This window comes from Legionella busanensis (assembly GCF_900461525.1).
In the GTDB taxonomy this organism is placed as follows: domain Bacteria; phylum Pseudomonadota; class Gammaproteobacteria; order Legionellales; family Legionellaceae; genus Legionella_C; species Legionella_C busanensis.
The window spans coordinates 1,676,101-1,733,771 of sequence record NZ_UGOD01000001.1; the positions used below are offsets into that span (position 1 = coordinate 1,676,101).

Sequence of the window (57,671 nt, forward strand, 5' to 3'; positions counted from 1 at the left end):
ATTTTGGTCATATTGAAGCAGGGCTAAGAACGTATAATACGCGAGAACCTTATCCTGAAGAGATTAATCGTGTTTTAACAGCCCCACTAGCTACTTGGCATTTTGCACCTACCCAAGAAGAAAAAGATAATTTGATTCGCGAAAATATTTCGCCGACAAAAATTATAGTGACGGGTAATCCTGTCATTGATACTTTGTATTGGACATTAAAAAATACTACCCATAATGGTCAATTTAAGCATCTTAATAATATTGTTATAGTAACTGCGCATCGACGTGAGAATTTTGGCCAGCATTTAGAAAATATTTGTGCAGCAATTATTAATTTAACTAAACGGTATGATTTGAACTTTGTTTTTCCTGTGCATCCTAATCCGCATGTACAAGCCGTAATTAATAATATGTTAGCTAAAAACTCCAAAATTCATTTAATCTCTCCTTTGCGTTATATTGACTTTGTGCATTTAATGCAACAATGCATGCTAATCATGACTGATTCTGGGGGTATCCAGGAAGAAGCGCCTGCCCTAAGTAAGCCTGTTTTAGTATTAAGACATACTACTGAAAGGCCTGCCATTATTACCGAAGGTGTTGGCTTGTTGGTTGGGACTGAAAAAGAGAACATTATAAACACCGTTGAGAGCCTCCTTGAAGACCCCAAAATATATACTTCTCTTGCTAAAGGGATTTCGCCTTATGGTGATGGGCATGCAAGTGAAAAAATAGTGAATTATTTACAAGGAGTTTTGTTGTAAATTACTCACTTAAATCAATTAATACAAATTGCGTTTTTAACGGATGTAATCTTTCTATGATGCTTTCAATGAGCAATTCATTGGTAGGATCGGTAATGCCAATGATGACTTGTTCATCTTTTTCATTATAATCCACTAAATAACTATTTTTACCTTCTAGCCATTTAATTAACTTGCTTGACACATTTTTTGGCGCAACAATAATATTTTCTTTGGCAACAAGTTCTAAATTATATTGATTAGCAATAATTTTAAGAAGTCTTTTCTCATCAACAAAATTTAACCTAGCTAATACTTTACCTAATCGTTCACCCGTTTTTTGTTGTTCAAGAATAGCTACTTTAAGTTGCTCAGGGGAGATAATGTTTTCTTCTACGAGAATATCTCCTAATCGGCGGCGATAGGGTGTAAGAATATGGCTGCCTGGAAAAACATGGTCTGTTTTATCCCAGGCAGGCTGTCTGGCTGTGGATTTAGACGTTTTTTTAGGCTCTACCGCAAGAAAGTATTGTTTATAAGCACGAAGTATGGCATGCAAATTTAAAATATTACCATAAAAAGCACGTGGAATTGATAACCAAGCAGGTATAAGACTATAAACGCGATAAAGGCCAATAAAACGTTGTAGCATGCGTTCAAGCATGAGTAAGGTGCTAATAATAACTAACACCCAAACCCAAGGATAAAGATTTAATTGCTCTTGTAACGATGGGTAAGCTGGATTATTAAATGTTAAGAGGCTATAAACTATCCAAAATAGAAATACTACATAACCAAGGCCATTAATGAAATGGGTAATAAATGCTTTCCGATCATGGGCAAGCGTAAAACGAACCCGCCAAAATTTAGGCCATTTTGTATGTACCCATTCTTGAAATACAATACCTATTATCCAGCGCGCTTTTTGCCGAACTGCTTTTTTATATTCTGTTGGAAATAAAGCACGCGTTGCAATATATTCTTTTTTTCGCTTTAAAACATAACGCTTTTTAAAAAATCCCTTTTGCTCCCATTTGAGTCGTTCAATTGACTGAACAAGAAAAATTTGTTTAAGTCCCTTAATGCGAAGGGTTAACGAAGTACGATAATCTTCAGTCAGAGAATCAATCGAAAAAGGTCCTTTGGTTAAGGGATCTTCAATAATTTCGAGTGCTTGCCTTGAAAAAGCAGTGCCAACGCCAGCTGAAGGAACATGACCATGTATTGCTTCACGGACGATCAGATCTTTAGTATGAATTTCCGCAAACTCATCTGCATAAACCCAATGCGTAAAATTCCAGTAATTAACTTCCAGCGGAAACATAGGAATCTGGATCATATCTTTGCGAGGAATTAAATAATTATAAAGCTTAAATGATAAGGGATGTATAACATCTTCTGAATCGTGAAAAACAAAGATATCAAATTGAATGCCTAAGGTTTTTTCAAATTCTTTTACGTGATTATAAATACCATTTAAGTTGGCAGCTTTAGTGGTAGGCCCAGGATCTGGCCCAATAACACATTGTACGTTTTTAATATAGCTTTGGACTCGTTGCACTTCAGCAACGGTATCTGGGTCATTGGGGTAGGTGCCTACGAATAAATAATAATTGGTATAATCAATGGCATAGCAATTATTCATTAACATGGTTGCAATAACATTAGCTTCATGCCAGCAGGCTACTAAAACTGCGACATATTTTTCTGGTTGATTAACTAAATCTTCATAAGTTAACGGTTTATATTTCCTCGTTTTCCATTTCCGAATGAAATAGCGCGACCAATAATAAATATCAAAAAATAAATCATCTGTGCCCGAAACTAAAAATAGACAGGCAAAGAAAATAAGAAAGTACCACATGACTAAAAAAAGAATGATTAAATAGGTGTCTTCCATTACACTCGCACATAGTATAAAAGTTGCAACATTTTATTAGTATAGTGCTTTCCATACGGATTTACCGAGCCACCTGCGGGTAAATAGGTACCATTAATGTAATCAAAGCGTATTTCGATGCGAAAGCGGTTAGATGGAATAAAGCCTACGCCAGGTCCATATTCCACGAGATTATTAAAAAATTCCCGCCTAGTATCTTGAAAAACGCGTCCTAACATATAAATGTTAATAATACTTGCATGATATTGCAGAATACGGATGCCTTGGCGAGTAATAAAAGTACCAATGACGTTATTATCATATCTAGAAAAGTAAGTAATATCACCATAGAGTGTACTGTAATAGTCAGGACTAATACGAAATGTATCGTAATAAGCAGGCTTAGTACCAAATTCATTATAATACATCAAACCGCCTCTTAAATCCCCACGCCATCTATTTCGATTGCGATAAACCAAATCATATGCTTGTCCTGCTTCCAGCCAAGCCACTAAAGGAAAATTTTTTAAAGGATTTATGGAGCCGCCAACACCCATGATACGCACATTATCCTCATAGATTTGTGGTAAGTCCCCTGCTATGTTTGTTTTATTATCATCCGTGCGTCTAAAATTAAAGTAAACCCTTGAATGTAAATCGTTATTAAATTCTAACCCATAGCGAGCTATAATAGGGCGAACCGTTAAGCCAAAGCGACTTTGGGTAAAGGGCGTGAAAAATAGCTCGCCAAAATAAGGCGGGGGTAGGACTTTAGTTTGTAAGCCTGCTAAATTAGTCAACGCATTTTGTGCTTTGAGTTCTAATTCTTTATTGCTGCTTAAGGTTGCTAATTTAAAATATTGATAAGCCTGATATTTATTAGGTGTTTGATCATATAAATAGCCTAATTGCATCGCAATTTCTGGCTCATGTGTTAAGTTATAGACACGGGTGAAATATAAAATAGCATCATTAGATTGTTTAAGTTCAATGGCTAAAAAGCCAGCTTCTTTTAAAGCGAGCGTGTTATTAGGGTATTTTTGTGCAATCTTTTGAATGGCTTGCCAGGCAAGTTTTTTATCACGTTTTTTTAAAGTATAAAACTCATCTAATAGTATTAGTGCTTCATTTGTAGTTCCTTGAGGTGGCGTAAATTTATTTTGTGGTTGATATGCGGGGTTTTTAGCTTCTGCCATCTTAAATGGATTGCTATTTTCCATCTGTGCTGGACTTTGCAAAAAGCTTAATGATTTTAAAGCTGTAGTACGAATTTTTGTGTCTTTAGCTTGTGCTGCGATTAAAAAGTAATATCTAGCTTGCGCTTTATGGCCTAGGCGATAATAAAGATACGCAATTTGGAGAGCAATTTGCTCAGAAGATAGCTCTTGGTAGGTTACTAAAAAGAAAGGAATTGCCGCTTTGGTATCATTTAATTGCAATTTTAAATAGCCCATTTCTTGATTTAGAAGGGGATTGCGTGGCTCTAAAAAAAGTAATACGCTAAGAATTTGTTCGGCAGCCTGGGTATCTTCGCGTTTTAATTTATAAAACCAATTTAAAAAAATGGTATTAATAAGTGGTTTGCCAGCAGCACCCATTTTACTGCTAGGTTTGGCTATGGTAATAGCGTAAGTGTTATAATTAGGGATAAAAGAAGTCATTTTCTCTAGCACCCGCGATGCTTGAAATTTTATAAGGTGATTTTGGTTTTGCTTTGCTAAAGGCTCTAAATATTGAAATGCATTTTGCCATTCGCCAAATTCATAATAAATTTGTCCTGATTGCAAAGGATACTGTAGATTATGAGGTTCTAACTTTTGTAAGTGCTGAATTAATGGTAAAGCAGCTTGAAAGTTTTTCTCTTCTAAATACAACTGGCTTAACTCTTGTAAAGCACGAGTATTATCTGGGTCTTGCTTTAAAATAATTTTTAAAGCCTCGCTAGCCTTTTCTTTGTTAGTTTTACGTAGTGCATAATATTGATTAAATAAAATTTGTGGGTCACGTTTTAAATGTTTAATTTGCTTATTGGCTAAGTAAATAAAACTTAATAAAATCAGAAAAAAAATAAAAAGAACAAATAAAATTTTATTTTTAAGCATTCAACTTGCATTCCTATTGCTGCTGGGAGAAATTGGCTACTCCGTCTATATTAATGATTTAAAATAAAAATTTACACTTTTTAATGATTAATTTAAGTTTCTTAGTTACAAGCTGCATTAATTTTTTGTGCCTTAGTTAATGCGCGCTTAACAGCCTGTTGGCAAGCTTTGAAACTTACCCGTTGAAAATGATGTTGCAAATAGGCGCTTAAATGCGGCCAGGTTGTTTTATTAAGAGAAAAACCAACAGCATCCATATTTAAAAACATACTAACCACACTAACATCAGCAATGGTAAAACTATTATTTACCAAATAGTTTTTCTTTATCAATTGACTATCTAGAAAAGTTGCCACCGGTGGCAATTGCTTGTTTAAAGCTGTTTCAATTGCATGTAAGTTAGTTTGTCTACCATATAATGGTGCAAGCACCTTTTGATAATAAATAGGCGCTAAGGCGGTAAATAAAACCGTATCAGCATATTCTTCAAACCATAATGCTTGTGCATAATCTTGCGCATCATTAGGATAAAATCCTGGTGTAGGATATTTTCGTTCTAAATATGCACAAATAGCTGAAGAATCGGCAAGCATAAACTTACCATCTTTAATTGCTGGTATCTTTTTTAAGGGACTGGCGTTTAAAAAAGCGACATTTACATAATCATATAAGGTGATTGGGTCATTAACAAAACGAATTTGCTTTTCTAATAATAAAACAAAAGGTTTATGTACAAAAACCGAAGCAGGATCACCATATAAAATCATCAGTTAGGGCTTTGTGAAAAAAAATTAAATCCTATTTAATCATCAATTGAGTTAATTAAAAAGGATAGTTTATCGCTATTATCTAGATTAACTCATAAATATAGGTAAATATGTTAAAATTGCTGCTTTTCTGGCGGTTTTTAAGTTAATGAGGCTAGGAAGTTTATGTTTAAAAAAGTTATTTTTCTTCTTAATTTTTTAAATGTCTCTTACGCCATGTCATTATCTTTACCTATTAAGCCAATGTCTGATTATCAGGTAATTTCATTTTTTAATACTTATAAGACCGTGCAAATAATCAATAAAGAAAGTCTACCTCCGCCACACCGCTATTTATTAAGCCAACCTTTGTTAACACCTGCTTTGCAAAAATACTATCAATAAAAACCCATTATTCAAACGTTAGTGGCTAATAAAAATGTACATAATCAAACCTATTTACGTACTATAGTTATGCTTATTAATAAAAATAAGAAATCAAATATGTTGGGTAACAAAGTTACCAAAGTAATTGAATTAGCTTTTATTATTATGAATTTTGCCGCCTTTCCTGACCAAATTAAAAATCAGGTTTTGCATACTAATGTCCGTTTTGGTCAATTATTAATAAACTATGATATTAAGATAACTACACGTGGGCGGGCTTATTTTGCCATGCAATGTGATCAAGCCTTGTTAAGCTTAACAAATTGTGAAAAAAATAGAACGTTATATGGACGCACTAATACCATCATTAATGTTGCTAATAATCGCTGGCTTGCTCAAGTAGTATAAATTTTAATTTAGAAGACAACTTCTCAGTTAATTGGTGCAATAAAAAAGCTTAAGTAAATGATAATCTGCTTAAGCTTTCTAAATAAAAAAAGAAAAGGTTTGGATTAATGTTCTTTAGACTTAATAACTTTTTTTGTTAAAACCTCTTGGTCCACATCACTTACAAAATTAAGTAAAGCATGGAGTTCAGCTTGTGTAAATATAACTGGTTGAACAGGCTCTGTTCTTAATATAGGCATATCCAAATCCATTAACTCATGCTCATTGGGGTAAGTAGGCTTTTTACTAGTCATGATAATCTCCGATTGGCTTTGTTCCATTATAAACAACTATCCTTAAGGCTGTATTAAGAAAGCCCTAAATGTAATTTAACTAAACTTTTTTGATGTAGTTGTTAATTATCTGCGTTATTTTTTGAGCAAAATTAACGTTTGCATTAAACAAATAATCATTTTGTTTTAAGCCAAAAGATTTTTAAAATAAATGAATTATTGAATAAAATAATAAAAAATAAATTATAAATTTAAGAGAAAAAATCAACAAATTTAAATACATATACAAATATTTTTATTCAATAAAAAATGTTAACTTTATCTTAATATTTATATGCTACATTAACCTTAATGAAAGTTAAAATTAATTCGCGTGTTTATCATGAAAAAACCAGTAGAAATAGAAAATTTATCATCAAAAACCAATACAACTATAGTAGAAAACTCTATAGATACAGATAATTCTGTAACTAATATTTTAGATCCTAAAAATGCAAATGAGGCTTTAGAAAATAGTGAAAATTTAGGCTCTGCAAATCCACAAAATTCTCCTGCAAATAGAAAAAAAAGAACAAAAATTGAGGTGAAAAAAGGGGCCAATTTAGTACAGGGTAACAATAATAATAATACTAATAAAAGACGTAAAAGTCATAAAAATCCGCGTTTTTTAGAGATAGAAGGTACAGATAGAATTAGTTTCATTGTATTAAATAAAAATGGCATTATTGAATATGCGGGGATCTTTAAATCATCAAGCGACGGTGATTCTTTTTTATTAAAACAAAAAAATCCTTATACCGGCCCTAACAAATTTGCTTATGCTTATATTGTATTCACAGGAGAGGATGAAAATAACAACCCTGTGCAAATTGTATTCACATTAGGTATTATGAATTATGGAGATAGTAATCACCCAGGTGTTAGAATGTTTGCCCAAAAGGTAGCGCAATATTTAGAAATCGAATTAAAAATTAAAGTTCATAAAAAGGAATATGTTTATACTGGTGAATGTACGCTTGACCTACCTACTGGAAAAACAGATTTAACAATAGATGATATGGAAACCATGGTAGGGGAAAAGTTACGATATCTTCAATTTAATTTAAAAGGCACTAAATCAAATTTGAGTTATACAGGTGAAGGTAAGCCTACATTAGTAACGTATCTACCCCGGGAATGTATACTTTTAAGCAATGAACATACTACAGCAAAAGGATTAAGACTTAGTACGCCTGAATCATATATAGATATAAACGGCGAAGTTTCTAACCAAGCTAGCAATGGTAAAGAAGAGGAAAAGGAAAAAAATAGCGGTAGTCAATCCTCTTTCAACCCCCCTGATAGCCAACGAGAGGGAAGGGTATCATCATCCATAGGCTCTTCAGCAACACCTGCTTTTGCTAACCAAGCACGCGCAAGGGAATTATCATCTATAGAATCCTCAGCAACACCTGCTTTTGCTTTGCCTGCACATACAACAGAATTATCATCTAGAAGCTCAGCACTGACGGGGTTTGGATTCTTTAAGAATAGCAAACCAGAAAACAGTGCCACTCCTTCTAGCTCTAATACAAATGAGGATAGTGTTATTGAATTGCAATAATCTTAATCTTTCCCTTTAATTAGCTATTCATGCCTTATTGGCTAAAGTGGCGTCAAACTAATAAAAGCTTTTTTATTTCTTGATAGGTATAATTGATCGCTTTTATAGATTTAGGCGCAATAAAAATAGAATCATCACCAGCAATAGTGCCTAAAATTTCAATTTTATCGCGATGATAATCTAAAATTCGAGCAACCAATTGCGCAGCACCAGGACTGGTATTGACAATTATAATGGCTTCATTAGCAACGACATCAATGATTAAGCTTGATAATTGACTAGAGGTAGTAGGTGGTGCAGGCTCGCGCGCTAATCGATAAACGATTTGGCCTAATTCATTTTTTGATTTAATCGCATTGAGTTTGTGGATTAAACGCGAGACTTTTGATTGGTTTACATAATGACCTTTAGTTTGCAATGCGGCACAAATATCTTCTTGCGTGGTAACCTTGCCTTCTAAAAGCAATTGACGCAAATCATCCACTAAAGTTTGTTCTTGCTCATCTTTACGAGTAGCTAAATGTGCCATGGCATTAATCCTTTGTTTAATTCAGTAATAATGAATGTTTATTCATTATTATGCCATAAAATTGCATAAACTGTTAATTTTTGCTTGTAAAAAGATTTTTTGTCAGGTAATATTCAAAAATACTGAATATTTAATCAATATTTAAGCTATTTTTTGGATTTTTATTCATGAATTCGATAATAAATGTGGCTATTGCTGGTATACAAGGTTATAGCGGTCAAGTGTTAATGCAGTTGGTGGCTAATCATCCTTATTTAAATTTAGTTGCAGCTTTTAGTCGCCAAACACAATTTGAGCTCTATCAGCAATTACCAGCATTAAAACAGCAAAATATTCCCGTTTATAGTTATGAATTCATTAAACAACATGCAGAGAAAATTGATGTATTATTTCTAGCAACGCCGGCATCCGTCTCAATTGAAATTGCCGCGGTATTAACTAATAGAGATATTTGCATCATTGATTTAAGTGGCGGCTTTCGTTTATCTGAACAACAGTTTTTAACTTGGTATGGGTTAAAACATACAGCCCCTTCTTTAATTACAAAAGCGTGTTACGGTTTAACACCCTGGGTAACATCGCAAACAAACCATCAATTAATTGCTAACCCAGGTTGTTATGCTACCTGTATATTATTAAGTTTAATCCCTTTACTAAAAGCCGAGATCTTAAATCAGGATACGCTCATTATTGATGCTAAATCAGGGGTATCAGGCAGTGGAAAACAACTCGCTCCTCATTTAATGTTTTGTGAAATGGCGAATAATTTTTTACCTTATAAAATAGGAAAACATCAACACATTCCTGAAATTGAAAAAGCTCTCAAGGCTATTGCTGGAAAAGATGTTGCTATTCGATTAACAACTTCACTTTTACCTTTAATGAGAGGTATAGCAATAACTATCTATGGCCAAGCCCAGGCGGGCTTAACAGATGCCGACCTAACGCAATTGATGAATCAAGCGTATCATGATGCCTATCACGCTTATCCTTTCGTTTATTATCAAGCGTTAGGGCAAGAAACGATAGATAACCAGTTTATTTTATCTTTAAACCAAGTTATTGGTACGCCTAACTGTCATATTGGTTTTTTTGTGCAAGATGGCCAAATTACTTTATTTGCGTCACTTGATAACTTATTAAAAGGCGCAGCAAGTCAAGCAATAGAAAATTTAAACGCTGTATTTAATTTACCGCTTCATACAGGGCTTTTATCACTACAGGGGGGCTTATGATCCTTGGTTCTGGCATTTTTAGAACAAAACTACCCACTGGTTTTAAAGCCGGCGGTATAAATTGTGGTGTTCGCCTTTATCGACCCGACTTAGGCGTAATCATTTCTAATACACCTGCGGTAGCAGTCGGTGTTTTTACCCAAAATAATTTTAAAGCAGCGCCAGTAAAGTATTGTGAACAACATTTACCTGCTAATAATATTAAAGCGATTATTACCAATAGCGGTGAGGCAAATGCTGCTACAGGCCATGATGGTGTTGTTCATAATCTTAGCATGGCGCAAACGCTAGCTAATAACTTAAGTTGTAGCCCCAGTCAAATACTTACAGCGTCTACAGGGATCATTGGTAAACCTTTATCTATTGTAAAAATTACTCAAGCTATACCTACTTTAGTTCAAAAAACTACCGATATTGCTGAGAATTTTGCCACGGCCATTTTAACGACTGATTTGGTACCAAAAACAGTTTATAAAGATGTTGAACTTTCACAAGGCACTATACGCATTACCGGTATTTGTAAAGGCTCTGGCATGATTCATCCTAATATGGCTACTATGTTAGGTTATTTATTAACGGATGCTAAACTTGATATTACCGAAGCACAAACTTGGTTAAAACAAGTCTGTGATCAAAGTTTTAATATAATTAGTGTAGATGGTGAAACATCGACTAATGATTGCGTATTTTTAATGGCTAATGGTAACAGCCATGTTTCCCCCAATACGGCGCAAGATAAAACTATTTTTTATCAAGCACTGTTAGAAGTAGCCCTGGCTTTGGCTAAAAGTATTGCACGGGATGGGGAAGGGGCATCAAAATTAATTGAAGCAAAAGTCAGTGGCGCTGCCACGGAAGAGCAAGCAAAAGCTGTCGCTAAGGCCATTATCACAAGTCCCTTAATTAAAACTGCAATGCACGGTCAATCGCCTAATTGGGGCCGAATTCTTGCGCGTATTGGTAATGAAATGATCACGGAAAACATGCTAAGTCAATGCGAAATTGCAATACAAGGGATCACTTTATTTGCCCAAGATAAAATAAGTAGCAATGATAGCTTAATTGCGCTTAAAGAATTACTAACAAAAGATCACATTATTATTGAGATTAAATTCTTTCAAGGCCATAAAAAAGCAACGGCTTGGGGATGTGATTTGACAGAAAAATACGTCCAAATCAATGCGGAGTACGTTTCATGAATTCATTAAATCATGCTTATATTTATACCGCAACCAGCAAGCTAATTTTAATTAAAATAGGTGGCTCCATTCTCCATGATCCTAACTCAGTCTCTGCTTTAATTAGAGATATTAAAGCGATCCTTACCAGCGGTTATCAAATTGTTTTAGTGCATGGTGGCAGTAAAGCGATTAATGAAGCACTGCAAATGTATGGTATTGAGTCTAAATTTATTGAAGGGTTAAGAGTGACATCAAGCGCGGCTATAAAAGTTATAGAAATGGTTTTGTGCGGACAAGTCAATCAGATGTTAGTAAGAATGCTCAATCAAATGGGCATCAAAGCAGCTGGCTTATCGGGCGCTCAAAATCATATGCTGCAATGCAATTATTTAGATAAAAAGTATGGCTTTGTCGGCGAGGTAAAACAGGTTAATTCACAGGATATTTCCCATTTACTGGCAAATCAAATTACTCCCGTGATTGCAACTATCGGTGTTGATGATATAGGTCATGCTGTCAATATAAATGGTGATATGGCAGCCTATCATTTAGCGAGTGCCTTAGCGGTCGATAAGTTAATTTACTTAACCGATCAAGATGGTATTTATAATAATGATGGTCAGTTATTGAGGATTCTTTCGGAAAATAATTTACACGAATTGGTAAAAAATGCCATTGTTAGTAATGGTATGCTCGTAAAAGTTAAGGCTATTTTAAAGGCATTGCAGTGTAACTTAGACCAAGTCATGATTGCCAATGGTATGCAGCCATATAGTTTAATTAATGCAATTTTAAAACAGCACAATCCTGGCACATTATGTTTAAAAAATCAAAATTAATTAATCGTCCAGATTAAGCAGGTAACTGAGGAGAAAATGATGAATGTAACGATTAAAAAAATTGTTTTGGCTTATTCTGGGGGATTAGACACTTCTGTCATGATTCCATGGTTAAAAAATAATTATAAAAATGCCGAAATTATTGCCGTCATTTGTGATTTAGGGCAGCAAGAAGATTTAGCAGCCATTCAAAAAAAGGCCCTAAAAAGTGGCGCAGCTAAAGCGTTAGTTTTAGATGTGCAAGAAACGTTTGTTATCGATTACCTATGGCCTTTAATGAAAGCAGGGGCTTTATATGAAGATCAATATATTTTAGGCACCATTTCTAGACCCCTTATTGCTCAAAAACTTGTCGAAGTTGCTTTAAAAGAAAAAGCTCAAGCCATTGCTCATGGTGCAACCGGAAAAGGTAATGATCAAGTACGTTTTGAATACACAATTAACGCTTTAGCACCGCAATTAAAAGTCATTGCACCTTGGCGAACCTGGGAAATAAAGTCAAGACAACAAGCCATTGAGTACGCACAAGAACATGGTATTGAATTAAGTTTAACCCCGAAAGCACCTTATTCGCGTGATCATAATATTTGGTATATTTCTCATGAGGGTGGTGTATTAGAAGATCCAGCCCAAAGTTGTCCTGATGATGTTTTACTGATGACGAAACCACTTGAGCAAACACCTAATCAACCAGAACAACTGAGTATTGAGTTTGATAAAGGAGTTCCCGTTGCTATTAATAATCAGCAATTATCGCCGGTGCAACTTTTAAAATTACTGAATGAAATAGGTGGTAACCATGGGATTGGTGTTGCCGACCTTATTGAAAATCGGCTGGTGGGCATGAAAATTCGCGGCGTATATGAAGCGCCAGCGGCGGCAGTGCTCTATAAAGCCCATAAAATGCTAGAAAGCTTATGCCTTGATAAAGCAACTTTACATTTAAAACAATCATTACAAGGCACCTATGCTAACTTAGTTTATGAAGGACGTTGGTTTTCACAGACGCGCGAAGCACTAGATGCTTTTGTTACAGTCACTCAACAACATATGACAGGTACTGTTACACTTAAACTGTTTAAAGGCAATATTATACCATGTGGTATGACTTCCCCTTACAGTCTCCATCATGCTGCCTTTGCTACCTTCGAAGAAGACGAAGTTTATAATCAGCAAGACGCAGCTGGTTTTATAAATTTATTTTCTTTGTCAGCAAAAGTCTTTGGTATGGTGCATGGAGGAAAACATGAGTAATAAAACTTGGGGCGGTCGTTTTAAAAAACCTTTACACCCGCTAACCATTCAATTTAATGCCTCAATAGATTTTGATCATGTGCTTTATACTTATGATATTTTAGGCAGCAAAGCACATGCAAAAATGCTAGGCAAGCAAGAGATTATTTCTCAAAGTGAATCCGATACAATTTGCTATGCGCTTGATGAAATTTTACAAGAGCTTAGCACAGGCCAACATGAGTTAGATGTTCAGTTTGAAGATATACACATGTTTATTGAACAGTTACTCATTAAAAAAATTGGTGATGTTGGCAAAAAATTACATACAGGTCGCAGTCGCAATGATCAAGTAGCCCTCGATTTGCGCCTTTATACGCGCGAAGCTGCGGAAAAAGTCATTAAATTGCTGCAACAAGTTACTGCTGTTTTAGGTAAGTTAAGTGATAAACATGCTAAGGATAAAATGCCTGGTTATACCCATCTTCAGCAAGCACAGCCAGTTTTTTTAGGATGGTATATGGCTGCATATAAAAATATGTTTGAACGTGATATAAGCCGCTTTATCGATTTAAAAGAACGCATGAATTTTTCTCCCTTAGGTGCTGGCGCTTTAGCAGGAAGTAGCTTGCCTTTAGATAGACCGTGGGTTGCACAAGAATTGGGTTTTAAAGGCGTTATCGAAAATACATTAGATGCAGTGAGCGATAGAGATTTTATTATAGAGTTTTGTAGTGCTGCTAGTATTACTATGGTGCATTTATCCAGGATGTGTGAAGATTTTATTCTTTGGGCAACCACAGAATTTAATTTCTTAATCTTAGATGATGCCTTTGCTACTGGTTCTTCTCTAATGCCTAATAAGAAAAATCCCGATATTTTAGAATTAATACGTGGTAAAACTGGCCGTGTTTTCGGGCATTTAATGGGTATCTTAACAGTGATGAAAGCCCAACCTTTAGCTTACAATAAAGATATGCAAGAAGATAAAGAAGGCTTATTTGATACTGTTCTAACCTTAACCTCTTGTTTGAATATTCTTGCTCCTTTTTTAGAAAGCTTAACCTTTAATACTGCTAAGATGAAAAGCCAAGCAGAGCATGGTTATTTAGATGCAACCGCAGTTCTAGAAACATTAGTGCAAAAAGGGATGCCTTTTAGAGATGCGCATCATCAAGTAGGCGCGTGGGTTGCTAAAGCTATTGAAAAAAATTGCTCGTTACAAGAGATTTTACAGGAGAGCAGCAATGGCATTGCTTAATTTAGCTAATAATATTTATCCTAAGAGTTCTGCAACTCACGTTGTTAATGTGAAGCACCTTTTAACGGGTAAAGAGCTATCTGCAGCTGATATAGAAAATATATTGTGCTTAGCAGATAACATGAAAAGAAATCCAAGCAATTATCAAAATACGCTAGAAAAGAAAGTATTAGCCATGATTTTTGAAAAACCTTCTTTTAGGACACGCTTGAGTTTTAATTTAGCCATAGAAACATTAGGCGGCATAGCTGTTGAAAGTATTAGTAACACGCGGAAAACAGAAGAACCTAAAGATTTTATACGTGTATTAAACGGTTATTGCGATTTTGTCATGATAAGGACGCATGCAGACAAGCAATTACAAGAGATGGCGCAATATGCAACTATCCCTATCATTAATGGATTAACAGCCCTATATCATCCTTGTCAAATATTGGCTGACTTACTAACGTTGAAAGAACATTTCGGTAAGCTTAATGAATTAACCTTAGCCTACATTGGGGATGGCAATAACATCTTGCATAGCTTACTCATTATGGCCCCACGTGTTGGGATAACGATTCATTATTGTTGTCCTAAAGGGCATGAGCCTGATGCAACAATTTTGTCGGAAAGTAAAAAATTATTTCCTGACCAGATTCATTGTTTTACAACACCTGCTTTGGCTGTGCAAAATGTGCAGGCTGTTTATACGGATGTATGGGTTAGCATGGGCTTTGAAGGGCAAACATCTCAAAGTAATTTTGCTAATTTTCAAGTTAATGAGGCATTAATGGGTCAGGCTAAACCTGAAGCTGTTTTTATGCATTGTATGCCTATGGAGCGGGGCAAGGAAGTTTCTACAACGTTACCAGATAGCTCTCAGTCCATTATTTTTAAACAAAGTGAAAATCGCCTGCATATTCAAAAAGCTATTTTGTTGTTTTTAAAATCCTTTTACTAATTAATGATTTTTTAAATATTATAAAGTTAAAATTTTAAGTATACATGCGGGGTTTTAAGCAGTATTATTTGAAAAAATAGTCTCCAAAACTTCATTTTCCAGGTAAGCTACTATTCTTTATAATATTTAAATTTATTAATTGGTAAAGATAATATGAATCTGGCAGTTGTAACATTTAAAAATCGCAGGATGTTGATCAGTCTTATTAAATCCGATTTTAAAGATCGTTATTTGGGACATCATCTTGGTATAATTTGGGCTTTTATTCAGCCCTTAGTTATGGTGGCTGTTTATTGGTTTGTGTTTACCCATGGTTTTCGAATTAGCGCTGTAGCAAATGTTCCTTTTTTACTTTGGCTGTTAGCAGGATTGGTACCCTGGTTTTTACTTAATGAAGCTATTATCAGTTCAAGTAATGCAATTGTTTCTCAGTCTTTTTTTGTAAAAAAAATTGTATTTGAGGTTAAATTATTGCCTATTGTGAAGGTTGGTTCTGCAATCTTAGTGAATCTAATTTTTTTGTCTTTTTTAATCTGTGTCTGCATCGCCTATGGGTTTTATCCCAATGTCTGGTGGTTACAACTTATTTATTATATGGGATGCATTATAGCTATTAGCTTAAGCCTGGGGCTTCTTATCTCAGCAATCATGCCTTTTTGGTCTGATGTGGGTCAAATATTGATAGTTGTTATGCAAGTTTTATTTTGGGCCACACCGATTATGTGGAATAAAGATATGTTAAGTGGTAATTATTCATACTTTATTAAACTTAACCCCTTTAGCTATATCATAGAAGGTTTTCGTACTACGATAATTAATCAGATACCATTTTGGCATAGCTATGATCAAATGATTTATTTTTGGCTCTTTGTTTTAGTATGCGTTTTTTTTGGCAATATAGCGTTTAATAAATTACGGCCGCATTTTGCTGATGTTTTATAAGAGATAGAGATGACAAATGATATAGCAATTAAAGTTGAAAACTTATCTAAAGCTTATAAATTATATAATACCCCTTTAGATCGCATGAAAGAAGCTCTACATCCACTTAAAAAGAGATATCACCGCGAATTTTATGCTTTAAATGATATAAATTTTGAAATTAAGAAAGGAGAATGTGTTGGCATTCTTGGTAAAAATGGTGCTGGTAAATCAACATTACTTAAAATTATAACTGGTGTCCTAACTCCTACATCAGGCCATGTCAAAGTTAATGGTCGTATTGCAGCGCTTCTTGAACTTGGTGCTGGGTTTAATCCTAATTACACAGGTATAGAAAATATCTATTTTCAAGGCAATTTAATGGGATTTACTCGACAACAAATAGACTCAATGGCCGAACAGATCCTTGCTTTTGCTGAAATAGGAGAGTTTGCCTATCAGCCAGTAAAAAACTATTCATCAGGTATGTTTGCTCGTTTAGCTTTTGCCGTATCTATTCATGTAGAACCTGATATTTTAATTGTGGACGAAGCGCTTAGCGTAGGCGATGCCGGTTTTCAAAATAAATGCATTCGGCAAATGATGTCTATTTTAGAAAAGGGTGTTACAGTTTTATTTGTTAGTCATGACATCCAGGCTATTAATAAATTTTGTACCAAGGCCATTTGGTTAAAAGATGGCAAAAAATACATGGAAGGTGAAACGAAAACAGTAACAAATTCTTATATGTCTTATTCAGTTTATGGATTGCTGCCTGAGACGCCCTGTCAATTAGAGGATTTAACTAATGAGTCCCATTTATTGGATAAACAACAACTTTTAGAAAAACTAATTCCTACGGAGGGCTTAGAAAGTTTTGGTGAAAATAAAGCTCGCATTCTAAAAATAGGATTTTTAGATAGCTTAGGTAATCTAACAACCCTTTTACGACAAGGTGAAAAAGCGAAATTTGTTTGCGAAATGATTGCCTTTGAAGATTTATATGATGTTGGTATTGGCGTGTTATTAAAGGACCGTTTAAACACAGAAATTCTAACTTTTAATTCATATATGTATAAAAACCCGTTAGATTTTATGGCAAAACAAAGCAAATATTTGACCATCATTAACTTTGAAGTGCCTAAAATTTTTCCCGGCGAATATACTGTAACAGTCGCTTTATCGACCGGTACTCAATTAAATCATAATCAACAACATTGGATACATGTAGCTACAACCATAAAAGTGATTTCTAAAGATTTAATTGATGCCTGTATTGTTACCTTATATCAAGATGAAGTAGAGTATAACTATGAGCAAATATAATACCACTTTAGAACATAATTACTTTAGTAGTCAATCTAAGATTTTGAGTAAAATCAGTCCAAACAGTATGGTATTGGAATTTGGTTCAGCGCATGGCGTTATGACTAAATACATGAGAGAACAATTAAATTGTAAAGTTTTTGCAGTTGAATTAGATGCACAGGCAGCAAACGATGCAAAACAATATTGTGAACGAATTTTAGTTAGCAATATTGAAGACTATCAATGGAAAATTGAATTTGATAATTTAAAATTTGATTATATTATTTTTGCTGATGTTTTAGAGCATCTTTATAATCCTTGGCGAGCGCTTGCTGAAGTTAGATCCTTTCTAAAAGATGAAGGTCGCATTTTGCTCTCAATTCCAAATATTGCCAATAACGTGGTAATAATGAATTTAATCAATGACAAATTTGAATATCAGTCAACAGGATTATTAGATGACACGCATATTAGATTTTTCACTAAAAATTCCATCGATAAGATGATTAAGGCAGCTGGATATAAGGCCGTAGATATCGATGCAATATTTTTAGCGCCGCCAGACACTGAATTTCATCGCTCTTACTTAGAATTTAATCAAGGTGTTGTAAATACTTTAATTAGAAAGCCAAATGGTCATGTTTACCAATATATCTATGAAATAGTAGATGCAAACTCCTCTTTAAGCGAATATCAAATAGATAAACTTAAAGAACCTTTAAGAATGGAGATATTTTATGATACAGGTAAAGATTTTAATCAAGAGGAAAGTTTACCTATCTTAAGTTATGGTAAACACACGGTGACGTTACCTAAGGTTGAAATAAAACGTCTACGTATTGATCCTTCTTCACATCCTGGATGCTTAAAAAAACCAATAGTCAAAGTTGCTGATGCTAATGGTATTATTTATGAGTGTGCATTTACCTTAATAGGGTTTAATTATTTATCAGAGCAACAAGCAATTTGTTTTGGTACGGATCCACAAATTATTGTTGATTTACCGATTACCAATCCTGTTAAATTAATTTTTGATCTTGATTACAAAGTAATTTGTTTTTCCAAGGACATTTTTAGCGCGCATGAAACATTAAATAACTTAAGTAATGTTCAGGGTTTTCAAGTAGAAGATATAAATACTCTTCAAACAGAGTTGGCTAATAGAAAACAGGAATTAGAGCGTATTAAAACTGAATTAGAGCACGCCAAAAAAGAACTTCAATTAATAAAAGCAGAAATACCAAATGATGCTATCTAAAAGAGACTAATTTATAAGGTAAGCTATTTATTTTCTTTTTATTAAATTTTTACGAAGAGAAATATTGCTCTCACGAATTATCTCTTTCTTAAAGTAGGGGTAAATAATAGTTTACCCCCTTAATTAATTATTAATAATCTTAATTATCAGTTCTAATTCTGATTGAAGAGAAAGGCTCTTCATGGGATAAATGTTGATTATCTATTGTCTCTTTATATTGGCTAAAAAATGAGAAGCCTATAGTATTTTTAAGCTTTGTCAATTTTTCATCATGTTTTGTTCCGATACATTTTATGTGTTCAGCATACCTAGTAGCAGAAGTTATAAGGTTTGCTACTTCTTTTTCTGCCTTATTTATTTTTTTATCTAAATCCTCTAATTTATCTTCAGATTTAATCACTAAAGATCTAACTCTACCTGCCTTATCCAGTGCTCTTAAAGTTAGTTGTGCCGCCTCATCATTTTGTTGAGTTAAATAATTAATAACTTGCTTGTCTTGCCGCTCATCAGGCGTTGTCATCCAGGCACTTACATTTTCTTTAATATAAGTTAAACTTGATTGTTCTTTTTGTGATATCGTTTGTGCTTCTTTAACTTTTGCAAGTATCGTTTCATATTTTTTTGCTTCTTGCTGATAATTTAAAAGTTTTTCACTCTTTTTTATAATTTTTTCGCGAATACCTTGATGTGCTAGTACATCTTCACCATACCGTTCTTGTAATTCTTCAATTTCGTTTTCAAGATTGTTTATTTTATCTTTTTGATCGCGCTCTTTCTCCCACAGGTAGATGAGAGATAATAAACAAAATAATTGCAGTGCGTAATACGAAAAATTATTAACTATATATTCATTAACCCGACCATTTTCGGCGAGAAAGGTAAAGATTTGCTCCAATCGTGCACGCACATAAATTTTAATTGGATATTCAACAAATTTAGCACAACTACCTAAATATTTTCTTGTTTGAGCTAAAGATAAATCTAAAATTTTATTCGCCGCTTCATTAGGCGTCATACCCTGATTTTTTTTATCAGTTTTTTTCACGCCCCAAGTTTTCTTACTTTGCTTTTTAAACAAGCCAGGAGTGGGGGGTACTTTACGCTTTGGAGTGATTTGATGCAATTTTTCTTGTTTTTCCTGCTTCTCTTGCTTTAATTCTAATTTAAAAAAGGCAGAAAACTCTTGTTGATACTTTTGTGTTACCTTTTGCCATTGCTTTACATTAGGAAGCAGCGAGCGGTTATCATTCTGCTTATTATTGGTTGTAAAATTTTGCTTAGGCACAAAACTAAAGCCCTTAGAGTCAAATCTTGTTGATTTAATATAAGGATTTGACATTGGCTCTGGAAAAACACTGTCTACGGGCCTGATTGATTTTACTTTAGTTATATTTTTTATTACAGACAACATAATAAAACTCCAATTAAAGCTACCTTATTGTATGTTTGGTATAAGGCTATTAAAAATGCCTAGCTTAACCAAAGATTATTAAGAAAAAATTAAGCTAATTGGAGTATTTGAGATAAATGGGATTAAAAAATTTATAAATATATTAAATTTTTTACAATAATGCGGTGTTGAAAAACACATCAGGCGGCTTTTTTTTGAAGCGTTATTAATATATATTAACTAGATTGGCTATTTTTATACTGGAGTACTTGGTATGTCACAATCAAAAGAAACTCAAAAATCCCTAAATAAATCACCAGTACTATCAAAAGAAAGAAAGCTTGAGCGAAACGAAGATATGGAAAAAAGGCTATCTTTTTTTAGTATTTTAGCCAAAACAATGTTAGAAATGCCAACAAAAGATAATTTAGAAGCTTTACAACGAGAAAATGATGCCCTAAGCCATAGTTGTTGCTCAGAATCGGCATCAAATAATCCTACACCTTAATATCTATATTTAAATTAAATTTAAGAAAACGTTAATAAAAATTGCGTATAGTTAATTCTATTTTTTTACAGTATCTATGCCGAACTATTCTAGACAAATTATAATTAGCTTGCAACATCCTCACAGTCGCGAAGATCAAACATCTTTTCCTAGACAAGGTGGCACTGCTTATATGCTTACTAAGAGAGCGGAAGAGCTTAATAGGCCTAGTGATATCATCTATTTGGATAGCTATCCTTTACGTGCAAATTACCCTGATGATTTTTCTTTTCAAAGAGCAGTCTCTGCATTTGAAGATAAATACGTTAAGGAATTAGAAAAAAAAGTTGACTCAAGGACTCTTATTTACCTTGTTGGTCATGGAGATCCTAATAATCCTACCTATATAGTAGGAGCAGATAAAAATGGTGATCCAGTTTCTTGGCCTGTAGATAGATTGGCTGATTTATTAGCTAAGGGTACAAAGAAAATATTATCACAAAATTCCCGTGGTAGCAGCCAATATATAATTAAAAATAGTGTAGAAGAGAAGCTTACTATTAGCATGGTTACCTGCTTTTCTGGTAAAGGTCTTGAGAAAAGTTTGGCAGCAAATTTAAATGAACATCTATGGCATAGCCATCTTGTAAAAAGTGATATATTCGGTCGTATTCATGAAGTGAGTCGCTATGGTGGTGGCCCTCTTATTAAAAGAGTGCGCGGCAAGCACCATGAAGATGAGTATAAAGTATTAATATCGCGTGATAAAAACGGTCAAATGCAAGTGCTTCCTATTTTTTATTCAGCCAAACCGGAAATTCTTTTTTTAGCTCAAATAACCAATTCCAGAGCTAATGATTGGCACTATCGTAAAACAACTGGAAATTTAGTTAGCGAACTTAAAATAGGTAATAAAGCTCAATTAGAAGGACTTATTACCACAATTAAAAAGGTGCACCCGGGGCTTGTGTTAACCATTGAAGAGAGCAAAAAATCGCTAGGTCACTTTCGATTAGTTATAGCAAAACAAAATGTTAGAACTTACTTAATACAAAGTAATAAATTAAAAGACTACGAAGCTAAACAGGTAGAAAGGACAGATATAGCGGAAGAAAGAAATGAGGATTTTATAGCCTTTTTATCCCAAAAAACAGGGTGGCCTACTAATGTTTGGGGCGCTCGTGAATCGCAAATTGTAACGAATACAAACCATTCTGAAGCTGATTTACAACAAATTTCTTCTTACTTAAATCAATTATATCCAACACTACTCTCAGAGGTTATTCAAAGTAGAGATGGACATCAATATAGGTTAGTTATTTCCGTAAGAAATTTAGAGGCTATTTTAAAATCTGAAAAAGAACAATTAAAGCAATTCGCTTTAACTTATTTAAGCAGCAATAACAATTCAACAGCTGAGATTAAAAATGAATTAGATAGATTTTTTTCATTAAGTTATCTTCATATGGGAGAAAACTTTAAAGATTTAAGCGATAAATTGCTGCAACTTTCTGTGAGCCAAGCTAATTTAGCTAACGCTATTACTAAAATTTTGTGGGATATTAACCAATTTATTCCAGCTCAACATCGAGTTGCCCAACCTGCACCAATTCAAAAAATCTCTCCAGTTTTTATGGATAAAGCGGCTGCTTACTATGAGGAGATTGATGATCAAGCGCTGGTCAGCAAAATGCAGAAATTACAAAATTACAAGCCAGGGGACTGCTATTTTGGAAAAAAAATTGACAAAGATGGTAATGAGCTTTTAGTTGTTGGCTATTTCTGTGAGGCATTTGATGTTAATGTACTATCATCAGAAACACAAATACAAACACAAATAGCAATTAATTTTATTCCTGCCAATGAAGTCGAAACGAACTATAGAAATGACCCTGAAAAAATACGTGAAGAATTAGTAACTATTGTTGCTATTGATTTTGATAAAACCCTTACATTAAGCCATACTAACTGGGACAATGTTCCACCTAAACCCTCAGAAGCTTATTATAACTATATCAGACAAAATATTCGTTTTCGGGAAGATACTGTAAAAATTTTAAGAGAGCTAGCCAGCAAGCCTAACATTAAGCTTAGTATAGTTAGTAACTGTCGTACCCCTGATTTAATTTATGATACTTTGTATGAAATGTTTGGAGAGGAGGCCGTTAAAATATTTCCACCAGAAAGCATTTACTCGGGAGGAATTAATAAAAGTGTTCTATTAGGTAGTTTAACAGCAAAGCATAAAACGATTAAAACTTATCTGGTTGATGATAGTACGCCGAATATTAGAGAAGCGCAACAATGCGGCGTTCACACTATAAAGGTAGATGACACCACTAATCTTCACTTACATCAATTACGAAATGAATTCAAACTTAGTACTGAAATTGAATTTTCAGATATTAAGGTAAGTTCCTTAACAGCGCAGGCTGCGTTAAGTTGTTTACAGTTTTATGTAGCTAAATCCAATAAATCTAATAAACCCGATCTCACTTCTCCAAGTGATATCTTTTCGTTTGACATAAAAAATCTAGGTAAGAAACTTGCCTTACGTTATCACCCAGATAAAACAGGAAGCGACGAAGTATTTAAAGTTGTAAACTCAGAAATTACAACGCTTAATACATTAAATGATGCACTAACTAATCCTAATAATTCAATTGAGGATTTAACAAAAATTTTAATGAATGAAGATCAATGTTTGTATGATATTAATCTTCAACCACTTACAGAGCCATCAGAAATTCCAAGCTTGATCTTGGATAAATTAAAATCTGGTGATAATGCACAAGATAACCTTACTATCTTTATTAAATTATGGCTTGAAGTAAAAAAATTGAGCGGAGAGCCTAAGCACTATGTTTTAGCGAATTTAATTTTAAATAATTATATTATCCCAGTTCTAAATCATAAAGCAGGTATTAAAGCTTTAGCAGCTCTTTGTAATGAAGTTAAGTTAAATCCAATAAGGATCAATTATTTACCTGATTTGATTATGGAAGCTATGGCGCTTAATCCTCAATTCCTTCCTCAATTGTTAGATAATTTGACTGAAAAAAATCGAGTTAAATTGATGAGTATCGCCCAGCAACAAACTTTTTTTGCTGGTAATTTTCAAGCGCAAAATTATCGGATGCCACTTCTGACAAATTTTTATCAATTGATAAATCAATCTATAAACGTACCCAATTATAACCGATATCAAAATTTGTGGAGTAAATTCAGCCCAGACGTTTTAGATTTTTCTAATCATCAAGAGTTAGAGGAAGATATCGCAGTTTTAGACACATATTATGAATCTGATCCAATTTTTAAAATTAATTTAACTTTTAATAACAATGAATTTTCAAAATTAAGTGGTGAAGTATTAGGAACTTTTATTGCAGCAAATCGTACGACTATTAAAAGCTTAGTTATTAAGAATGTTAAATTTCACGATAAGCAGAGTTTATCTGCCAGCGTTCTTAGGCTTTTGGCTAGTGGGAAATCATCAGAAGTACCTGCTTCATCTACAGAGAATCAAACAGTAAAGTCAGTAGATTTAACGGCTGAGATTGGTACTTTGGTTGTTTTTGGGGAAAAACCATCATTAAACCATGTACAAGAGCTTAACTTGAAAGATCAAGCAAAGGATAATGTATGTGAAATGTTAGTTTTAGAAGATGTCATGCTTGAGAATGATTTAATGATACTAGGCAAGGACTTAGCGCATAATACTAGCTTAAAAACATTAATTCTCACAGATAAGAATGAGCAGCTAAAAGATAATTTTCTGCAAGTATTAGCTGCGTCTTTTACGGATAATAGAACATTAAATATGTTAGAATTAGAGGGTAATTTTGGTAATGATGGGTTAATGGCGTTAGCCGAAGGATTTTCAGCAAGCGGGATTCAGGATTTAAACTTGCAGGGTCTATTTAATGACGACGGCCTAAGAGGTTTTTTCGCTAAACTGACGCGAAATGTTACTGGTGGCTTAACCTTTAACAGTCCTAACTTAAGTACTAAAGCCATTGCTGACATATTAGCTATTTTAAAGTCACAAGATGTTAAAGTAGAAACTTTGTACTTTAATTTGCCTGAGATAACAGAAAGCGATGCTAAAATCCTTAAAGAGGCGATAGCGAAGAATTCAGAAAGGGTTGCTGATTTAATTTTATCCACTACAACACCAATAGAAAAAAAAGCATCTGTAATTTTACAGTTGCAAAGACCCGGATCATCTTTGCCATTAGTAACACTTAGAAATAGTAATTTAAAGCCTAAAGAGTTCGCGAGGATCAATCAAACTCTTGCACGAGTTAATGATAATTTCGATTTTTCTTCTCGTTCTGTATCACAAGATAGAGAAGCAGAACTTGAAGAGGATTTCGCAATTTTAAGTAATTATTTTCAGCCTTCGCTGGGTCAGAAAATAGATATGAGTTTTAAGGGAAATTACTTTTCAGCAACTACTTGTGAACATATTGCTACTTTCCTTATTGCGCAAAAACACTCGATTCGCAGCGTAAGCTTCAATGAAGTTGAAGTAGACGAATATCAACAAGACCACTTATCAAGAAATATTGTTGCTTTGTTTGATGAAGATAGCGCTTGCCAAGAATTAATTTTAGATAATGTTGTGTTAGGAAAAGATATCCCTTATATCGCACGTCGATTAGGTGAAAATGCTACTTTATCAAACCTAGTGCTAATTAGTAGGGACGAATTGAACGATGATTCTGTTGCATTGCTTGCTAAGTCGCTAAACACAAATCGCAGCCTTAAAGAATTAAAGCTAGCTGGCACATTTGGCAATGATGGATTAACTCATTTAAGTAGCCAGCTCTCAGTAAGTGGTGTGGAAGTGTTAACTTTACAAGGCCATTTTGACAGTGAAAGTGTGGAAGCGTTTTTCGCTAATGTAACTAGGAGTTTTACTAGCTTAAGTTTCGCAAGTCCCAATCTAGATGCTAAAGTTATTATAGAAGTATTAAAGATTTTAGAATCAAAACAAATAAAGGTAGAATCCTTATACTTTAATTTAGCTAGTATTAATGAAGAGGAAGCTAAAGAGATCAGAGCTACTTTAGCTCATAATACTCATATTAGTAATCTTATTTTGGAAAGTAAAAATCCTGTAACAAAGAAAGCGGCAGCTCAATTATTAGCTCAATCTACTTCTGTAAATTTAAACCTTATAAATAGTCCCTTACAACAACTTACAAAAGAAGAGCTACAGGCTATCGAAAAAGGATTGCAACGCTTTAATGATGGAAAGATTAATTTATCCTCTCGCTCTAAGTCGCCAGAAACACCAACAGAACTTGAAGAGGATTTTGCAATTTTAAATAATTACTTTCAGCCTTCGCCAGGTCAGGAAATAGAAATAATTTTTAAAGACAATTTTCTTACCAAAGAGATTGCTATAGAAATAAATACTTTCATTGGCAGACAGAGGAGCTTAATAACCAGTTTAAGCTTTAACGATTTTACTGTACGTAAGCGAAGTCATTTAAGCCAATTATCTGTTGCTATTCCTCTCTTAGTAGGTCGGGGTAGTGTTTGCCAAAAGTTAGATTTAAATAATGTTTTATTAACAGCGGATTTAGCAAGTTTTTCATTAGGTTTACGAACAAATACTACACTAGAGTATTTAGTGTTAACAAGCGAAGATGAATTAAATAATGATTCTATTTCCTTACTTGCTAAGTCGCTAAACAAAAATAAAAGCCTTAAAAAATTAGAATTAGCCGGTAGATTTGACAACGAAGGATTAGCTCATGTAAGTAGCCAACTCTCAGCAAGTGGTGTAGAAGAGTTAACTCTACAGGGCCGTTTTGATAGTGAAGGCGTGAAAGCATTTTTTGCTAATATAAGCAGAAATTTTACGAGTATAAGTTTTGTGAGTCCAAATCTAGATGCTAAATCTATTGTAGAAGTACTAAAGTTTTTAGAAGCAAAGCAAATAAAGGTTAAATCTTTGCGTTTTAATTTGAATAATATTAGTGAATCAGATGCCAGATTACTTTCTCAAGCTATACCTAAACGTGATGATCTATCTATAGAAGAATTAGTTTTAGAAACTAAAGAGCAAATGCCAACAGGAAGGGCGGCAACATTGCTTACTCACTATGATAAGCATAGATTTATTCCTTTAAAGTTCGTAAGTAATAAGCAAAATATTTCATTAGATGATGCTTTACTTCTTGCAACAAAGTTGCTAATCAAAAAAGAAGTTAGCCAGATAATTAATACCCAACCGAATGGTCCTTTTAAAGAGTTGATGCAACAATTCCTAGGTAGGCTACCAGACTCAGATTTTAATGACCATATTCTTTTACGAGTTACAACGCTGGTTAATCTTATTGGGAATATCCAAAAAGCTCAAGCACGACTTGAAGATTATGTGGATGCTTATCAAAGTTATGCCATTAATGCAGGAATGACTTTCTTTCATCATCATGGCTCAAAAGGAAGAGATAGAGCTACTCATCATTTACAAAATTGGCAGAACGATAATGAAGTTATGCAGAGTATTATTAATACGCTACAAGTAGGATCTCCATTTAACACTAGTGAGGAAGGCTTAAGTGATAAAGCTTTAGAATTAGTCTATAAAGCTGCGTTGCAAAGTTTGGCAAATAAAGCTGTTAAAGATATAAGTACGCTTAAAGGTAATACTTATAGGCATTCTTATAAAACATATCTACTTGCCTATAAAACTGAATTAGATGCTTGTTGTAAAAATTCTGATATTAAAAAAGAAATTCAATTTAATAATACCTCTGTAAAAGGAAAAAAAGGAGCAGATTTAAAACAGCCAGAGCCTTTTGGTGAATTACAGGCTAAGAAAGATAAGGAAATTAAAACTGAATTTGGAAATCTTCGAAGCTTCGCTGCAGGAAGATGAGAAAACTTACTAGCTTATAAATGTTGTTTTTTATTAATTATTAGCACTCTTTCATGCCAATCCCCTAAGTCTGATTATCACAATAATCAGACTTAGGGGGCTATTAAATTAGGCATCTACTATCTTTCAATAAAACTTTGTATTCTTTTAAATTTTTTAGCCCGATTAGTCAACATCGCTTAATTTTGCTTTTCATCGAGTGTAGTTTTTTTAAATTGATTAATATTTTCTTAAATTCTTCGATAAATGCTTGTAGCGTTTCTATGAATTCATCAGGATTTTGTATGGTTTGGTTTTCTTTGCTATAAATATAGCTTAATTTATTACGGCGTTGAGTAAGCTCAAGATTTGTATTTTTAGCAATCTGCATCGCACCATTTGTTTGCTCTAATATTATACTTGCAAAAAACTCATTTTATTTTATCACTGTGATTTATTTAAATATAAATTTTATATAATTTATATTGAGTTACCTGCCCATATCAGATTAGATTTTTAGTGATAAAACCCCTTTCATGCTTAATTGAAGCATAGTAAGAGATGAATTCAATAAGCATTAGTTATATCCTTACCTGCCCCACATCGTAAATTTTCACAAAAGCTTGATGCTTCTCGTCATCGAATAGTAATTTTACTTAAATTAAATTCTAAACTATTAATAAAGCGATTAGAGCGCCGCTCTGTTCGTATAATTTTCTTTACTGGCAAAAATAATTATAAAAAACTATTTTAAAAGTCATTAAGTTATTTATTTACTGTCTTCAAAATTATCCTGAGCAAAGGATAATCCAGTTTTGGGTCGCCCTCTTAATATTTATTTAAGGTAAAAAATATATACTATCAAAAAAATTTTATATCAATTGGCTGTTCATTAATACAGTTTGAAGATTTCAGGAAGATACACCAATCCTATACTGAGATTTATTTGATGTAGTTTTATAATGAAAATAAGAGAGAAATTTAATAGTAGTTTTATAGTTGACTTTACGGGTTTCATGAATGAAATTAGTAAAGGTGTCAATGCTCATCCCAGGAAAATAGACATATACTTACAAAAGTTATCAGGTGATTTTTTAAAAAACCTAGATTTCTTTATAACTGTTTCGCTTGACCAATTAATTGATGAAAAAATTATAAGTGATGCCAATAAAGGTTATTGGGAAGATGCATTTACCAAAAATTCGAATATTTTACTTAAACTTATATTGCGAGCAAAAGATGAACCTCTTAGTGAAAGATATGTAAAATTACTCGAGCAGTGGGTTCACACCCGTCAAAATATTAATAGTATAAGAAGCGATGTAAAGTGTTATCGTCTATTTTTTGAGTGTGAATCTAATAAAGGAAAAGAAGGCATAGAGCGATTAAAGCGGGGGGAGGAAGTAGAGCCTGGTAACCTTATTGCCTTAGCTAACGCTTTTGCCTATGCTATTTCTGAAAAAAATCTAGGACAACCGCTCAATTTAAAGATAATTTTAGAAATTCATAAACGTGCTTCAACCAATGTTAGGGGTTTAAAAGAAGAAGTTGTCCCCGGACATTTACGCCTCGACGATACAGGATTTGGCATTACCCTTGAACAAAGCCAAGGTTTGTATGAAATTTTAACCAGTAAGTCTTATAGTATTGCTTACAAAATTGAAGGAAGTCGATTAAAGACCTTGTTAAAAGGTGAATCATTAATCACAAAATTAAATGAACTTATTAGAGAATATAATAGAGATCTCGAAAGGTTAAGAAGTAATATACAAAAATTGCAACGAATTGTTGATTTTATTCAAGAATTGATAAGAGTACACCCTTTTGGTGATGGCAACGGGCGATCTTTAGGAAAAATACTTTTAAATCGTGAACTTATTAAACATGGGTTAGTCCCTGCCCAACTTACTGAAAATATTTTTGGAACAGGCGATAAATGCACGATTATTAAAATATTAATTAATGGAATGGGCCGATTTTTACAAAAACCTACAGTAGACGAACTGCTTATATTTGAGAAAGAAATAGTTCAGAACATGAGAAGAATTATTGAGCTAGAAGGAAGAATTGAGCAGAATTTCAGTTATGCTAATGAGAACGAGTCGGAAAATATTAATTATGAGGTGCGGGAAAAACTAACTGTATCCTTGTCTGCGATGTTAAAGGAAGTCCAACTTGAAGAAAGACCGACTAAAGAACTCCATGAAAAATCAATTGCCGAATTGGATGAAAGTAAATTGTTATATTCATAGAAATTGGATTTAGGAGATACCGATAATGAATGATTTGGAGTTAGAATATCAAGATCTTGTTAAATCCTTTAATAGCTTTAAGATTTCTAATATGCAGGATTTATTAAACACGATCCATGCATCGACAGTATCGCATATAGTTAACGAAACATTAATTAATGGATTTAAAAAAATCAATCCTAAATCAGTGCTAACAGATTCATCAATTCTATTGCTATTTGATGAGCCCCAAAAGTCTAGTTTTGCTCTGTGGATATTGAATCAGACTCTGCTGGATTATCACATAATTAAGCAGAACTATGGTTTGATTTCGTCGATTGATTTTTTGAATAAAAGTAAACATTTGAAAATAGGAATCGCATTTAACTGCCCACATGTAGTTTTATTTTTTTTAAATATAGTAAGCAATGAGATACAGCAACTTAGCTCAAAAGACTCTCAAATTAAAAAAATTAAAGAAATACTAAATTATCTACGTGAAGCATACCTGTTTAATGATAAGTCTCATAGAGATGGTATCGATCATCTAATTTTAGCCTTGATAGAAGTTCAACGTATAAAAATCGAACAATTATGCCTAGCGCCAGTTGAAACTTATTTATCTAACATTGCAACTGCTCGTGCTCATTTAACTTTATCTAATGAGCTTCTTATAACTCAAAGTACAAAAATAACATCAATAAGTCTCAATCCAGAAGCCAATACAATTTCTTCCATGTTGGCAGAATATAAATTTAAAGGTTATGATTTTAATTCCTTAAATGAATATTTAGACAAAATAAATGATATTTCTTCTCAAATAGAATCTCCAATTATTGGAGATAAAGTATGTTGGGAGGCTGAATCTGTTCCCACCGCTCCTATCGGTTAAATTTTAGTTTTAATCTTATTGCAACCTGCTATTTGAAAATATACCTTGATTGCGCTATGCTTCATCAAGGCTACCTAGCTGAAGATGGTTTAAGCTGAGTGCCCTGCTTTTACTATCTAAAGTATTTGAACCAGTAATTTGGACTTATTATTAAATCCACTTAATCATTCCTTAAAATTAATAAAAACCGTTAGTTATTTAACCTTTGTTTTGATTAATTTAATCTATCTACAGCAGCCATAGCTTCCTGGATTTAAAGACCACTTTATAGTACCTACTACCTGATAATCTATTTTTTATAGAAAGTTTAGTACTGAGAGGCATATCTATACGAACTTTTGTCATAGTTTAGAATAGCTATATGCAGAGACAATAATTCCTTTTATTATTTAATAGTGACTTTAATATTAAAAGGGGTTAGGAAATTCTTGGTTATTATATCTTTCCTCCAGCTCATCAGAATTTTTAATTTCATAGTTTAATTCATTCAAGCTTATTTTAACTGTCAATGACTGTTCCCCTGAAGTAAGGAAATGGTGATGCTCTATGTTATTTTCATCGATATCAATATCTACCGCCGTAAAATCATAAGTCTTAACTATATCCGTTAAACTCTCTACCTCTTTTTCAGTACCTGATAAGAGGATTTGACCTTCATTATCATATTGCCGACGTTCTCCACCAATAAACATTAGTTTATTAATTTCTATTAGTGATTCATCGTCGATGTTAAGCTCATTTGCCATAGACGAAAAAAAATCATCTAATGTATCTGAAATCGCAGCGTCGGTATTCAGGACCTCAGTCTCAAAGCCAGACCAATGGTATAATCCGCAAAATGATATAAGATCGTCATCATACCAATATTGACCTTGAGCAGCGAAAACAATGCAAGCAGTTACTCCTTAAGTAGATAAAGTAATGGTTTTTTGATTAGAAAATTTCATTTCATCCATTTCTACTGTAAGGATAGGGTTTATTACTTTTTGCTTTTTGTTTTTCATAAAAAATCACATTAAAGAAAAATTAATTAATTTAAATATAAGTGTCATTACATTATAAATAATTTTAATTAATAAGTACTTATGAATTATTTCTAAGACCTATCGCAATGCTTAGACTGTCTTATAATTAGATTATAGTATGTATCGCCATTTGGTGCTTTATTAATTGAATATATGAAGTAACCACGGTCTGCATTTTTGCTAACCTGTTTACTCAAGTGTTGGAATGTCTGTGTCATTGTTAATGATCTCAGTTTCTGAATTTATTTTCGCTAAGCAGATAATGTAAGTGCCTTGCTTATTTAGATTAAAACAAACACGATATTGTCCACTTGGAACCTTAATTGTTTTTTCAGGGGTAATTGAAAAATAATCAGTAATTACTAAGGCACCTGTTGGTAATTGCAAGGTCAAAATATCGGAATATGCAACTAGGTTTTTATTTTCCTTTTCCGAAAATACCGGGTATTCCAAATTAACTATACGAACTTGCACTTTAAAAGTGCCATCAGCAGCTGTAGAGAAACACAATCGTTCTCCTTGAGAAATAACTTGCTTTATTTCCTCATTGTTAAGTTCAATTTCTTGCTGCAAGAAAGCTAGATCAGCAATGCCGATTGCTGCAGCTTCCACATTAATAAAAAAACTTTCTTTAAATACTATCTGTAAATCCGATAAGTCTATACCTAATAATTTCAATCTAAGATGCGCCAATTGCTGTAATTTTTTATTGAGATGACTAGGATATCCAGCTATTTTTTTTGCAGAATTTATAATAGCTGCGTACAGCTCAATATCTTCAAGTGATATTTGCTCTGATAGGTCAAGTTGGAAACTTAAAGCTTTTAAGCGTTTGTACTTTTCTTTCGGTTTAAGCTTATTAATAGCAACCCACGCATTGCGGACTTGTTCATTTTTATTTTCAATACTCAAATAGGCTACCTCTAAGAATTCAATCTATATAGTTAATTTTAACAAAAATATTCTATTAAGTTTTCTATATTCTTTATTAAATAAATGAATAATAAATATAAATATGTAAACAAAAAATTACTATTTTGATTATTTATCTGTTGAGTTAATTAAGCTATTAAATACGCGCTGAATATATACCCTTTTAGTATTTGTTCAGCGCATGATATTTTTAATGTGAAGTTTTAAATCTTATATAATGATTAAATCTTGAGTTTTCTCTTCTGATGCATTATTCCTTTTGACTTTTGGAGAGTATGCAAACAAGTTGTATGGAGAATTCATTGGGCTATTTTCAGTATTCTTACTTTTTTGTAAATTAATGAAGTCTAAGCTTGGCAAATTGGCTTTAGAGGCAATTACACAATTAAGATTTGTTTTAATTGAACTTTCTATTTTTTCTATTAATTCTATCCGGCTAGCATAAGCTTTAAATTCAGCCTCAATTAGAGCTATTTGTTTAAGATTAAACGGTAATATTCCAGCTTCTTTTCTAGCCTTAAATAATTGTTGCTCCTTTTCCAAACTTAATTTTAAGTCCTCTAAAGTGGTCCAAATTCCTTTTTCATAAAAAGGGCGTCCTTTGTTTAAATCAATTTTTTCTTCTATCTTATCGGTATAATTAAGAGTAACATTACCCGGAGGGGTTAAATGAGCTGCAAAGATTTTTTGAGTAGTGGTACCGCGTTTAGCAAGAATGGTTTGCGGGTCAAATTCGAACATGCTAACTAGTAAGTTACTATGAGCCCCCTCTTTTATATGCAGATCAATTCCATGCTCTTCTTTAGTTTCATGAGCAGCTGTGGCTAATGGATGTTCAATATAAACGTCGAAGCCTTCCTGAATTAAACTAGTGATAAGGTTTTGATATATTTCATTAGAAATAGGTTTGCCAACGAAGGATTGTAAAAATTCATAATTATTTTCTTTTAAAGGTTTAGCGACCTCAAAAGTTAAGCGATGATTATTTTTTAGCGCAATAATATCCTGCGTTCCTGCTGGTGGTGCTATAGCGGTCACTCCTACTCGATTTGTTTCAACACAACCCCAAACTATTTGGTCTTCGTTATTAATAAAAAATGGCAAAATACCACAAGGCATATTAGGAAAAATATATTTTCCATTGATATCTTTTTCAAGCCTGGTAAGTTCGTAACCGGTAATATCAAGTGGCATGTTTGATTCCTTGTTTTAAATAAATTTGTTTGACCTTGAAAAAATGGTTGGCTTGTAGGTTATTCACATTATCCGAAAAAAGAGGTGTTTAGTTACATTTCACGTATATCCAAGACAAGCTTAGACTCTCTCCGTGCTAAACCTACAGCCAGCATACAGGCAATGATAATTGCTCCACCAATTAATAATGCCAAGGGCCCTACTGAGCCATTGAAGGCATTCATACCAAGAGCAACCATACTAGCGATTACGACGTAACGTAATGCATTACTCATACCTGTTGCAATGCCACGCATTTCTGGATACACATTCGCAGATTGTATGCCGTAAATGGGTGCTGCTAAAGTAATACCAGCGCTTAAAATAACCATTGCGACACAAATTAAAAAGGGATTAGATGTTGTACTGCTGGTGAGCAGTAATAATATTGCTCCTAAAATGCTTGTGATTAAACCCATAAATTTTGTTTTATTCATACCATATTTGGCAATAATACCAATACTTAAGAATGAAAATAGGGCAAATGCGCCTGGCGCCATGGCTTGATAAAAGCCATAACTAGATTTAGAAATTCCTAAATAATCGATAAAAATGAGAGAAAGGTTTGCTGTAAACAAAACGAGCGTACCAAAAAGGATATAACAAACGAATGCTGCACCCATATAAGGGAAACTGCTTAGCACAGTACAGTAATTCTTAAGAATAGTCGGAATGGATAAGGTGCTACGTTCATTTGTGGGAAGTGTTTCGTAGATGAAAAAGATAGTGCCAATCAAAGAAAAAGTGGTAAGAAGAGCAATCAATAAAAAAGTGGATTGCCAACCGAAATAGATATTCAAAAAAGAACCCAAAACTGGCGCTGCTGCCATGACACCAGCAATAAAAAGATTAAGTCCCCCACACAATTGAGCAACTTTTTGAGGCGGGTATGATTCCAGTAGCATAGCAAAGGTAATGACCATTGGCGCTGCGGCACCAACTCCTTGTCCAAAGCGGCAAAGAAGAAAAATATCAAAATGATTTGTCCAAAGGCAGCCCCAGCTAGTCAGGTTAAATAGTCCAAGCCCAAGTTGTAGCATACTTTTTCGACCAAACACATCGGAAAGAGGTCCAAATAATAAGCTACCAATAAAAATACCAATAAAATTGATACTTAATACTTTTTGAATTGCAGCTGCAGTACTATGAAAAAAGAGTTTCATATCTGGAAAAGCAGGGACATAAATGTCGGTTTCCATGCATACCGTTGTATACATAAGAGCAACCATGACCAGTAACATGAATTTTTTTTTATCAGCCATGTGTTATCTTCTTTATAATATTTACGCGTATATTGCCACCTCTATTTAGAGATGACAATAGTTCAATCAAAGTCTTAATTGTAAAATTTTTAATCTTACCCTCAACGTAAACAAAATTTTTAATTAATTAACATATTTTAATAATTTCTTAAGTTTAATTAAATATAATATTGTTTATAAATTGCTTATAATGATTTATTTTTAATCAGTATTAGGGGTTTTTATGAAGATAGTCGTTGGTGGGGGGCCTGCTGGTATATATGCTGCAATTAAATTACGAAAAAAGGGAATACGAGATGTTGTTATTTGTGATCCGCGTGCCGGAAACTATACACGCCCCGGTCATTTAAATGCGAGTGTTTTTGAAACCGCAAAAGAAGGGTTAAAAAAGGATTTTTGGCCAGATAATACGGTTGGACATATTAGAGATTTAGAAAAAATCTTATACAAAGAGGCACAAAGCTTAGGTATCCCTATTGAAAAAAAACGCTTTTTACGCATGCATAAAGATCCTAAAAAACCGGGTGTGGTTGTGCAAAATGAGCGCGGTGATGAGGAAATAATTGAAGCAGATTATGTTTTTGACTGTACAGGGGCAAAACGTGAAGTTATAAAGGCAGTCAATGAAGAAACGTCTGACTCCCCTTTTCAGTTAGTTTCTATTATAGAGCCGCCAGTAACAAATCATTTACTTGCCTATGTCAAAGTTAGTGCAAGTGATTGGGCACGTTTCCAAATGAATAGAGACCGTGTTTATGATACGCCAGACACTATTGAACCATTAACTTTTGCTCGATCTATGATTGAATTGCGCAAGTTAGGCTGGAAAGAGTTTAAAATACCTCAATGCTATGGTAGACAATTTGGCAAGCAAAAGACTTGCATCTATTTTCATGCGCCAGATGGTTTAGCAAAGGAAGATTATGATAAATGGGTTCAAGCTGTTTTAGACTGTTATGCTAAGCCCATTCAATATGAACAAATAATTGCATCGAGGCAAAAACCTTATTTTTTAACATTCCCTATGCAGGCACAAGCCTTAAAAGATGTTTCTTATAAAGGTGAGAATTTACCCACAGTGATCGCTTTAGGAGATGCTCAAATTGATTTCGATTATGTTCTCGCTCACGGTATTAAAGATGGCTTGGAGCGAATTAATATATTATTTAAACATATGGAAATAGTAAATCATGAGATTTATTATTTTGATTCAAAAGAATATTTACAAAGCGTTCAAAAAGCCTTAACTGATCATAAAAGGCAGATGATACGTTCTGCTAATCAGTTAAAGGAATCATTTATTGATGTGCTTGATATAGCAGAAAGAAAGCTCACTGAAGCGCAACAGTTAACGCAAGATATACCTGAGAAGCTAGCTATCAGTGAAATGCTAAAAGAAATTCAAGCAAGGCAACATTATGAAAAAGGGCGTAAATTATTTGCTGTTTATCATAGTCAATCGAACCATGTTCTGCTTGAAAAGTATTCTCTTGAAACACTAATCGCAAATTTGAATCAGATTCATAGCCATTTAATTGAAGCACATAATAATTTACCCACCTCTTTTAGTAAGGAGCGTCAAATCATTGAAGGATTATTAGCTCACCTTGCAATTAGTTTTAAAGAGGTTGGTAATTCTTACTTTAAGAAAAAGAATCTATCTCAAGCAAATGATGCTTATCGTAAGGCCTTAGAAATTTTGGATCTAGATTACCTTTCGTCAGCAAACAATACTAAAAAAATTCCTATCTACTCTAATTTAATTATTACCAATTTACAAAATAAGCAATATAAGGAAGCCATTCGTTTAGCTAATGAAGCCCTACAAGTCTTGCGAAAAGAATCTATAGAAGAATCCTCACTAAATACATTACATGAAAAAATAGCATTTAATTTAATTAAAGCTTGCTGTCTTCAGGCACAAGATTTATTACCAATAAGTCAAGTGGAAGCTAAAAATTTCTATTTAGAAGCAAAAATGGTGCTAGAAAGAGAATATCAATTTTTATCATCAACTGTTTTAAAGTCAGCTGATGAATTAATTAATTCATTAGAAAAACAATTGTTAATTCAAGGATCAGCAACACCTAGTACTAGTAATGGTATTTTAATGAACTTCAGTATGTTTAATACCGATTCTCAAGATACTGAAAAAAAGGAATATCAATTAGGCTATCAGGTCGGTTAATAATATAAGATAACTAATTGGTCCATGACTTAAATATCTAATCATTTAGACATGCTAGCGATAAAGCGGTCTAAATGATTAGAGAAGTTTTGGATTTCTTTGGGGCTTAATTTATCTGCTCCTCCAGATATTAAACCATTGTCACGCAATGATTCATTTAAATTTCGCATGCTTAAAATTTGTTTTATATTATTAACTGAGTACAGCGTACCACGCGGATTAAGTGCATAGGCTTGCTTTTCAATTACTTGATCGGCCAAAATAATATCCGAGGTAATGACCAGTTCTTTGCTCTGTAGGTGTGTAATAATATAATTATCCGCTTTATCAAAGCCTGCTGAAACGATAGCTCGTTTAATGAATGGCGATGGTGGAATTTGAGCAAAATGATTAGCAACAATCGTAACAAGGACATTACGTTTTATGGCTGCTCGAAATATAATTTGTTTAATTACTTTGGGGCAAGCATCGCCGTCAATCCAAATGCTCATTAAAAAACCCTATCAAGACTTGTCAATATCAATCAATTGGAGAAGTTTACCCTATTTTTAACGAATCACTTTGTTATTTTTTAAATAATTTGCTTAAGTAGCGAGGCTTCAGTTTTTTGTATTAGAGCCTTCCAAGGCTCTTCATTAATTGACACTTATTCTAGATTGATAAGTTATATCATCTTTGGCTCCCGGCTGTGCCATAGATAGTATCATTTTTTGTAGGTCTGGCGCCAAGCCATGTAATGATGAATTTTTATGCCTGCATAAGGCAAAAAAAGTCACGCCTGTTTTACGTAGGTCATCGGCCTGTTTTTCAAGTGATTGTAAAGGTGAAGTAGGCGTATGAAAAATTGATACAAGTTGTTTGGCTGCTTTTTTTGTTAATGATTTTTCTTTAGGTTTTACTTTAAGAATTAATGCTAATGGATGAGTGGACTCTTCTTTTAATAAATTTTTTAAGAAAAGAATACTTGTACCTTGAGGCGAGTTTTTAATCCGATTAACAATCTCTTTTTTACAATACTGGCCTAAGGCAAAGATAGTAGACTGTGTAAAAGATCCACCATGAATTAAATCATCCCAAAGGATATCTACCAATTGCTTTGCTAAATCCTTATCAATTTTAATAGAGTTAAGGCACTCTTTTGCGGCCATCTGACCTTTGCGTAAAGCACATTCATAAAGGTAAATCGCTTGAGCTTTATTTATCTTCCCACCTCGACCATGATGATGCATATAGGCTCGATTGTGCATCGCAGTTGCATTACCCTGTTTAATAGCTAGTTCATAAAGGTCAATAGCCTCAGAATAATTGCGAGGTACACCTTGCCCAGTTTCATACATATAAGCAAGATTAACTATGGCATTAGTATTACCGCCTTTAATAGCTAGTTTATAAAGTCGAATAGCTTCAGGGTAATTGACAGGGCCACCCTGACCGGCTTCATGCATACAAGCACGATTATTCATGGCATCAGTATTACCGCCTTTAATAGCTAGTTCATAAAGTCGAATAGCTTCAGGGTAATTAGCTTTTCCAGCTAGCCCTTCTTTGTATATATAAGCGCGAGTATGCATAGCATACGTATTATTTAATGCAATGGATTTATTTAAACAAACAATGGCATTCTGATAACTTCTCTTACAGCCTATCCCAAAGGAATAAAAAAGGGCTTGTAAAACTAGCGCATGTGAGTCATTCGCATTAGCTAATGGCATACAATGGGCATAGAGGTTTTGAGTAAAGCTCTTCAGGGCTGATTCGGTTGATAGGTGCTGCTTAAAAGCAATTGAATCAAATATAGTCGTGAGCGTAGCATAATTGCTATAGTTTTCTACTAAAATTTCACCACATATTTGATTAATCGTATGGGCTTCCTGGTAGGTTATGTTACTTGAAAATTGAACATAAGAAAGATCTGAAGATAGCATTTTTAATTATCAATTTATTTAAAATATAAACATTATACACAATAGTAGATCAAAAGTATAGGGCTAGATATTTAAACAGCCTCAGTATCAAATTAATGGATTAGTGATAAATGGTAGCTTGTTTAATAAATAGCGATGATAAAATTGCGGCTTAAGATCAGCAATAACCTTCACATGGGCACTGTATTTTTAAACTTACCCAGCTTTAAATTAGTTTTTTATTTTAGTTATTAAAATTATCTAAGATTAAGTTAATTTTTTTAATACTGCCTCTCCTACTGCTTTCGCACTCGCTGGATTTTGGCCAGTAATAAGCAGGCCATCTTCTACTATATGCTTTTTAAAAGGAATCGGAGCTTTACTATATTGCGCGCCCCGTTTAATTAATTCTTCTTCTAAATTAAATGGTACGGCTTGCTCGCGTTTTGCCCATTTTTCTTCTTGCCAAGAAAAGCTAGTTACCTTTTTCCCTGCAACAAGATATTGGCCATTGCTTAATTTAGCTTCCAATAATCCAGCTGGACCATGACAAACAGCGGCTATTATTTTGTTGGCCGTATAAAGTTGACTGATTAAATCTGCAAGATGCTTACTTTTAGGAAAATCAAAGCATACTCCATGACCACCCGTTAAATAAAGCGCACTATAATTTGCTGGACTAAGATCACTAATTTTTAAAGAATGACCTAACAAATTCATAAAATCACGATTTTTATAATAGCGATGAACCGTTCCCTTAAGACCTAAAGTAAGGCCTGCTTGCGTTAACATTAAACTTTCAGGATCTAACGGTACAAAGCCGCCTAAAGGGCTCGCAATATCCATTTTTATGCCAGCTTTATGTAATACATTCCAAAAATGAACTAACTCGCCTAGCCATAATCCTGTTCTATAACCTACTTTCTCATATTCAGGTGTATTTGTTACTACAATGGCAATTCGGTGCTCCATGCTAGTTTACTCCCGTTAGTTAAGTTAAATAGGCAAAAGAAAAATTGGTAAATAACTATAATCTAAACATCAACTGCGCTTATATGTTGAAAAGAATTAGTCTGTGCCACATAATTAGTTATAGGATACTTTTGTAAAAATAAAGATGAATACCGCTAAAAAAATTGCATGCCCCACGTGTGGGAAATACCAAGCTTGGAGTACGGCAAATACTTTTAGACCGTTTTGCTCAGAACGTTGCAAACTCATTGATTTAGGTGAATGGGCTAATGAAACTCGCAGAATTGCCGGTCATTCGATGGCACCTGATCTTTCTTTACCTATTGATAATGAACCAAGTGATTCTAACTAGTTTTTGTCTTAAATAGCTATATGATTATTTTTACATATAATAGCTTAATAAAACATTTAAAAGCCTAAATTGCTTTAATTTCCTTTTTGAAGTACTGTCAAATAATTATCATTGATTAGCGACTACCACAGATATGGATAAATCGAATCAAGCTCGAACAATGATTATATTACTTTTTGCTTTAAATTTTCTTAGCTATATTGACCGTTCAGCAATGGCTTATGCCATTCCAGTCATTACCAGCTCTTTAAGAATAAATAGCTATCTTATTGGATTAATACTTGGAAGTTTTGGTATAGGGTATTTTATCACGACTTTTTTAGGGGGCGTGTTTGTCGATAAATATGGTTCAAAACGAGTGCTATTGCTATCTACGTTAATATGGACATGTTCTATGGGATTAACGGGACTCGCCACTGGATTTTATTCACTTTATCTGGCACGTTTTGGCCTTGGTGCTGGTGAAGGGCCAAGCTTTCCTGCTGTTGCCAGAACAGTGAGTGATTGGATCCCTTTACGTTCACGTTGCCAAGCTTTAGCAAATTCTCTTTTTGCTGTTCCTCTTTCTTTAGCTATAGGTGCGCCAGTGGTTACCTTTCTAATCACATACCTTGGCTGGCGCCTTATGTTCTTAGTACTTGCCGTCTTAGTATTATTATGGTGGCCCTTTTGTTATTTATTCTTTTTAGATAAATCAAAGGACAATAAAGTCGCTAAAGCCACTTTATTAACTTCGACTAAGGAAGATAAATATTATTTTTTTAAAAATAAAACGCTTCTAAGCAATGCTTGGGGGTTTTTTGTTTATGGATACTCTATGTTTTTCTTTTTAACTTGGTTGCCTGATTTCTTAGCTAGCACCTATCATTTAAGTGTTAAACAAATAGGCCTATTTTCTATTCTACCTTGGATTTTAGCTACTCTTTTTCTATGGTTAGGTGGCTATCTTTCAGATTTACTATATAATAAGACAAAATCTCTACGATATGCGCGATCTTATTTGATTTTAGCAGGTCAGCTATTTACTCTTCTATCGCTATTGGTGATTTTGACTTTTAAGGATTTAACTGTCATTTTAATTGCCATTTCTTTTGCAGTGGCTTTTAATCTTAGTAATAACACACCTTTTTATGCAATTAATATGGATGTATCAGCCAAACGCGCCGGTACTTCATTAGGCTTTATGAATTCCATGTTTGCTATTGCAGGATTTTTAGCGCCAACCATAACCGGTGCTGCCGTGCAATTAAGCGGAAATTTTTATACTGCTTTTTTATTAATGGGCCTCCTAACCTTATCGGCGATTATTAGCATTTTACTCTTTCATCATCCGGATAAAGCTCTATCAAAAGCTTAGTTTAAAAAAGGTGCTAAAATTATAACCAGGGATGGAATTTTATATTTTAACGATATGAAAATCGCTTTTGGGGAATAGACCTCTTACCTAAGCTGTTTATTTTGGGTGAGTGTAAGGCGTAAGGGCTTTGAGGAGCGGAGTTTACCTAGAGTAAGTGAGCACCAAAGAAAACTTTGCAACACAGCAATTGCGTAAAATAAATAGGTTAGGCAAGAAGTCTAATGAATGGAGCATGGATGAGTAAGCAAAGTGTTTGGGTAATAAAAAATACCGAAGTTAAGCTTTTTTTTCCTCTAGGCATAGACGATGCTATTCTGATTAATGATCTACCGGCTAAACCCCCTTTTGCTTTAGTATTGACAAAAAATTCGCAGCAAAATTGGATTGATTTACTGAAAGAGATAAGAAATAAACCTGGGTATCGGTTTATACCTGTTTATTATTATGATGATGTACCGGCTCATTTAAGGCATCTTTTTGCAGGACCTGCTGACGCTAACCTTATAAACAGTGCTAACAAAATTTATGAGCGTATAAGCCATATTTCTCCTTTTACTTTTCAGTCTCCCAATAAAGAATCAATGCTATTGGCTTATTTATATACCCGCCCTTATTGCCCTGTTAAAGGCTATAAAAGCGATAAATCAGCCTTTGTATATGAATATCCATTATTAAATATCCTTTTTAAAGATAATTTAGGAATTGATAATTGGAAATTCTTAGAGGGCTTAGTGGCAAGAAATTTACTTGCTCATAGTGATTTAATCGATGAAATTGAAACTTGCCCATCTTGTTCTTCAGGATTAATTAATTTAAAACGTTCTTGCCCAAGTTGCCGTTCAATCAATTTCAAACCACAACAATTGGTACATTGTTTTTCTTGTGGAACAATTGCACCTGTACCAGAGTTCTTGCGTCAAGAAAGATTAATTTGCAGTAACTGTCACACAAAATTAAATACACCAGGTATAGATTACGAAAAACCTATTGAAAATAAATTATGTAATACTTGCGGTCATTTTTTTGCCGACCCCATTGTGGAATTAGTTTGCTTAAGTTGTCAACGTACTTCCTCTGCCAATGAATTTATTAGCAAGCCTTTATATAATTATCATTTAACGCGCCAAGGAGAATATGTCGTTTTAGGCATAGAAAATAGTTTTTATGCCAGCTTTGGTCAATATTTTAAAATGACTGATTACCCTGTTTTTCTGTCTATTTTAAATTGGCATATTAAATTAGCTGAGCGTTATGGCCTATTTAACTTTAGCATAATGGCCTTAGAGATAGATGTTAAAGACAGGGAAGATGAAAGCAAAAAAGAGCAATCTAAAGAATTAATTGAAAATCTATTTACAAGCTTGCGTCAAGTTATAAGAGAAAGTGATCTGGCTTCTCGATTAGATGAAAGTATGCTTTTTCTACTACCTTATACTAAAGTAGATGGCTGTATGATAATCGTTCAGCGTCTTCAAACTGCAGGGCAAGAACTAGTTAATGCAGGCACTAGTACAGGCTTAACAATTAAAGTCAGTTACATGGCTTCCAATGAAATTATTAGCAATGCCTTACAAGGTGAATTAGTCATGGCGGAGTTAAAGGTGCGTATGCAAGAAAATAATCTGTGTATTATAAAAAATAGTTAATTTTCCTACTTATTAAACCTAATTTAATTAATATTTTGACAAAATTAAACCTTACCAAATAGAGCGATAAGTTTCGACTATTAAGCAAATTCAATTATTTAATATAACCTTAATGAACTTTATTTATACTATATGTACTATAAATAAACATTATTTTATTAGGGTTTTAATTTATGCCACCAATAAATTTAAAAGCAGGACAACTTAATTCAAATGAGACTAAAGAATTATTACATTTTTTTGCATATCACGCCAACCTGGGCATTAAATATTGGCAGAAAAATAAAATATATGAATTTGATGGCAAGCAATTTATTTTTAAAAATAATATTTATCAACGACAAGGTAAGCATGGTTTTTGTTACGAGGTAATTAGTAATAAAGAGCCTATTGGAGAAGGTAGTTTTGGCACCGTAAGATTGATAAAAAATACCTTAGTCATTAAAAATGAAGAAGTTAATTTTAAAAAAGAAGGCAAAGATAAAAGTCGGCGAGTTGTAAAAATTCAGGATCATAGCACTGAAGATTCAGAAAAAAATTTAGAAAAGGAATATCAATTATCAAAAAAAGCAGTTCATCTTGGCATTAAAGAGCCTACAAAAACTATCTTGGATGGCACAATACGTAGTTATACCACAATGAAGTTATTACCTGGGAAAGAGTTATATGATATTTTGGATGATGATCAAAAGGGTATAAGAGTATTAACACTAGCAAAGCGTATAGAATTAAGTATGGCTTTATTGCAAGCTCTTAAACACCAGGTAACTGCAATAGAGATTATTCATCGTGATATTAAGCCTAAAAATATTTTAGTGGATTTAGGTCCGCCTATTAGAGTCAACATCTTAGATTATGGTATGAGTATTAAGAGTGATGGAACAATATCAAAATGCGAAGGCCCTCTTGCCTACATAGCCCCTGAAGTATTTCATGACAAAATAATAAGCGATAAAAGTGATGTTTTTTCAATGGGCCGTGTACTTGCCCTGATTTGGCGTGGCTACAATGACACTTATGCGTCTTTTTTCCAACGCTTTGCGGAAAAATTTTCGGCAGAAAGATTACTTATTAATTTATTTGATAAACTTGAAGAATTAGAAGAGGATAGCAGAATTCTAATTTTTAAGGCCTTAAAAGGTATGTTAGAGTTTCACCCAAATGATCGTTCAAATATTGATAACGCAATTGAAAACTTTGAAGCAGTCAACATAGCTCTATCCACAGTTAAACAGCTAAACTCTTCAAGCGCTTGCGAAAATCTAGAGCAAACTTTTTCTAATTTAGATGGTGAAAGAAAGCAACTAGAAACGCTTACAAATACAAACTCATCATTTTTTAGCTCTAAAGCTGGTAAAGAAGAGCAGAAAAGCTGTAATAATATAGAAAATCAGCAAGCTCTTTCAACATAAAAAAATCATTATCTATCTTCTTGGTAAACTGCAATACTTTTGATACCATACGCGCCTAGCGTTAAAAGTAATAAAATTTAGTCATCATGGCTTCTATAGACAAAATAAGGCTAATTTTTAGCTAATTAGCTTGCTCTAATTTTCCCTTTACAAATTAAATTGCTTTAGCTTTGAGTTTATAGATAAAGCAATTTTTCTAATAAGTGAGTTATTATGAAGTGGTATATCAAAGTACTAGAGCCTGTTTTAAATAAAATTATTCATGAGCAAAGAGATGAAGCAAGGGAATTTTTGGCAGTATGTTTATATGTTTTTAATACCTTTGATAATAATCCAGAATTAGAATTTTATTTAGGTCCTATCGAATAATTGCATAAAAAGTTTGCTAATTATAAAGATAACTCCCTGCCTTTAGACGAATTTGCTACCTATCTATTGCCCTTATTAATGGTAATGATAGTAGTGTTTGGAATATAGATATTATGGAGTCTTTTGAGAAAGTTATTCTTTTAAGTAATGAGAAATCCTTTCTGCGCAATATATCTATCAAATCCTTAGAACAATGGGAAAGGGCCTTGCTTAAAGATTTAAACTTTAATGTACAAGTTGATGAAGATGAAGCTATTCGACTATTACAACCTCATAAAATTGATCTACCGCTAAAATGACAAGCTTATATAATATTTAGACAGGCTCAAACGATACAAGACAATAATCAGTCACTAGAGCTTGAAGATATAAAATCGGTAAATGAAGTAAAACTTAACCTGACAAAAAACGAGTTACATCATGCTATAAATACTATTTTAGGGCAGCATGAACCGCAACGACCTATGATTGAAAATTTTATTAAGCTAATGGCGTATTGTTTTGATTTAACAATTGAAGGCCAGAAAATAAAACATCGTCTACCTTTTTTTAAACAATTATGCCAAATGAAGCAGGTGCTGCAAAACACTTAATTGACGTATTAAAAGGAAAAAACAAGCTCATTTTAAACAAGCAGATCAAGATGTGCTAATGGAAAATACTAATTTAGTATTAACTATAAAAGATGCGTTAAGTTACCTTGATGCAGATTACCTTGAGCAATTAAAAAAGGCTTTAAATATGAAGTCGACTCTTGAATCATTACATCAATTAACTGAATTTATAATGACTGAAGAGTCTAATCATACGCCAAAAGTCACTCACTAATTCAAACCTCTTTAGCCGCTTTATTGATTGGGCACATTACCCTTTGTTTATTCATCCCATATTGGCGCTAGCTCTACAGGATTAATAAAGCGTTGCGCCTTATCGCCAATTGCTGCTATTGCCATCATATCCTCTTCTATGATTTCAAAATCAAAAATAGCGGCATTAGAGGTGATACGTTCTTTGTGGGTTGATCTTATCAAAGACGGAATGCCTAATTGATAAAGCCAGCGGAAAATAATTTGAGGCACGTCTTTTTCATATTTTTTTGCTAACGTTATTAAAATAGGCTCCTTTAATAATTGCCCTTGTGCTAATGATGAATGAGCAATAATGCCAAGTTGCTTCGCTTTAGCAAATTCAATCACTTTTGGCTGTTGTAATAACGGATGGAATTCTATTTGATTAATGAGAAGTGGAACCTTTGTAAGCTCAAGAGATTGTGCCATTTGGGCAATTGGAAAGTTACTCACACCAATATACTTTGTATATCCTTGTTTTTGCACCTCGTTTAGGGCTGCTATTGTTTCTGCTAAAGGCACTAACGGTGTAGGCCAATGCAGGAGTAATAAATCAACATAGTCTGTTTTAAGCTTAGAAAGGCTTGTTAAAACAGAAGGTAGAAATTCTTTTTCGGTAAAATTATCAATCCATACTTTGGTGGTAATAAATAATTCTCTACGATTTATCTGAGTATCTGCAATAGCTTGCCCAACTTCTTCCTCATTGCCATAGATTTGAGCGGTATCAATGTGTCTATAACCTTGATCGATTGCGTAAATAATATTATTAATGAGCTCTTTTCCATTAAGTTGAAAAGTACCAAACCCAATAGCAGGAATTGAACTCTGTTTAAAATTTATCGTATTCATAAAATGCCTTATTTAAAAAGTTAATCTAATGTTTCTAACATTGCGACATCGTAAGAATCCATGTTAGCCGCGGTTTTGATGCGTTTAACCAAATCAGGATTAGCAATAAAGGGTCTACCAAAAGCAATTAAATCAAATTGATGGGCAGCCATTTGTTCAATAGCTTTGTGTATGGTATAGCTGCCGCTGGCAATTAAATGTCCATTAAAGTGCGTGCGCATAAATTCAGTCATTGTTTCATCATTAAGTTCAGGAAAACGAGTTGCATCATCGAAATTACCGGTATGAAGGTAAGCAATATTCTTGTCACTTAATTTGGTTAATAAATATTGAAAAACTTCAGCGTCGCGGTTGTCACCTACAATCTCATTTAAGTAAGCGCCAGGCGATAGCCTAATTCCTACGCGCTCAGGTCCAATTTCTGCTATACAAGCATCAACAATTTCTAAGGCAAATCTAGCAAGGTTTTCTGGTTTATCACCGTAATCATCTTGACGCTTATTAGTTGAGTAATGTAAAAATTGATCAATTAAATAACCATTAGCGCCATGTATTTCAATGCCATCAAAACCAGCTTCTAAAGCCTTTTTAGCAGCTGTTGCATAACTACTTACTAATTCCTGGATTTCCAAATAGGAAAGCGCTCTTGATTTACCATAATATAGCTCACCATCAGCCCTGCGCACCCGGCCACTCATTTGGGTTTCCGAGGCAGAAACGGGTAATGAGCCATCTAAAAAAATAGGATGAGAGACACGGCCAACATGCCAAATTTGTAAAAAGATTTTACCACCTTTTTGATGGACAGCTTGGGTAACTTGCTGCCAGCCTTTTACTTGCTCTTTAGTATAAATACCAGGTGTATTGCTATAGCCTCGACCATCGGGACGAATAATAGTACCTTCCGTAATAATTAATCCTGCCTCTGCGCGCCTTGCATAATAGGCTGCCATTTCTGCGGTAGGAATTAAATTATCTGTTGCTTTATTGCGTGTCATAGGTGCCATAACAATACGGTTTCTGAGTTCGATTTTGTCGTTAAGCTTAAACGGTTTTAAAAGAATATTAGTCATTGGCCTCTCCTCATTTATTTCTAAATATCGCAAATTTTCGATGTAATAGATTAAAAAATTTTATATTCTGGTCTTAAGCTCCTGGATAAATTGCTCGATAAACGGTTGATTTAATTTACAATAAGTCCATTGCCCCCGGCGCTCCATGGTAATAAGACCTGCTTGATGTAACTGAGCTAAATAAGCTGATATAGTCGATTGTGATAAACCAGCTTTTTTTTCAATAAGTCCTACACATACCCCATCTATACTCACGTCACAGTGCGAGGAGCTAAAATACTTAGCAGGCTCCTTTAACCATTCAAGAATTTGCAAGCGTCTTTCATTAGAAAGGGCTTTTAATACAAGTACAATATTCATATTATTATTATATCGTAATTTTGCGATATGTCAATATATTGTAAACTAGGAGATTTAATTTAACCTATTAATGGTTAAAATCAATTACAAAATCTTCAACAGTGTGTTTAGAGGGGTCATATTTGCAACGGTTTGTATAATTTAAATTTCTGCCATACACATGTAATGAAATCGCTATGACATCAGCAATATTAACGACACTATGAATTTGATCGGCTTTTATAGCAATGACTTCACCTGGATGACAAATAACAGGCGGCTCCTGCCGTTTAAGATCAGCATAGCCAGGAATAGAACCATCATCAAGTCGTGTCCAAAAGTAATTTTTCTCAATCCCACTAATACAGCCAACTACCGCCCAAGTGCAGTGATCATGGGGGGCAATTTCACAGCCAGGTTGCCAAGCGACCAAATTTACTGCCATGTCATGATTAGGTTCTTCATAGAGTAACCACGATTTGAAACCTTTAGGAGTATTAACTATTGTAAATTGCTCTTCTAGCCAATCGCTCTTTTGAACCCATTGTTGCATTAACGATTGTACTTTTTTCATATCCAAAAAAGTACCTTGCCCTTTTATATTTAAAGCTTTTAAGTCATTAATAAAGGGAGCTAAAGCGGGTAAAATAAGATTTATCATATTTTAACATTTTCAATAGCCTTAATGTGGAGCATAGCAGAAATACAATAGATTGCATGATAAAAAGCAAAATCCTATTTGATTACCTTAAAATGCTTTACAATGAGCATGCTTATTAAATGTAGTTGTTAATTTTTAAACCTCTATCTAACTTAACTAAGTATTAAAATAAGGTTTTATCTAAATAGCCAATAAAAGAATAATTATGGACAACAATTATTTAAAAAATACTTCTCTTACGTATCGTGCCGATATTGATGGTTTACGGGCGCTAGCGGTTATCTCGGTGGTAGGATTCCATGCTCTTCCCCATAGTTTACCTGGAGGATTTATTGGTGTTGATATTTTTTTTGTCATTTCAGGTTTTTTAATTTCTACTATTTTATTTAAAAATTTAGAAAACAACCATTTTAGTCTACAAGACTTTTATGCTAAACGAATCAGAAGGATATTTCCTGCGTTATTAACCGTTTTAGTTAGCTGCTTAATATTTGGTTGGATCGTTTTATTTGCATCAGAGTTTCAACAATTAGGCAAACACATTGCCGCAGGTGCAGGTTTTGTTTCTAACTATATACTGTGGCAAGAAGCCGGTTATTTTGATAATGCTGCCCATTACAAGCCGTTGCTACACTTATGGAGCTTAGGCATAGAAGAACAATTCTACTTGATTTGGCCACTCTTATTATGGATTGTTTTTAAAGCACGTTTAAATACCTTGGCCATCTTAGTTTTTATTATTCTTATTTCATTTAGTCTTAATATTAAGATGATTCATCAAGATACTATTGCTACGTTTTATGCACCGCAAACTCGATTTTGGGAATTAATCTGTGGCAGTTTATTAGCTTGGATAAATCTATATAAACAAACAGAATGTGAAAAAATTAAGTTTGGTTTGCAATCCCGATTAGCAACTATTTTTAAGCCTAATTCTTTCCTTGCCACCCCTAACCTTATCAACCATCTCTTAGCGTTCGTAGGCTTGGCTTTAATTATTTATGCTCATTTTAAAGTTAAAAAAACATTTCCTTTTCCTGGCGGCTGGGCAGTTTTGCCTTGTGCAGGAACGATATTATTAATTGCTGCTGGTTCAAAAGCTTGGCTAAATCGTACCTTGTTAGCAAATCGCTTTTTAGTCTGGATAGGTTTAATTAGCTTTCCTCTTTATTTATGGCATTGGCCTATCATATCTTTTATAAAAATTACTGAGCCATCGCCAAGTAAACAATTATGTTTGTTCGGCGTAAGCGTAGCTATTCTTTTAGCTTGGCTAACCTATCAATTTATTGAAAGACCAATGCGATTTGGTGCTTATAGACGAAAAAAAACAATTACTTTAATTATTTTAATGAGTTTTATAGCAGGTGTAGGCGGATTTATTTATAAGCAATCTGGATTAGTCTTTAAATCAACACAAGTGAGTAAGTTCGTTGACTTGCTTAACAATCCTCTTCCATCAGTTGAGGATTTTGAGTGCGGGCAATTAATACCTACATTTAAGCAAAATGCATCTGGTGTAGGGTGTAAGCTATCTAAAAATACCTTGCCTGATATTATGTTTATTGGTGATTCCCATACAGGACATTATCGCAATGCGATTTGGCAGCAATTTTCTAATCACTCTGTGTTATTTATTGTCGAGCCAATGTGTCTTCCTTTTTCCACGCATCACTTTTTAAAAGGTGAGTGTCGAAAAAAATTTGAGGCTATTTTAGAATTTATAAAGACAAACGGAAGTGTTAAAAAAGTTTATTTATCCGGTTATTGGTCTTATCTCATGACCGGTGGCTTTGCTATTCAAAAGGATCATTGGCGACAAGCAAAACCTCTTACTCTTAAAAAAGCACTAAGTTTTCAAGAAAATGGTCGACATTTAATTTCAACCATTTTGGCCGCTAATAAGGAAGTTATCTTTTTAAAAGATATCCCTGACTTAGATTTTAATATTAATACCTGCTTTAAATTAAGGCCTCTTCGTTTATCTTTTCGTCCCCTGCGTACCAATTGTTGGATGGATTTTGCCAGCTATCAAAAACGAATAGCACCTTATGATAAGGTTATTGATAATTTATTAAGCGAGTTTCCTCAAGTTAAGTTGTTTGATCCGCGCCCTTTATTTTGTTCAGACAATAAATGCTATGCACGGGATGCTGAACTACCCTATTACTTTAATGGTGATCATTTAAATCATTATGGCGCAGAGTATGTGTTTAAAAATATGCAAAATTTAATAAGCTAGTGGTGAGCGCCACTAGCTGTAAGTATTGGTGTTTTAAATTAATCGCCCAGAGTATGTTGATATTGCTCTAAACTTTCATCCAAGCTTGCTGCATCTGTTAAGGCTGCAACATTTTCTTTGGTAAAAAACCCATCAAAGCCATGACATCGTTCAACATATTCGGTAATTAATAAGGAATATTGTGAATGCTTAGAAAATATTTGTTTTAAGTCAGGCACATCTGTACAGGCACCAAATACTTGAGCTAAAAATTTAATGGGTAAATTACTTTTTAAAGTGTCAACGACATAATCAATATTTTTTGTGCCTGGGCTATGATCGCCATCACTTATTTCATAAGCGATATGATGCATGCGTCGGCCATAGTTACGTACAAATGTTTCCGTAGGCATAGGGAGGTTTTCAAATGAATTGACCATGTAGGGCGTATTATTAGCGGTAAACACTTTTGCTGGTGATTGAATATCTTTACCATGCGGTGAGCGATTAACATTGGTTGATGAATTCATGTCATAAATATTGTAGGCGCCCCAAAAATAATAGTTAGATAAACATAAAAATTCTAAAATGGCATCTTCTCGCTCACCAGCTAAAATGCGGGTAGCCATATGATCAATGCCTTTTACTAATCCCTTGGTACCTAGATGTGCACCCCATTGATCAGCCTCATTTAGTTGTGCTTCTTGTTCTTTAGTCAGAAAAAATCGCTGTCCTAATTCAAGGCTATCAAAATCCAGGATATCGCTATCAATATAACCAACTCCGTTATAAGTAAAATCAGATAATTTCGTAAAATGAATGTGATTACTGCAATAAAATTTATTTTCCGTCATGTCAGGAATTCTGAAATTAAAATCATGGGAAATAAGAATTTTGCGCACTTCATCTTTATCTTTGCAGCGATAAATTTCACCGACATAGCGGGCATTAAATTTAGGCCGTGCCAAGGGATACATTTTGTTAAGGCGCGTGATATCATCTTTGAAATTAGGATCTAAGGGTTCAAGAACAATATAAACTGGTGCATTTTCGCTATTAACAAGACAATAAAATTTATGGGTGTCGCTAATATAACTTCTAGCATAACGATAAGGGGTCATGTAATACATTTCTTTTAGGTATGGAATTGCATCCCCCGTTTGGACTTGCACAACAATGCCGCACATATCGCCATACAAGTCTTCAAGACCAGACGCTTGCCTTCTTTCATAAATTTTAGTTTTATATTCATTAAAATAAGCAGAATTTTCTTTATCACCTTTAGGTTGATACTCAAATGGATTAATCATTGCTGACCTCTAAGAACAAACAAACTATGCACTTAATATTAATAGTATATATTGTCTATGAAGTTTTGCTTGCAAAGTTACTTAAATGAACCAAAATCATATAGCTAAAATTAAGAAAAACCAGCTTATTAATAAAGTATTTAATTAGCCAGGGAAAGCAAAAGAAGGTTTAACAAAAGGATCACCCTCAGTTATTATAGATTTTAGAAAATGGAAACAGGCGCTCGCTTGCCATTTACGTTGCTCACTTCGCCACTCAGGCCCACGAAGTTTTAAGTGTTTATCATGGACTGGGTCATAGATAATTAGTGTCTCAGGTATATGTATACTTACAGGTGCGCTATCAGGATACCTATATTTATCAGTAGTTTGACTTCCTTTTGTATTAAATCTAATACCATTTTAAACAATGGCTTAGCATATTTTTCATCATTTCAACTAATATTTCTGAACTACATTCACCGCTTAACTTATAAGCACTTGCGAAATTTTCAATGGTGATATTATAAGCTTGATAAATTTTCTTAAAAGGGGTTGTATTTGATAAATTAAATATACCCGTATGACCACTATCTTTGCCGATAAATCCTCGTATTAATAAAATTTGGACAGGAATATTGTTTTTATACTTGCCTTCAAGAATAATGAACGCATGAGTTGTATTATCTTTCGTATTAGGAATAATATTATCCTTTGGGGCTAAAAAGGAATTATCTTCTTCGTCATTTGCCTTACATCTTCCTGCACCGATTACACTCCCGTTTTCTTGCAAAATAATAAAGCTATATTCCTTTGGAATATTTTCAGTATAATACCTACTTTCAATAGTATTCGTAAAAAATTTCATAATTTACAGCACCCTGGCTTTACTTTCACTTTAATCATACCAAAGAAAAATTAAGTAAATATTAAGATTTATTTAGCCCCTTTTTGTTGTTCAGGTAAGCCCTAAAAAACTATTTTACGATAACTTCGCGACTATCTTACAAGGCAGTCCTGTTTTTTCTGGTAAATTTAACCACATAAGATGAATTTGAAAATCGCCTTTTACTTGGGTGATTAGTGAATCTAGATTAGTAATATTCTCAACAATATAAACACTTTGTGCTTCACAACGTTTGTCAGCTAATGCATGCTCTTTGCCCCGACGAATACCGGCTGCATCAATAGCGATAATATGAATTTTCTTAGCAATTAAAATATCAATTAAGGCATCCGATAATTGAGGATGTTGATAAAAGTAAGCTTGGGAGCCATAGGTATGCTCTTTAATTCTATCCGTTTTAAATATCAGGCAGTCTTTAGCTTTTATTGCATCTATATCAATATCTGTACTTTCAATGTCACGATCTTTAATATGACTTACGTCAAATAATAAAGCTCGATTTGCCATATATTCGAGGGGTATTTCTGTTTGCAAATGGATATCAATGTGAGTACCATAATGGCCAGATTTAAAAATTATATCCGCTTTTTCATTCATAATTTCCTTATCCATGCTTAATTCATTCAAGCTAAGTGTTAAGTCAATATACATTATTACATCCTCGTCTTCTTTAAATAAATCTTATAGTAGTTTTTATTAAGATGTATTAATATCTTTGTTTTGACAAAAAATAATGAAATTAAGACATGCCTTACTATACTGTCAAAGATAAAATTGATCCTGATGAAATTGATTCACCGATGATAGGGTTTGCCTTTGACAATTATCCAACCACGCCGGGTGAACACTGTCATCGCAAAGGACAACTCTTATATTGTAGTCAAGGAGTGACGCATTTTTACTGTCAGGGGCGCTATTTCTTATTACCACCCAGCAAAGCAGCGTGGATTCCTCCTAATGTAGTACATGATGTTCACTCAGCAAGTAAAGTGAGTTATCGCTCATTATATATTAAGGTAGAACATTTTTTACCACTGCCTAATACAATGGAAATATTACAGGTAGAACCCTTATTAAAATTAATGGTTGATAAATTTTGTTTTGTTAAACCAGACTATTTGCAAGATAGTCCTGAGTTTCGACTAGCCACTGTTATTGTTGATTTTATTAAGCAAGCAATAACACTACCGCTATCTTTACCAAAACCTATGGATAAACGTTTAAATAAAATTTTTCAGACAATACTGCAAGCGCCTGGTGAAGCAAAATCTGTAAATGATTATGCTCAAATGGTAAATATTACTGCACGGACGCTAAATCGAATTACACAAAAAGAGATAGGCCTAAGTTTTGAAAAATGGCGTATGGAATTGCGCTTAATGCATGCCTTTGTGTTACTTGAACGCGGCTATTCTGTCACGCAAGTCAGCCAAAGCTTAGGCTACAGTAATGACAGTAGTTTTATTGCCCGCTTTAAGCAATGGGCTGGCGAAACACCTGCGCAATATCGACGCAAGGTTCAGATCGGCCACTAAATGCTCTATGCCAACTTAGTTGTATCAAGCGCTATACTATAATAACCAATAAAGAATTTATTTCTTTAATCACTTAATAATAACTTATGGACTTTAATCAGGGAAGGATAAACCTGCATGCCAAAAATGAAAATTAAAAATATTTCCATGTATTATGAAGTGCATGGCGTTGGTGAGCCTATTATTTTTATTGCTGGTTTTAGTGTTGATCATAGCGTTTGGCAAGAAGTTTTGCCTTATTTCAAAGATAAATACAAAGTGATTTTGCTTGATAATCGCGGTGCTGGCCAAACAGATATACCTCCAGGTTCGTATACTATTGCTGAAATGGCAGACGATGTTGTCCAATTATGTGGGCAACTTAAAATCAAACAAGCACATTTTGTGGGTAATTCTATGGGTGGGCTTATTGTGCAAACATTAGCCTTTAAACAGCCAGATTTAGTGAAATCAGCAACTATTAGTAATGCTGTCATGACTATACATACCCCCTACCACCTTTATATGGATGCCCAGCTTGATTTACTGAAAGCGCAAGCGCCTATGCACACCTTAATTAAGGCCTCAGCAAGTTGGCTTTTTTCTTTTCAATTTCTTTCAAAACCGGGGGCTGTTGAGCAATTAATTCAACAGGGATTAAGCAATCCCTACCCTTTTACGCTACCAGGCTATGAAGGACAATATAGAGCATTAGCAAACTTTGATTCTAGCGCTTGGGTGAGCCAAATTAAAGTACCAACTCTGGTATTAGCCGGTGATGAAGATTTAATTTTTAATAAAGAAGCAGTCCATAATTTAGCAAAAAATATGTTAAATGCAGAATATTTTTGTTTTACTCATTGTGGTCATTTACCTTATATCGAATACCCAAAACTCTTTGCTAGTGAGATAAAATCTTTTCATGCTAAACTTGACTAGCCAATTTAAAAAATTTTTGATTAAGGATGGTATAGCTGGCTAAAGTTATCATTGCTATGATGACAAGGCTTAAAAGGAGAAGCAAACAGTAATTTAATTGGCTAGTTGCTAAATTTGTTGGCGGATAAAAACTTACACTAAACGCAATTAGGCTACCACCTATCCCTAATAAACCTAGAGTAATAACCCACCATTTATTCGTTTTTTGCTGCTGTAAGGCGAGACAAATAGCACTTAAAAACATTAAGACATACATAACTAAATACATTTGGGTGGCAAGTACAATCATAAGCCAATAAGACATGTTTACCGATGGAAAAAATAAAAAAAGAATGCTAATGATGGAAATAATACTAGCTTGAATTACTAAAAGTTGATTGTTAACGTTATCGGTATGAACGGCATTACCCTCTTTCTTAAAAGCAAAAGTGAGCCCTTTAATAGGTGAAATCAACCAATTATTAGCACAACCAACACAACCAATAAAGACCATCATATCAATGATAAGGGCTATTTTGTCTAATTTTATTTGACTGAAGAAAATTTGAAATAAATCAGGAATGCCGGTAATAAAACTAAGTTGCTGGCTTGGAATAATAAGCGCTAAGGTTAGTGCACCAAAAAGCATAGTAAAAAAAATAATAAAGGTAGAAAAACCAATCGCTCTAGGTAGCGCATTTGCTTTACTTTCTTTGGCATGTATTGCTGCAATTTCAATGCCGCAAAAAGAAAGAATAATGGCTGTTAAAGCTGCCCACGAATTTTCTGTATTCGATGTCAGCGTGGTAAGTGTGTGCGGATTGATTATGAGCCATTCTATACCAATCGCTAGAATTAAAATGAAGGGTATAATAAGGCCAACAAAAGAACAACATATTGTCAGAAAAGAGGATAAAGAAAAGCCGCGCCGATTAATCCAAGTTAACCCCCAAATTAAGCTATTGGTAATTAGAAAAATAAGGTGGTTATTTTGCGCTAAAGAGCCATCAAAACAATATAAAAAAAGACCAGCAATAAAGGCTAAAAATGTTGGAAAGATAAAAAGATTTTGCATAAACTGAAGCCAGATAGCAACAAAACCAAATCCTTTGCCCAAACTTAATTTTACCCAGCCATAGATACCTTCATCCGACTGTTGGGTAAACCAGCTAGTAATCACGGCACAGGGTAGAAGAAAAAAAAGAAACGCTAGCAAAAAATAGAAAAATAGATCGCGACCCATAGTAGCTGCTGCGGGTAAATTACGAATACTATCAACCGAGCAAACGATAATTAAAGTTAATTGTAGTGAGCTTAATTTTTTTAGCATTAAAATCTCAGCGATAAGCAGCTTAAGCCACCATCAATTTTTTCAAATTCAGAAACATCTACAGTAAGCGTTTTAAACCCAAGTTCTTCTAGACTTTGTGCAGTCTTTTTAAATCCTGCTGGCAAAATAATATTATTATTAATATTTATTGAATTTGCTGCATAAGTTTCTTCTGCAGTTACAATGATTTGATTAAAAGATTGCCATGCGGGATGATTAATTAATTCTCCTGCCACTAATAAATAATTATTACCCAGGTAAGATACACCACTTTTTAAATGCAGAAACTCTTTCAGCTCAATAGTAGAGCTGGTAAAACCGAAAGCGGTTAAAATAGCTGCTAACTGATCTGC

Annotated in this window: 51 protein-coding genes (2 of these 51 only partly in view); 28 read left to right on the top strand and 23 right to left on the bottom strand. The window is 33.7% G+C overall.

Going from position 1 to position 57,671, the window contains the following annotated elements:
• On the top strand, positions 1-755 hold the 3' portion of the coding sequence (gene wecB / locus DYH30_RS07545) for a non-hydrolyzing UDP-N-acetylglucosamine 2-epimerase (protein WP_115331068.1). It extends 346 nt beyond the left edge of the window; only the last 755 of its 1,101 coding nucleotides appear in the window; the start codon falls outside the window, past its left edge; the stop codon is at positions 753-755.
• 1 nt (position 756) lies between these two features.
• On the opposite strand, the gene DYH30_RS07550 is transcribed toward wecB, so the two are convergent.
• The 3 genes from DYH30_RS07550 to DYH30_RS07560 all read right to left on the bottom strand — a co-directional run bounded on the left by DYH30_RS07550 (position 757) and on the right by DYH30_RS07560 (position 5,482).
• Positions 757-2,634, bottom strand: coding sequence for a glycosyltransferase (locus tag DYH30_RS07550; protein WP_115331069.1), 1,878 nt, complete (start codon positions 2,632-2,634; stop codon positions 757-759).
• The gene (locus DYH30_RS07555; protein WP_115331070.1) at positions 2,634-4,715 is read right to left on the bottom strand and encodes a tetratricopeptide repeat protein; all 2,082 of its coding nucleotides are present in this window, start codon (positions 4,713-4,715) and stop codon (positions 2,634-2,636) included. Before DYH30_RS07555 ends, DYH30_RS07550 begins: the two co-directional genes overlap by 1 nt.
• Positions 4,716-4,816: 101 nt before the next feature.
• Positions 4,817-5,482, bottom strand: a complete 666-nt coding sequence (locus DYH30_RS07560; protein ID WP_115331071.1) for a glutathione S-transferase family protein — start codon at positions 5,480-5,482, stop codon at positions 4,817-4,819.
• Between the two features lie 165 nt (positions 5,483-5,647).
• Between DYH30_RS07560 and DYH30_RS07565 the strand changes: the two genes are divergently transcribed.
• Both DYH30_RS07565 and DYH30_RS07570 read left to right on the top strand, forming a co-directional pair.
• Complete coding sequence (locus DYH30_RS07565; RefSeq protein WP_115331072.1) at positions 5,648-5,866, top strand: hypothetical protein; 219 nt, start codon at positions 5,648-5,650, stop codon at positions 5,864-5,866.
• Positions 5,867-5,887: 21 nt separating this feature from the next.
• Positions 5,888-6,256 (top strand): hypothetical protein, encoded by a 369-nt coding sequence (locus DYH30_RS07570; protein WP_115331073.1) that lies wholly within the window; start codon positions 5,888-5,890, stop codon positions 6,254-6,256.
• A 104-nt stretch (positions 6,257-6,360) separates the two neighbouring features.
• Here DYH30_RS07570 and DYH30_RS07575 read toward each other — a convergent pair whose 3' ends face one another.
• Positions 6,361-6,549: a hypothetical protein gene (locus DYH30_RS07575; protein ID WP_131740605.1), complete on the bottom strand. Its 189-nt coding sequence runs from the start codon at positions 6,547-6,549 to the stop codon at positions 6,361-6,363.
• A 361-nt stretch (positions 6,550-6,910) separates the two neighbouring features.
• On the opposite strand from DYH30_RS07575, the gene DYH30_RS07580 reads away from it, so the two are divergent.
• Positions 6,911-8,131: a hypothetical protein gene (locus DYH30_RS07580; protein ID WP_115331075.1), complete on the top strand. Its 1,221-nt coding sequence runs from the start codon at positions 6,911-6,913 to the stop codon at positions 8,129-8,131.
• 52 nt (positions 8,132-8,183) lie between these two features.
• Here the strand turns inward: DYH30_RS07580 and DYH30_RS07585 are convergent, their stop codons facing one another.
• A complete protein-coding gene (locus tag DYH30_RS07585; RefSeq protein ID WP_115331076.1) occupies positions 8,184-8,660 on the bottom strand; it encodes an arginine repressor in 477 nt (158 codons plus the stop codon).
• Positions 8,661-8,827: 167 nt separating this feature from the next.
• On the opposite strand from DYH30_RS07585, the gene argC reads away from it, so the two are divergent.
• The 9 genes from argC (at position 8,828) to DYH30_RS07630 (ending at position 18,839) form a co-directional block, all read left to right on the top strand.
• On the top strand, positions 8,828-9,895 hold the full coding sequence (gene argC, locus DYH30_RS07590) for an N-acetyl-gamma-glutamyl-phosphate reductase (protein WP_115331077.1): 1,068 nt from the start codon (positions 8,828-8,830) through the stop codon (positions 9,893-9,895).
• Positions 9,892-11,094 (top strand): bifunctional glutamate N-acetyltransferase/amino-acid acetyltransferase ArgJ, encoded by a 1,203-nt coding sequence (argJ, locus tag DYH30_RS07595; protein ID WP_115331078.1) that lies wholly within the window; start codon positions 9,892-9,894, stop codon positions 11,092-11,094. The genes argC and argJ overlap by 4 nt, the downstream gene beginning before the upstream one ends.
• On the top strand, positions 11,091-11,915 hold the full coding sequence (gene argB, locus DYH30_RS07600) for an acetylglutamate kinase (RefSeq protein ID WP_115331079.1): 825 nt from the start codon (positions 11,091-11,093) through the stop codon (positions 11,913-11,915). The genes argJ and argB overlap by 4 nt, the downstream gene beginning before the upstream one ends.
• A gap of 39 nt (positions 11,916-11,954) precedes the next feature.
• Positions 11,955-13,169: an argininosuccinate synthase gene (locus DYH30_RS07605; protein WP_115331080.1), complete on the top strand. Its 1,215-nt coding sequence runs from the start codon at positions 11,955-11,957 to the stop codon at positions 13,167-13,169.
• A complete protein-coding gene (argH, locus tag DYH30_RS07610; RefSeq protein WP_115331081.1) occupies positions 13,162-14,409 on the top strand; it encodes an argininosuccinate lyase in 1,248 nt (415 codons plus the stop codon). Before DYH30_RS07605 ends, argH begins: the two co-directional genes overlap by 8 nt.
• A complete protein-coding gene (gene argF, locus DYH30_RS07615; RefSeq protein ID WP_115331082.1) occupies positions 14,396-15,352 on the top strand; it encodes an ornithine carbamoyltransferase in 957 nt (318 codons plus the stop codon). The genes argH and argF overlap by 14 nt, the downstream gene beginning before the upstream one ends.
• A gap of 153 nt (positions 15,353-15,505) precedes the next feature.
• Positions 15,506-16,294 carry an ABC transporter permease gene (locus tag DYH30_RS07620; RefSeq protein ID WP_115331083.1) on the top strand — a complete coding sequence of 263 codons (789 nt, stop codon included), beginning with the start codon at positions 15,506-15,508 and terminating at the stop codon, positions 16,292-16,294.
• A gap of 9 nt (positions 16,295-16,303) precedes the next feature.
• On the top strand, positions 16,304-17,599 hold the full coding sequence (locus DYH30_RS07625; RefSeq protein WP_115331084.1) for an ABC transporter ATP-binding protein: 1,296 nt from the start codon (positions 16,304-16,306) through the stop codon (positions 17,597-17,599).
• Positions 17,586-18,839 (top strand): class I SAM-dependent methyltransferase, encoded by a 1,254-nt coding sequence (locus DYH30_RS07630; RefSeq protein ID WP_115331085.1) that lies wholly within the window; start codon positions 17,586-17,588, stop codon positions 18,837-18,839. The genes DYH30_RS07625 and DYH30_RS07630 overlap by 14 nt, the downstream gene beginning before the upstream one ends.
• Before the next feature lie 139 nt (positions 18,840-18,978).
• Here the strand turns inward: DYH30_RS07630 and DYH30_RS07635 are convergent, their stop codons facing one another.
• Positions 18,979-20,250: a coiled-coil domain-containing protein gene (locus DYH30_RS07635; protein ID WP_115331086.1), complete on the bottom strand. Its 1,272-nt coding sequence runs from the start codon at positions 20,248-20,250 to the stop codon at positions 18,979-18,981.
• A gap of 253 nt (positions 20,251-20,503) precedes the next feature.
• Here DYH30_RS07635 and DYH30_RS07640 point away from each other — a divergent pair, with 253 nt between their 5' ends.
• The gene (locus DYH30_RS07640; protein ID WP_115331087.1) at positions 20,504-20,737 is read left to right on the top strand and encodes a hypothetical protein; all 234 of its coding nucleotides are present in this window, start codon (positions 20,504-20,506) and stop codon (positions 20,735-20,737) included.
• 76 nt (positions 20,738-20,813) lie between these two features.
• Positions 20,814-27,611, top strand: a complete 6,798-nt coding sequence (locus DYH30_RS07645) for a leucine-rich repeat domain-containing protein (protein WP_115331088.1) — start codon at positions 20,814-20,816, stop codon at positions 27,609-27,611.
• A 169-nt stretch (positions 27,612-27,780) separates the two neighbouring features.
• Here DYH30_RS07645 and DYH30_RS07650 read toward each other — a convergent pair whose 3' ends face one another.
• Positions 27,781-27,981: a hypothetical protein gene (locus tag DYH30_RS07650; RefSeq protein ID WP_115331089.1), complete on the bottom strand. Its 201-nt coding sequence runs from the start codon at positions 27,979-27,981 to the stop codon at positions 27,781-27,783.
• Between the two features lie 571 nt (positions 27,982-28,552).
• Between DYH30_RS07650 and DYH30_RS07655 the strand changes: the two genes are divergently transcribed.
• Complete coding sequence (locus DYH30_RS07655) at positions 28,553-29,842, top strand: Fic family protein (RefSeq protein ID WP_115331090.1); 1,290 nt, start codon at positions 28,553-28,555, stop codon at positions 29,840-29,842.
• 25 nt (positions 29,843-29,867) lie between these two features.
• Positions 29,868-30,713: a hypothetical protein gene (locus DYH30_RS07660; protein WP_115331091.1), complete on the top strand. Its 846-nt coding sequence runs from the start codon at positions 29,868-29,870 to the stop codon at positions 30,711-30,713.
• 407 nt (positions 30,714-31,120) lie between these two features.
• Here DYH30_RS07660 and DYH30_RS07665 read toward each other — a convergent pair whose 3' ends face one another.
• The 4 genes from DYH30_RS07665 to DYH30_RS07680 form a co-directional block, all read right to left on the bottom strand.
• A complete protein-coding gene (locus tag DYH30_RS07665; protein ID WP_115331092.1) occupies positions 31,121-31,459 on the bottom strand; it encodes a hypothetical protein in 339 nt (112 codons plus the stop codon).
• A 468-nt stretch (positions 31,460-31,927) separates the two neighbouring features.
• Complete coding sequence (locus tag DYH30_RS07670; protein WP_115331093.1) at positions 31,928-32,650, bottom strand: hypothetical protein; 723 nt, start codon at positions 32,648-32,650, stop codon at positions 31,928-31,930.
• Positions 32,651-32,881: 231 nt separating this feature from the next.
• A complete protein-coding gene (locus DYH30_RS07675; RefSeq protein ID WP_115331094.1) occupies positions 32,882-33,865 on the bottom strand; it encodes a hypothetical protein in 984 nt (327 codons plus the stop codon).
• Positions 33,866-33,957: 92 nt separating this feature from the next.
• Positions 33,958-35,166: an MFS transporter gene (locus DYH30_RS07680; protein WP_115331095.1), complete on the bottom strand. Its 1,209-nt coding sequence runs from the start codon at positions 35,164-35,166 to the stop codon at positions 33,958-33,960.
• A gap of 223 nt (positions 35,167-35,389) precedes the next feature.
• On the opposite strand from DYH30_RS07680, the gene DYH30_RS07685 reads away from it, so the two are divergent.
• On the top strand, positions 35,390-37,354 hold the full coding sequence (locus DYH30_RS07685) for an FAD-dependent monooxygenase (RefSeq protein WP_115331096.1): 1,965 nt from the start codon (positions 35,390-35,392) through the stop codon (positions 37,352-37,354).
• 41 nt (positions 37,355-37,395) lie between these two features.
• On the opposite strand, the gene DYH30_RS07690 is transcribed toward DYH30_RS07685, so the two are convergent.
• The 3 genes from DYH30_RS07690 to DYH30_RS07700 form a co-directional block, all read right to left on the bottom strand.
• Complete coding sequence (locus tag DYH30_RS07690; RefSeq protein ID WP_115331097.1) at positions 37,396-37,845, bottom strand: YaiI/YqxD family protein; 450 nt, start codon at positions 37,843-37,845, stop codon at positions 37,396-37,398.
• A 144-nt stretch (positions 37,846-37,989) separates the two neighbouring features.
• Entirely contained in the window at positions 37,990-39,279 is a 1,290-nt protein-coding gene (locus DYH30_RS07695; protein WP_115331098.1) for a tetratricopeptide repeat protein, read from the bottom strand.
• Between the two features lie 246 nt (positions 39,280-39,525).
• Positions 39,526-40,230, bottom strand: a complete 705-nt coding sequence (locus DYH30_RS07700) for a type 1 glutamine amidotransferase domain-containing protein (RefSeq protein ID WP_115331099.1) — start codon at positions 40,228-40,230, stop codon at positions 39,526-39,528.
• Positions 40,231-40,375: 145 nt separating this feature from the next.
• Here DYH30_RS07700 and DYH30_RS07705 point away from each other — a divergent pair, with 145 nt between their 5' ends.
• From DYH30_RS07705 to DYH30_RS17940, 7 genes are all read left to right on the top strand, one after another.
• Positions 40,376-40,582: a DNA gyrase inhibitor YacG gene (locus tag DYH30_RS07705; RefSeq protein ID WP_115331100.1), complete on the top strand. Its 207-nt coding sequence runs from the start codon at positions 40,376-40,378 to the stop codon at positions 40,580-40,582.
• A gap of 133 nt (positions 40,583-40,715) precedes the next feature.
• A complete protein-coding gene (locus DYH30_RS07710) occupies positions 40,716-41,939 on the top strand; it encodes an MFS transporter (RefSeq protein ID WP_207385757.1) in 1,224 nt (407 codons plus the stop codon).
• A 236-nt stretch (positions 41,940-42,175) separates the two neighbouring features.
• Positions 42,176-43,585, top strand: coding sequence for a TackOD1 domain-containing metal-binding protein (locus DYH30_RS07715; RefSeq protein WP_115331102.1), 1,410 nt, complete (start codon positions 42,176-42,178; stop codon positions 43,583-43,585).
• Positions 43,586-43,758: 173 nt separating this feature from the next.
• Entirely contained in the window at positions 43,759-44,997 is a 1,239-nt protein-coding gene (locus tag DYH30_RS07720) for a protein kinase domain-containing protein (RefSeq protein WP_115331103.1), read from the top strand.
• Between the two features lie 213 nt (positions 44,998-45,210).
• A complete protein-coding gene (locus DYH30_RS17935; protein WP_160116177.1) occupies positions 45,211-45,366 on the top strand; it encodes a hypothetical protein in 156 nt (51 codons plus the stop codon).
• A gap of 113 nt (positions 45,367-45,479) precedes the next feature.
• Positions 45,480-45,665, top strand: coding sequence for a hypothetical protein (locus tag DYH30_RS07725; RefSeq protein WP_115331104.1), 186 nt, complete (start codon positions 45,480-45,482; stop codon positions 45,663-45,665).
• Between the two features lie 352 nt (positions 45,666-46,017).
• The gene (locus DYH30_RS17940) at positions 46,018-46,194 is read left to right on the top strand and encodes a hypothetical protein (RefSeq protein WP_160116178.1); all 177 of its coding nucleotides are present in this window, start codon (positions 46,018-46,020) and stop codon (positions 46,192-46,194) included.
• A 47-nt stretch (positions 46,195-46,241) separates the two neighbouring features.
• On the opposite strand, the gene DYH30_RS07730 is transcribed toward DYH30_RS17940, so the two are convergent.
• The 4 genes from DYH30_RS07730 to DYH30_RS07745 all read right to left on the bottom strand — a co-directional run bounded on the left by DYH30_RS07730 (position 46,242) and on the right by DYH30_RS07745 (position 49,139).
• A complete protein-coding gene (locus tag DYH30_RS07730) occupies positions 46,242-47,066 on the bottom strand; it encodes an aldo/keto reductase (RefSeq protein ID WP_115331105.1) in 825 nt (274 codons plus the stop codon).
• Between the two features lie 20 nt (positions 47,067-47,086).
• Complete coding sequence (locus DYH30_RS07735) at positions 47,087-48,139, bottom strand: alkene reductase (RefSeq protein WP_115331106.1); 1,053 nt, start codon at positions 48,137-48,139, stop codon at positions 47,087-47,089.
• A gap of 60 nt (positions 48,140-48,199) precedes the next feature.
• Positions 48,200-48,499: an ArsR/SmtB family transcription factor gene (locus DYH30_RS07740; protein WP_115331107.1), complete on the bottom strand. Its 300-nt coding sequence runs from the start codon at positions 48,497-48,499 to the stop codon at positions 48,200-48,202.
• A 67-nt stretch (positions 48,500-48,566) separates the two neighbouring features.
• Positions 48,567-49,139, bottom strand: a complete 573-nt coding sequence (locus DYH30_RS07745) for a cysteine dioxygenase family protein (protein WP_115331108.1) — start codon at positions 49,137-49,139, stop codon at positions 48,567-48,569.
• A 205-nt stretch (positions 49,140-49,344) separates the two neighbouring features.
• Between DYH30_RS07745 and DYH30_RS07750 the strand changes: the two genes are divergently transcribed.
• Complete coding sequence (locus tag DYH30_RS07750) at positions 49,345-51,381, top strand: acyltransferase family protein (protein WP_115331109.1); 2,037 nt, start codon at positions 49,345-49,347, stop codon at positions 51,379-51,381.
• A 38-nt stretch (positions 51,382-51,419) separates the two neighbouring features.
• Here the strand turns inward: DYH30_RS07750 and DYH30_RS07755 are convergent, their stop codons facing one another.
• From DYH30_RS07755 to DYH30_RS07765, 3 genes are all read right to left on the bottom strand, one after another.
• Positions 51,420-52,670, bottom strand: coding sequence for a hypothetical protein (locus DYH30_RS07755; RefSeq protein ID WP_115331110.1), 1,251 nt, complete (start codon positions 52,668-52,670; stop codon positions 51,420-51,422).
• Positions 52,671-53,061: 391 nt separating this feature from the next.
• Entirely contained in the window at positions 53,062-53,517 is a 456-nt protein-coding gene (locus DYH30_RS07760; protein ID WP_115331111.1) for a hypothetical protein, read from the bottom strand.
• Between the two features lie 114 nt (positions 53,518-53,631).
• Positions 53,632-54,207, bottom strand: coding sequence for a cyclase family protein (locus tag DYH30_RS07765; protein WP_115331112.1), 576 nt, complete (start codon positions 54,205-54,207; stop codon positions 53,632-53,634).
• Positions 54,208-54,302: 95 nt separating this feature from the next.
• Here DYH30_RS07765 and DYH30_RS07770 point away from each other — a divergent pair, with 95 nt between their 5' ends.
• Positions 54,303-55,091 carry an AraC family transcriptional regulator gene (locus DYH30_RS07770; protein ID WP_115331113.1) on the top strand — a complete coding sequence of 263 codons (789 nt, stop codon included), beginning with the start codon at positions 54,303-54,305 and terminating at the stop codon, positions 55,089-55,091.
• A 117-nt stretch (positions 55,092-55,208) separates the two neighbouring features.
• The gene (locus DYH30_RS07775) at positions 55,209-56,009 is read left to right on the top strand and encodes an alpha/beta fold hydrolase (RefSeq protein WP_115331114.1); all 801 of its coding nucleotides are present in this window, start codon (positions 55,209-55,211) and stop codon (positions 56,007-56,009) included.
• Here the strand turns inward: DYH30_RS07775 and DYH30_RS07780 are convergent.
• Together DYH30_RS07780 and DYH30_RS07785 are read right to left on the bottom strand one after the other, a co-directional pair.
• Complete coding sequence (locus tag DYH30_RS07780) at positions 55,996-57,318, bottom strand: APC family permease (RefSeq protein ID WP_115331115.1); 1,323 nt, start codon at positions 57,316-57,318, stop codon at positions 55,996-55,998. The two genes, DYH30_RS07775 and DYH30_RS07780, sit on opposite strands and share 14 nt — an antisense overlap.
• Positions 57,318-57,671, bottom strand: partial view of a dimethylarginine dimethylaminohydrolase family protein gene (locus DYH30_RS07785; protein ID WP_115331116.1) — the 3' portion only. Its footprint extends 414 nt past the window's final position; 354 of the gene's 768 nt are visible here — the last part of the coding sequence; its start codon lies off the right edge, out of view — the gene reads right to left on this strand; its stop codon occupies positions 57,318-57,320. Before DYH30_RS07785 ends, DYH30_RS07780 begins: the two co-directional genes overlap by 1 nt.

Bases quoted from the DNA above. Each gene is read 5' to 3' on its own strand.
- DYH30_RS07550 (WP_115331069.1), bottom strand. From the start codon at position 2,634: ATGGAAGACACCTATTTAATCATTCTTTTTTTAGTCATGTGGTACTTT.
- DYH30_RS07555 (WP_115331070.1), bottom strand. From the start codon at position 4,715: ATGCTTAAAAATAAAATTTTATTTGTTCTTTTTATTTTTTTTCTGATT.
- DYH30_RS07560 (WP_115331071.1), bottom strand. From the start codon at position 5,482: ATGATTTTATATGGTGATCCTGCTTCGGTTTTTGTACATAAACCTTTT.
- DYH30_RS07565 (WP_115331072.1), top strand. From the start codon at position 5,648: ATGTTTAAAAAAGTTATTTTTCTTCTTAATTTTTTAAATGTCTCTTAC.
- DYH30_RS07575 (WP_131740605.1), bottom strand. From the start codon at position 6,549: ATGACTAGTAAAAAGCCTACTTACCCCAATGAGCATGAGTTAATGGAT.
- DYH30_RS07580 (WP_115331075.1), top strand. From the start codon at position 6,911: ATGAAAAAACCAGTAGAAATAGAAAATTTATCATCAAAAACCAATACA.
- DYH30_RS07585 (WP_115331076.1), bottom strand. From the start codon at position 8,660: ATGGCACATTTAGCTACTCGTAAAGATGAGCAAGAACAAACTTTAGTG.
- argC (WP_115331077.1), top strand. From the start codon at position 8,828: ATGAATTCGATAATAAATGTGGCTATTGCTGGTATACAAGGTTATAGC.
- argJ (WP_115331078.1), top strand. From the start codon at position 9,892: ATGATCCTTGGTTCTGGCATTTTTAGAACAAAACTACCCACTGGTTTT.
- argB (WP_115331079.1), top strand. From the start codon at position 11,091: ATGAATTCATTAAATCATGCTTATATTTATACCGCAACCAGCAAGCTA.
- DYH30_RS07605 (WP_115331080.1), top strand. From the start codon at position 11,955: ATGAATGTAACGATTAAAAAAATTGTTTTGGCTTATTCTGGGGGATTA.
- argH (WP_115331081.1), top strand. From the start codon at position 13,162: ATGAGTAATAAAACTTGGGGCGGTCGTTTTAAAAAACCTTTACACCCG.
- argF (WP_115331082.1), top strand. From the start codon at position 14,396: ATGGCATTGCTTAATTTAGCTAATAATATTTATCCTAAGAGTTCTGCA.
- DYH30_RS07620 (WP_115331083.1), top strand. From the start codon at position 15,506: ATGAATCTGGCAGTTGTAACATTTAAAAATCGCAGGATGTTGATCAGT.
- DYH30_RS07625 (WP_115331084.1), top strand. From the start codon at position 16,304: ATGACAAATGATATAGCAATTAAAGTTGAAAACTTATCTAAAGCTTAT.
- DYH30_RS07630 (WP_115331085.1), top strand. From the start codon at position 17,586: ATGAGCAAATATAATACCACTTTAGAACATAATTACTTTAGTAGTCAA.
- DYH30_RS07635 (WP_115331086.1), bottom strand. From the start codon at position 20,250: ATGTTGTCTGTAATAAAAAATATAACTAAAGTAAAATCAATCAGGCCC.
- DYH30_RS07640 (WP_115331087.1), top strand. From the start codon at position 20,504: ATGTCACAATCAAAAGAAACTCAAAAATCCCTAAATAAATCACCAGTA.
- DYH30_RS07645 (WP_115331088.1), top strand. From the start codon at position 20,814: ATGCCGAACTATTCTAGACAAATTATAATTAGCTTGCAACATCCTCAC.
- DYH30_RS07650 (WP_115331089.1), bottom strand. From the start codon at position 27,981: ATGCAGATTGCTAAAAATACAAATCTTGAGCTTACTCAACGCCGTAAT.
- DYH30_RS07655 (WP_115331090.1), top strand. From the start codon at position 28,553: ATGAAAATAAGAGAGAAATTTAATAGTAGTTTTATAGTTGACTTTACG.
- DYH30_RS07660 (WP_115331091.1), top strand. From the start codon at position 29,868: ATGAATGATTTGGAGTTAGAATATCAAGATCTTGTTAAATCCTTTAAT.
- DYH30_RS07665 (WP_115331092.1), bottom strand. From the start codon at position 31,459: ATGGCAAATGAGCTTAACATCGACGATGAATCACTAATAGAAATTAAT.
- DYH30_RS07675 (WP_115331094.1), bottom strand. From the start codon at position 33,865: ATGCCACTTGATATTACCGGTTACGAACTTACCAGGCTTGAAAAAGAT.
- DYH30_RS07680 (WP_115331095.1), bottom strand. From the start codon at position 35,166: ATGGCTGATAAAAAAAAATTCATGTTACTGGTCATGGTTGCTCTTATG.
- DYH30_RS07685 (WP_115331096.1), top strand. From the start codon at position 35,390: ATGAAGATAGTCGTTGGTGGGGGGCCTGCTGGTATATATGCTGCAATT.
- DYH30_RS07690 (WP_115331097.1), bottom strand. From the start codon at position 37,845: ATGAGCATTTGGATTGACGGCGATGCTTGCCCCAAAGTAATTAAACAA.
- DYH30_RS07695 (WP_115331098.1), bottom strand. From the start codon at position 39,279: ATGCTATCTTCAGATCTTTCTTATGTTCAATTTTCAAGTAACATAACC.
- DYH30_RS07700 (WP_115331099.1), bottom strand. From the start codon at position 40,230: ATGGAGCACCGAATTGCCATTGTAGTAACAAATACACCTGAATATGAG.
- DYH30_RS07705 (WP_115331100.1), top strand. From the start codon at position 40,376: ATGAATACCGCTAAAAAAATTGCATGCCCCACGTGTGGGAAATACCAA.
- DYH30_RS07710 (WP_207385757.1), top strand. From the start codon at position 40,716: ATGGATAAATCGAATCAAGCTCGAACAATGATTATATTACTTTTTGCT.
- DYH30_RS07715 (WP_115331102.1), top strand. From the start codon at position 42,176: ATGAGTAAGCAAAGTGTTTGGGTAATAAAAAATACCGAAGTTAAGCTT.
- DYH30_RS07720 (WP_115331103.1), top strand. From the start codon at position 43,759: ATGCCACCAATAAATTTAAAAGCAGGACAACTTAATTCAAATGAGACT.
- DYH30_RS17935 (WP_160116177.1), top strand. From the start codon at position 45,211: ATGAAGTGGTATATCAAAGTACTAGAGCCTGTTTTAAATAAAATTATT.
- DYH30_RS07725 (WP_115331104.1), top strand. From the start codon at position 45,480: ATGGAGTCTTTTGAGAAAGTTATTCTTTTAAGTAATGAGAAATCCTTT.
- DYH30_RS17940 (WP_160116178.1), top strand. From the start codon at position 46,018: ATGGAAAATACTAATTTAGTATTAACTATAAAAGATGCGTTAAGTTAC.
- DYH30_RS07730 (WP_115331105.1), bottom strand. From the start codon at position 47,066: ATGAATACGATAAATTTTAAACAGAGTTCAATTCCTGCTATTGGGTTT.
- DYH30_RS07735 (WP_115331106.1), bottom strand. From the start codon at position 48,139: ATGACTAATATTCTTTTAAAACCGTTTAAGCTTAACGACAAAATCGAA.
- DYH30_RS07740 (WP_115331107.1), bottom strand. From the start codon at position 48,499: ATGAATATTGTACTTGTATTAAAAGCCCTTTCTAATGAAAGACGCTTG.
- DYH30_RS07745 (WP_115331108.1), bottom strand. From the start codon at position 49,139: ATGATAAATCTTATTTTACCCGCTTTAGCTCCCTTTATTAATGACTTA.
- DYH30_RS07750 (WP_115331109.1), top strand. From the start codon at position 49,345: ATGGACAACAATTATTTAAAAAATACTTCTCTTACGTATCGTGCCGAT.
- DYH30_RS07755 (WP_115331110.1), bottom strand. From the start codon at position 52,670: ATGATTAATCCATTTGAGTATCAACCTAAAGGTGATAAAGAAAATTCT.
- DYH30_RS07760 (WP_115331111.1), bottom strand. From the start codon at position 53,517: ATGAAATTTTTTACGAATACTATTGAAAGTAGGTATTATACTGAAAAT.
- DYH30_RS07765 (WP_115331112.1), bottom strand. From the start codon at position 54,207: ATGTATATTGACTTAACACTTAGCTTGAATGAATTAAGCATGGATAAG.
- DYH30_RS07770 (WP_115331113.1), top strand. From the start codon at position 54,303: ATGCCTTACTATACTGTCAAAGATAAAATTGATCCTGATGAAATTGAT.
- DYH30_RS07775 (WP_115331114.1), top strand. From the start codon at position 55,209: ATGCCAAAAATGAAAATTAAAAATATTTCCATGTATTATGAAGTGCAT.
- DYH30_RS07780 (WP_115331115.1), bottom strand. From the start codon at position 57,318: ATGCTAAAAAAATTAAGCTCACTACAATTAACTTTAATTATCGTTTGC.